Below are 57671 nucleotides of genomic sequence, written 5' to 3'. Positions count from 1 at the left end.
ATAGAAGGACACTCTTTCGATAGACGCTCCAGCTCCAACAGCTGAGTCTCTTTAATTTGCAGAATGGCACTTTCTTTAAACTGATTAACTGATTCCCAGAAACTGCGAATTTGCCGTAAAACCACAATTTTGTGTTCCACATTATCTTTACGTCTTTTGAAATCCGCTATTTCAGTTTCTAAGCCCGCATTCATAGATTGCCATAATTCTTGATTGCTTGTGATGCGTTTCACCAAAATACTCGGTGTTTTTGCATTCAACTCTTCCAGACATAGGGTGGCAAGTTGCACACCATTCATTGTATTTAATGCTTCATCGCTGATGGGATAGAAAAATGGACTTTCAAAAGCCACTCTAGGTTCTTCTTCTGAAATGTTGCTGGGATGTTTCGCTACCTCTTCACGTGCTTTTTCAAATCGCGCTACTGCCTCTTTCAATAAAGTTGCTGTACGATTCATATCTTCCCATGAAGCTTTAAGCGTTTGCAGGTTTTTTAAAGTTCGAAGCATCGCAATTACATCAGATCCTGCTGTCAGAAGTGTGCTGACTTTGCCCCAATAAGATTCAGGTAGTTGCTCCCTACATTGTGTATTAGGGCCTTCATAGGGTTTAAAACGGTAAGTTCCCAGATCTAAAGTATTTAAGGTAAATAAACGTCTGAGAATTGTACTCTCACGGTATTGCGCTATAAAAGCATGGCCATGGGCAAGCTCGGGATTTTTATCGGAGTACTTAACTAGGAGATTCGTCGTTTGCGAAGGCTCGTGTCCCCAGAGATTAAGATCTTCCGCTTGCTGTGCTAAAAAATCTACATATTCATTAAATTGTTTCGCCAAATCACTTAAGTTTAATTCGGTGTAATCAATAAGATTGATTTGGGATAACGGTAAAAGCTTTTCTTGCCAGCCTAAGATTACTTGAGGGAAAGAAACTCCTTCCCTGTCTTTTAAAGGGTTTTGCTTAGTAAGTGCTTTAGCCCGCTCTATTGTTTGTCTCAATTTTTCAATAGAATCCGTATTAATGGGAACAGGAGATTCACACATCACCCAACTTAATTCTAAATCAACTGGGTCTTTTGAAGCAAACGGGTTTTCTAGCTCGTTAATTTGTGTATCCAGTTGCAGGAGAAAAGCGTGTAATTCTTTTTGCTCTTTTGTAGGAGGGTGCTCTTGGAAATACCTTTGAATTTCCAAGAGTTTTTCCAGGATAACTTTACTTTCTTCCTGCAAATCATCATATTGGTTTCTGAGTAAGAGCTCTTCATGTGTTTGATTCAGTTTCGGATCGATATTAAGTTGTAATTCAAATAACTCTTGAATACGAATTATCGCCTTTCGGTACTCAGGTGGAATATTTCTTATTCCAATTATTTCTGCAATCTGTTCCTTAAAAAACTCATAACTCTCAATTTGGCCTTGTTGTAATTTTTTAATAGTAGATAATAAATTAGACTGTAATGTGAAGAAGTGCAATTGACTCTCTGAATCCAACTCCTCTTCACTAATAAAAACTTGATAGACGCGTTTTAAATAACTTTGGAAATCAAGTGCGATATAACTTTTGCAGTCGTCTTTTTTAGCTGGCTTTGCAGTAGAAGGCTTGGTTAGCAATAAGCCTAATAGTTGTTCCTTAAACCTTTCATCAGACAGTGCTCTCAATTGCTCTAAAAATTCTTTGATTTTTGGCCAATTTGTATCAGTAACCTTGACTCGCATTGCTCCGTATTTATCCGGCGGAAAAACTCCTTTTTCCGATAAGAGTTTTGCTTGATAAACAGGATCGCTAAAATATAGAGATCCTGCAGCAGTGTAAGTATCAGAGGCACCTGTCAATGAATGTCCCTGACCAAATTGATCATGATTTTGTTGCACATCCTCAGGATATTTTTCTGTCCCCCAAACAAATGCTAATGGAGAAGCTGCTGGTGCTGATTGCTCCAGCCCAAGCATGAGTAAGTTATCTTTGTCATTGCGGTGAAAATAGAAATGGCCACTGCAACCATTGGTTGATATTTTTTTACCATAAAAATTCTTTTGCCCTTCTCCCCCCATGGCGATGTTAATCCCAAAATCCAGGGCTGATTTGATCATTTCGGGCAATTGTCCTATTACCCCCAACAAGAAGCCCTTCCCCTCTACAACTTCCCCCTTTCCGCCGCGATACACGTTATGAGTAGCTGAGCGGGCAAAAATCTTATTGTCTCCTCCGGGAGCAGGGAAAAAATCTAATAATTCTTTTTTATTCGCTTCCGATAGTTCTTGATAATCAAGAATCACGCGGCTCGCATGAGATATGTAATCAACAATGCTTAGATGAGTAGATGGGGCTTGTAATTCAGGGGATTTGGATAGATAAGGATGTACTCCGAAGTCACCACAGGCCAAACAGGCCAGCAACAACTGGGTCATATTAACTGCATGATCATCTTTTGAATTATATATAAATGTTTTAGCCCATTGTTGGGCAACATTCACCTGATCTTGATCGATAGAGCAAGAAAGAATCTCGAATTTTTTATCACGCATTTTAAAAAATTAAATAAATTAAATAAGCAATATGATATCAAATAAAACTTATGGTATTGTTAACAAATGGCTGTTTTACTGAAATCAATCAAGATTAGTTATCACATTGTTTTATATTTGTTCTATTTTATTAATAGCTTAACTGTTACCTGGTTGTTATATATCGATTCTATCCTCAATCCGTCAAAATACCTCGAATACCAACTTACTCGATATAAGTAAAATTACTTTAAAAATCAAATAATAAAAAATTATGGGATACATGGAAAGAACGCTTGAATTATTCTATTCTTAATATGCTTGAATCATTCAAGCAGTTCATTTAAACATTTTTATAAGGATCGTAATAATGGAAGCATGGAATAGTGTAATTTTTGTAAAAAGTAACAAATCGATGTCTGACATGAATGCAATGGCAAAATGGGAAGGCGTAGAGAAAATGTGGTCCACAACCGGTGAATGGGATTGGTGCATTAAGTTAGATCAAAAAATGTCCTCTCCAGAAAAGGCTGAAGCGTTTGTTGCTCGTATGCGCGAAGGGCACTGGGCAACAGAAACCAAAACAAATTGGTGGAAAGAAGTTCGTGCAAAATAGTATTGTCAGCTCGGAGTCAAATGCTCCGAGCTTACCGCATTACGTGCCGTTCTTAATTTTCGTCCATTGATTAAATAAGTTATTCTTTCCAAACGATAAGCTTCAAACCATATTGAATAAGTAACGCCCAAATACTAATATTGTTGCAGTTTTATGCTATACATTTATATATGTAGATGTGGGTTTGAGTACTATTATGTCAACTGGTATAGATAAAATAAAAGAGCTTCTTGAAGTGGAGCGTAAAAAACTTGAAAAAGCTCAGCGTCTAGTAGATAAAGCGATAATCGAAGCTATGCCTCATCCTCCTAGAATTCCTAAAATCGAAGACCAAGAAGCCGCTGTAAAAGCCTTTGACGCCGTCAACAAGCAGGCTCATGACGTCTATCTAAAAATTGATGAATTAAATAAAGCTAAATCTGAAGAAGCCTCTAAAAACTATCATAAAACCTGTGAAATGAATAATGATCAAGTAAAAAGCGGCGCCATAACTCCTGAACAATGCAAAGAGCTAAATGAGAAAGCCTATGATGAGTATATAAGAATTAAAGAAGAAAATGATAAGGCAAGTATGGACGCCTATAAGGAATATCAAGCATTTTTTGAAAAAAATGGTAAAAAATTGGATACAGTTAAAGAGCATTATCAGAAACATAATCCAAGCCCTCCTTCCGTAACGACAAGTGTTCAATCCCCCAATGCTAATGCTGTAGTCAGTGCTTTTAGAGAGTATTTTAAAGATAATGAATGGTATAAAACTCACGAACCCAAAACTGAGGGAAATAGGACAAGTTTAAGCTTTAAGTCCGATGAAGATGCACTCAAATTTGCTAAAAAATTAGCCGAGACTCAGAACTTTATCATGATTGATAAAGAGACAAATAAAGTTTTAGCTTATTCAAAGGATGGAAAACTATTCAGAGGAGATAAGGAATTGACAGAGGGTCCTTTACGACCGAGTAAAGAAGAGATGGAAAAACTCCCTACTTTAGATAAATTTCAAAAGCCACAAACACCACCTCCAAGTTCCACAGAGGATGAGCCATTATTAACTAGCCCACACTCCTCAGGTAGTGTCCAGCTCCCTGAGATACCGGTAAAAGAAGAGTCGACAGTGACCTCCAAAAAAGAAGACGAACCAAAAGAACAACAAAAATTAACAAGTTAGAGCTGATGTCAGATGAAAAAAGTCTGGCACTAGTAAAAAGTACATGTTGGCTTGGAACTGATGAAATATATTAATATATATCCAATAGGATCTGTAAAATAAAGGCAATAGAAAAATATGCACCAATTCTTTGATTTTAAGACATTAAATACGTCATTAAAATTAACAGAGCACGATCGTTTGTTTCTCTATCTATTTAATCAGGCAAATCATATTAAAAAACTTGAGCTCATCAGAAACCAGAAAATTGAAACAATTGCGCGAATTGCTTATCATTTCCATGATGTTGAAATATTTTGTAACGTCCCGGAATTAAAGGAATATTGGGAAAAAATATGGTGTGCCTATGGTGTCGCTTTATCCCAGCAAAAAAATATACCATTAATGATGTTTTTTTCTCAGCCTCAATTAAATCCGTTTGATTTAGTACGGGGCGCCTATTTTTTTCATTTCTCTCAAGAAGTAAGAAAAAATATGGAGCGGGATTTCGGATTTTCTGAAATTGAATCAATTAAAATTGCAATTCGTTACGGTTCTGTTCATGCAATCCAACGGTATAATGAATACATTTACCATAAACTAGAACAAGCAAGCCCTGAAGAATCCCACATGCTTTACCAGGAGCTTATCACGAATAGTAAACTCATGCTTCCGCACTATGGCAGTTATGGTTATATGGTTTTAGCCTATGCAATTAGTCATTACTGTATCTGGTTACTCAACAATTTTGAAGTGGAAAAAGCACAGGCCGAATATAGACTGGTTTTGGAGTTGCTGGATAATGCGGAGCTCATTTTAAAAGAAAGCTACTACAGCATACAAAATGCGAGTATAGGTCAGGGGCTTAAATGCAGTAATTTTCTGGGATTTGAATTACCGTCCCAAGCTAAAGATTTTTTTATTGAATATTATGATAAATCGCTTGAATCAACGAAAGTTTCTGATTCAATCCAAATACAGTCCAATAGTCTATAATAATTATATTCATCCTTATTTTATCCAAAATAAGGGAGGTTATTTATCATGCCAAAAATTTATGTGCACTATGCAATTACCCCCAAAGGAGAGCTTGCCATCTCAAGTTATCATGAAAGGACGCAGTCTTTCTCTAATGGTTTTGCTTTAATTAAGAAAGAATTAAAATTATCGGACTTACAAAAATTAGAGGCAGATATCCCAGACCCCTATACCAATGATGATATAAAAAGCAAGCTACTTGAACTACTATCTACGATTAAGCAAAGCAAAAACTATAATGACGTAACCCTGGGTAAAGTAACCTATAAAGGTGATTTAAACCTGTGTACTGGCAACAAAGCGCCAACCCCTTGTTTATTCGATGGTACGCTGAATCGAGTTTTTCCTGGAAAAGAGGTTCAGTTAATTCTAGAGTCTGCCAATAGGGAATATGTCGAAGCTGGCATACGGTTAGCAGATAGCATGGGGCTGGTTGGAGCGATTCTTCAAACCAAAACGTCAGCAACAGAAGAAGCTCTATCAAAAACGTATCCACAATCCGGAACCCAAGTACAAGTCAATAATAACTCAATAGAGATGCCTACCCCAAAACCGGATGCAGATGCACTTGCCCAAGCTGAGGTTAAGATTAAAGATCCTCAAACTTTAAGTAATGCATTGATAAAAATTGGTGTTTTTAATACAGCAAAAGACTCCCTCAATGCGAAAAACCCCACTACAGAAGACCAGAAAATATCGACTCCGCCAACTATTGACAAGATCTAAGCCTATATATTCTGGATTCCATAATAATTCATTTGAACTCTAAAAAAAGCAAGCAAGGCTGGGTCTAATGACCTGAGTAATCGTCACTTTTTTGGTAAGAAACCTCCGCTAATTTTTTTCTCTACGTACCGGGCTTTATGCGCGGTACCCAGGTTGAAGCTTGCTCTAGAAAAACTCAGCAGTATCTTAAAAGAACGTTCTGGATACCGCGCATAAAGCGCGGTACGTAGAGAAATTTTAAGCGCGGTACGTAGAGAAATTTTAAATGAAAAAATGAGGATAACTCAGGCCCGTTCCACCCAACCCACTTCCGATTGAAAATAATAAAGGAAACTGGGCTAAAAAGCCCAGAATTCAACATGTTAAATTCGAAGTATCTTGTAATTGACGCTGCGAAACTGAAATCGTTTCATCATGAGATTTCATTTTCGTAAGATAAAACGCCCCATGCTCCTCTAAATTAAATTGAGAAATTAATTGATATTTTGGCTCTTCCCGCATTACTGGGTACCGATTAATTTCTTTTTTAATTGTTTCTACTATCTTGACAAACAAACACGCATTGAATGTTGACTCTGCATCTCCATTTATAAGCATCAGGGCAAGTGCTTTCGAACCGCAATTCCCATGTAAATAACCCTCTACCTCTGCTCTCCTGGAAGCGCCCCAAAGACTTCCCCATATTTTCGATTCATATTTTCTTAATGAAGAATTGATTAAACTTCTAAATGATCTATCCGTTAAAGTATCGACCCAATCATAAATCGCCTGACACAACATAGTGACGTCCTCGTCATCATAAGGATGTGTAAATTGTTTGTCTTTCTTATTTGCAAAAAGCTTATCCTTGCTCGTAAGGTCACTGTTTGGTATGGGATATTCTGGCAGAACAAAGGGTGTAAGCTCCTTTGCAACTGGGATATTCAATGTCCCATCTTGGGGCTCTAATTTCTCGGGTAAAACCTCTCCCATAGGCTTATCTGTAGTGGTCATTTGTGGCTGGGAATTCGCTTCCTTCACTTCTGGCAAGGGACTTGTATCAACTGCAGGGGGGTTATCAATGTCTGTTTTTTTCTTAATGAGTTTTTCCATTTCTTTTAAAAAATACTCTACCTCAGTAATTATAAAACGACGATTGTGATTTTTTACATAATTTAGATAGTGTTCTGCTATTTGTTTACACCGTTCTGGGGAGTATAGTTCATTGTCTTCAAGCAACCCTTTTTTATACATCTCTCTCAGCGCTTTTGCTACTTTTGGGCCCGATTGTCTGTTTTCTTTAACAAAAAGAGCAATTTCTGCAGGGTAATCGGTTTGAGTCATTTTAGTGGATTGGTTGATTGAAAATATCGAATTCGGTATTTTAGAGGTCCAATGTGTATTATCTTTATTATTCAAAATCATTACTGGATTTCCAGATTGAATAAAAGGGCTACTATCATTTCTGTGAAGGTGTAAAACGATCTCATGATCATAGAAAGTATCGATAGTTCCTTTTGTATTACGTACCATACGTTCACCTTGAATGGCTCGATGTAAGACAAATAGTGTTTCTTCCGAACCCCACGTATGCTCATTTTTTAGGTGATTTTTATATTGAGTAAGATGTTTATCATTATCGGCTGAAAAAAATGCAACCGTTTCTTTTCTCAGGATATTATCTAACAGATGTGCTTTGTGAGATTGAATAGCCGTTTCGGTTAGCCTTTTACCGTTTGATTTGAGCTTTTGTTCTTTAGTTGACCACTCACGGTCAAACTCTTCTTTGACCTGAAGGAATCTTGCTTTGGCGAATTCTTCCATCGCAGTTTTCATGCCGCTAACTCGATATATTTCTGCTTCAGTATAATCCGCATGAGTAAATTCATGCGTGATGAGTCCTGACAATTCCCCATGCTTCGTCTTAAACTGTAGCTTAAAATAATATTCTAAGCCGTATTTAGAGGCAGAAAATAATGGTGAATCTTTAGGAAACATTTTGAATTCATGTTGAGTATGTTCCGCAGCCAAATCTCTCGTTGCTCTTCCCAATATGGGTTCAATAATCGTTTTGATCTCATGGGAGGTAAATTCTTGATTTGCTTCCTTAGATAATAGGGTTCGCAAATTAACTTTAGCATCTTCTTTAAGTTTTAACTTGTTAAAAATATCTTCTGTCAGGTGCGGAGTATTTTTTGCTCGTAAAAAATACATTAAAGAAATGCTGTAGGCATAATACATGCAATTGCCTTCACCACTATTGTCTACATGAAACATAATAAGCTCCTTTTTTTGTAAATCTCGATTCCTTAGAGATTTCCTCTTGTGTCAGACATGCCCAATAAATAATTGAGTTGGTTTTAAGTATCAGAAGACAGTTTTTTTGCAGGATAGAACAAAAGTATTGGCATCATTGTAGTCCTTTAGTTTTTATATGGCAATGATATTACATTACTTTTATATCACTATCCAATCAATAAGTATTATTTAAGAGCAATGATAAAGGAGGGTTAGACTAGGTCAAAATAATTACTTCCATAAAAGCAGCGTTATTTGAATTATTCGATTATTGAATTAATGGAACTACAAATAATGAGATCACATCAGGGTGTGATCTCATGATCTTCTTACTATCTATGCCAGGTTGTACCATATCGCACCTTCCCGCAATGACCATCAACACAACCTTTTTTAACATTTGTATGATGGCAGGTGCCTCCTTTACAAACAGTGGTGGATTTATGATATCCCCAAGCTGCAAAGGAATTAGATACAAAACAACTTACAAACAAGATCATAAAAATCTTTTTAATATGAGACATACATCAACTCCTCAATGATTACGGTATCAATTCTGATCACTAAAAGCGCAATTTGTATGATTAGTATAGTTTAATTTGCAAGATTTTTTCTGCGAAACGGGAAAAAAGGATAAAATTGATTCTTCTTTGCTATCCCGTTACCTCTGAATTTAACAGAGCCATAAATTCATAAGGGCTTACCTGACGTGAGAAATAAAATCCCTGCCCATACCTGCAACCATACTGTTGCAGTTGCTCTCTAATTTCTTGATTTTCTATCCCATCAGCTAAAACATTTAACTCTAAAGTTTGCGCCAGCTTAATAATAGCTTCGACAATTTTAGATTTCTTCTTGTCTTTAATCATGTTCAGAACGAGGGATTTTTCAATTTTAACTTCATTGATAGGAAAATTTACCAGATATGTAAACGAAGAATAACCACTGCAGAAATCATCTATCGATATTTTAACGCCTAATTCGCTTAATTGATTTAACACCTCAGTTGATTTTTCTTGATCCGATAAACAGGCTCGTTCATTGAACTCTAATATTAAATATTCAGGTGCAATTTTATTTTTATTAAGTAATTTTTCTACAAAATCAGGTAATTTCACATCAATAACATCTTGAACAGATAAGTTAACAGAGGCAAATATTTTATGTCCCTCTTGATGCCAAAGTACGAGTTGCTTTATGACATCGATTAACAAAAATGAGCTTAGTTGTTGGATTAAACTTGAGCCCTCAATAAGCGGATTAAACTTTTCCGCACTGATTAATCCATATTTTTCATGAACAAAACGAACCTTGGCCTCAGCACCAATTATTTTACCTGTTGCCAGCTCTACTGTGGGTTGATAATAGATCTTGATTTCTTGGTTTTCTATTGATTTTTTTAACGAATTCATAACAATTCGGTTTGAAGTAAAATCGTCTTCCATGTTCGAATTATAAATAGCGAAAGGCTTACTTTTCTTTCTTGCATGGAAAACAGCAGTTCGAGCATGACTCACTAATGAAACATCATTTTCCCCAGCCTGAGGATATATAGCTGCGCCTGCAGTAGTACTGATATGTACCTGAATCCCATCTACAATAAAATTAAGAGTAGTTGCTCCAATAATAGCTTCTAACAACGCGTTGAAATTGATATTTTTATTTAATCTTGGCAACAATAAAGCAAATTCATCACCTTCTATCCGGGCAATGCTATTTATTCCCATAGTAGCCTGTAGCATAAAAGGATTAAGCAACATATCTTTTAATTTTTTAACGAACTGAATTAAAGCACTATTTGCGTTAAAATTACCAAAATTGTTGTGAACAGTCTTAAAATCATTCAATTTTAAGATAATCACTGCCAACTCATTTGGTTTCTCAATCTTATCAATTGCTTGTCTGATTTGTTCACTAAACAGGAGCGCATTGGGCAGTTGAGTAAAATAATCATGTTCGCTTTCATATTTGAGTTTTGATTCAAGATCACCGCTTTTATATAGAAGTTCCTTGGTTTTATCTGCTACAAGAGATTCTGCTGTATTGGCCAATCCATGACAAAATGACTGGCCCCAATAAGCAAAGAGAAAAGGACTTAGATCAAGAACCCAAATGGCAGGATTTGTTGTTTGAGCTTTAACAAAACCACTCAGATTGATGAATCCTGTTATTTGATACGACACAATAAGTGACGCAATGAAGATACTACAAATAGAAATGCTTAATCCTATATACGCATACTTGTTCACATATTCTTTGAAAACAATAGAGCTTTTTGCGAGTCTGTGATTTATATCCATATAAGTAAATGTGTCGTTTATCTCCCATATACTAATTTTAGTACTTAATTCAATTTTTAATCAAAAGAACATTTAATTATCACTCCGCATTGAAGCTATTTTACATGCAAAATGAAGTCAATTGGAGTAATTAGATCATTTTAAAAAATTAAGGTATTATGTTTTTCGCGATGTAACTATTTGATCTAATTGGACTATTTAATTAGGAGCTTTTGATATGGAATTAAAAATGGAAGTAGACGTAGATGAAAAAGAAGAAAAAAAATCCCCATCCAGAACAGTCACTCCACTAGAAAAACATATGAAATATTTTGGCGGCAACCAACCCGAGGGAATTTCTTATACCTCGATTAGCCAACAAAATGAACGTCTGGGAGATAGTTGGCTTGCAGCACGCTCCAATGCAGCCATCGTATCGGCTGCTGGTGGAATGAAAGTCAGCGGCTGTCCATTTTCCATATTTAAAGCCAAACACGCAGTTGGAGTACTCAATCATCCTCAAAGCACGCGGATTTACAACCTGGATGGAACCATTAATGAAGAACGATGGAGTGAGCTGCTTGACTATGCAGAAGAAAATGAAGAGACGAACAAATTGGTGATTACTGAAGCCAGCTTCTATCAATTTTTAGATGCATGCAGACAACAGGAAACACGCTCTGATACTTTTGGAATAGGGTTAAAGGCATCTAATGGCGAATGGAGCGCTTTTTTTGATAAATTTGCCGATACCAATGCTGAGGGTGTGCGATTCGTCTCTATCGAGCGATTACGTAAATTCTATGAAGACAGTCATGAAGTAGGCGAAGAAGTTGAAAACCGTGTCAGTAAAACGATGTAGGACGGAGATTATCAGAAACGGTCTGAATAAGAGTTGAGTAATAGGCATAATCCAAATGCAGTATCTTTGGATTTATGCCTGAATTTACTCTCAGAGTAGGTCAAATTTCTACGGATTCAGGCCAAACACTGCATTGGACTTCGCCTATATGTTTTTTTTGCAACAACAGCATCACTAAACGCGATTGACCAATACCGCCGCCAATTGTTTGAGGTAAAGAACCGGATATTAATTTCTGGTGCCAATCAAAATCCAAACGATGCTGACAACCTGTTAATGCCAATTGGTATTTTAATATGGCCTCATTGACTCGAATACCCATAGAAGAAATTTCAAAAACATCTGAAATTATCGGGTTCCAAACTAAAATATCACCGTTTAAGCCGGTTAATCCTACTTCATTCACTGAACTCCAATCATCATAATCAGGAGCACGTAAATCATGAGGTCTTCCATCGGATAACGAACCACCTATCCCAATTAAAAAAACAGCCCCATATTTTTTAGTAATAGCCCGCTCTCGATCTTTAGGCGATAGATGAGGATATAAAGCGCGTAATTCTTCAGTATAAATAAAATGAATGTATTGAGGAAGGAATGGGGTCAAACCATACAAATCACTGACTATATGTTCTGTTTTTTTTATCGATTCATAGAGTTCAATGACTGTTTTTTTCAAATAACTTAAGCAACGGTCTTTATAGTCTATGACACGCTCCCAATCCCATTGATCCACAAAAACTGAATGGGTCGGGCTTAATGTCTCTTCGTCAGGCCTTAAAGCATTCATATGAGTATAAATTCCCTCCCCTGCCTGAAATGCAAATTCTCCAAGTAATTTTCTTTTCCATTTAGCCAAAGAATGAACAACCTCAAAAGAATGATTGGGCATGGCTTTAACCTTCACAGAAACAGCTTGTTCTGTGCCAGACAGGTTATCTTGTACACCATCTCCAACACGAGTCAATAATGGCCCTTGCACCTCAATAAGACCTAATTTTTGTTCCAATTCACGGGAAAAAAAGCCCTTAACAAAGCTTATTTGCTTTTGCTTTTCAATAAATGCCTGTTTCATTACACTGCCTCAAAAATAAATGAACTTAACATTATATTGAATTTTTAGTTTATTTTTATTACCAATTTAAAATAAACATAGATAAAGAAAATAATATCTATTAAAATAGCAATTTAATTAAATAAATTTTAATAAATAACCATGAAAGACCTGGAAAATTATCCAATCGATAATCTTGACCGAAAAATACTGAATGCGTTAATAAAAAATGCACGTACTGCTTATGCAGAACTCGCTAAAGCCTGTGCCGTAAGTCCTGCTACGATTCATGTCCGTGTAGAAAAAATGCGGCAAGCAGGTATTATTGAAGGGGTACATGTCCATATTAATCCCAAGCGATTAGGATATGATGTCTGTTGTTTCATTGGCATTACTTTGAATCATGCAAAAGATTATCAAGCGGTCTTAAAGAAACTGGAGGATTTAGAGGAAGTCATCGAAGCATATTACACGATTGGCCATCATTTTAATATTTTTATCAAAGTGATGTGCCAATCCATAGACACCTTACAGCAGTTACTCGTTAATAAAATTCAGCTTATCGATGAAATTCAATCCACAGAGACATTGATTTCATTGCAAAATCCCATCATGCGCTCAGTAGTCCCTTAAGATATCAGCCGTTTTTTATATTCAAGTCACTTTCTACTTTAGCCGTTTCGGTTGGCTCTTTCTTGGTGGGGAGGGTTGATTCAATCGGTGGAATAGACGGTGGTTTATTCGTTGATGGGAGGGCAGTCATTTCGAACGAATCTGGCTCGGCATCTAATTTTTTTGGGGAATTACTTTTATCCAGTGCTTTAGAAAATTTTTCCATAAAAGTAGAAAAACCTTTTTCTACAGCATTTACGTATTTTTCTTTTAAATTGCCCCCCTCGAAACCTTTCACAAACGCTGTTATTCCATCTCCTGCTGCACTAGCATAAGCTTTAGTCATATCCCATAATTTAGAAGGCATACTTTTAGCCGAATCATCGAGGAGTTGATTTATATTTCTGGTGACATTTAACGTATCCTTTCCTAATTTCTCTACTACGCTGCGATCTAATTTTTTGTCATCGCCAAGAACAAGACGATGCAGAAATGACAAGCCAGAACTTTGAAGTGACGTACCCGCATGGCTTAATTGTAATACTTCCAAAGAGCGAACAGTATTTGAGAGTTCTTTACCTGAGCTTTTATTTAATCTGTCTTCAAGATCCTTTAAATAGATGGCTTCCTCATCGATAATTGCTTTTCGTGCTTGTTTTATGGAGTTCTTAGGATCATCCTCAAACTCTTTCGCTACTTTGTCATGTTCTGCCCTAAGATCGGATATAATTTGCTTTCCTCGCTCCTTCTCGCCCAACAAACTCGTAGCAAGTGATTTATTATACCCTCCCATGCCCTGTTCAAACCCTCCTGTGACCATATTTTTTATTGTGTCGAAAAAACCTTTACCTTCATCAAACCCCTTTAGGGCACCTTGACACATGCCAATTACTCCATTACCGCACGCCTTAGCAAAACCCATCATTTTTTCAGTAAAAGATTTGGATTTATCAAAGGCTAAGTCAGTGGCCAAATTCCATGCGACTCTCACGGAATTGATACCTACTTCTTGTAGTGCTTTAGGATCAAGCCGTTTCTCTTTACTGAGATCATAGGTCATAATCACAGCATTACTCAGCAGTTGCGCGGTTGTAGTTTTTTTACTCAGGTCTTGGAGCGACTCATAAACCTCATTGAGGCGGCCCTCCTCATCCGGAGGGGCAGCAGCGACTAAAGCTTTGTCTAATCGCTCCACCTCATTGCTTACAACCTGGGTAACGTCCTGGTGGGTCTCACGGTATTGAGGAGGCATTTCAGTGTTTTCCCACTCTGAAAGATTTTGACGTATGCTTTTTATTAAAGCTTGGCAATCCACAAATTTTCGTCGTTGGGCTTCTTCTCTACTAATCATAATCAGTATGTTCTATTCTATATTCCATAAAAAAAAGTATAGCTTAAGAACTTACTCTATGATCAAGTGAGCGCATCATTACGAAACCAAAAAGTCTTTACTCCACGCATTATAGGAGCAGCATGACACCGCAAACAAGTCTTGGGGGTCGGGAACGGCATGTAGGCAAAAAAGCTGCTTTTTATTCAAAAATTAAAGTCTAACCTGCTTTATGTTTTTCCAGTAAATGTAGTTAAGTATTGCTTAAGGTCACCCTGTTAAAATAAAAAACACACCAATAATATGGTAAAAGATGAAACAGGTCCTGACTGGTATATTGACAGTACTCCTATTGCCATTTACTGCTGCTGCAAGCGTAGTACTAGTAGCATTGTTACTGGCCATGCTTGCCCTCCTTTCTCCTGTTATAGTTATCGGCGGTGCTTTATGGTCTGCCGGAAAGTTGTCTGAAAAATTTACAAACTGGCTATATCCTTCTAAAAATATTATGACTTCCAACTATGGAAATGGCCCCATAATTACTTCATTATGAACGACAAGTGTCCTTTTCTTTTTGCTGCTTGCACCGGTTGCTGTGGTTTCTGCAGCAACAGCTGCAGTTGTTTCTATTTTACTTTTGCCCGCCCTGGCAGTAACTGGTGCTTATGAACTTGCTGACCCAGCAATAAATTATCTCTATACTCGACTCAATTTAAATAAAGAAGAAGTTCAGGTAAAACACAGTTACAGTATCTTACCGCCAGATTCAGATGAGTACCAAGAAAGCCCTAAAGATGTCTTGCATTTTGATTCTTTATTTCACTCAAATACTTCTACTGGAGATAATGTGATAAAAAGGAATGCGTTGGGATCCGAAGAAATAACCACTCGGGCAAATGAGGAGTTAAGGCACAGCACTCTTGGCTACTCAACATCTTCGGATGAGACATAACTGACTCAAAGTGTTATCCTACTCAGTCTATTTTCTTGGCAGAACAACTGTCTGACATGGATAATGAGCGATGAAGCAATTTAAATTTCTAAAAACAATTCATTTTGAATATCAACTACAACTCTACGAATTAATCTCTGCATCCATTCAAAAAGAGCTCGCTCATCTCGAAGCGAAGAAAAATATTAATGAACTCACAATAGAAGAAATGCATGCTCTAGAGTTTTATAAACAAAGCGTCCAGACTCTAGTTGAATCGACCTTCCTGCAAATTTACGCCAAACTAGAAGAAGCCCTGTATTATGAATGTGACCCATTGTTAATTAAGAAAAAGGCAAGCATATCACGATTTGAACCCGCTCTGAGCGAACTAGGCTACCTTGTTGATAACACGCATTGGAACATGCTCGTTAATATTTCTAAAATTCGTAATTGCCTCCTACATGGAAATGGAAAATTAGATTCCGATCGATATGGAGTGGACACAAAAGAAACGATCAACGCCCTTAACTTGAATGCCAATACGCTTCTAATTGAAGTAATTCCTTTAAAAGATCATAAAGAAGGAATTTCTAAAATAAAACTCAACGAACCATTTCTCCGCTATTGCTTTATTGAGATAAAAAACTTTATCCATTCTCAAAAATAGAGGATTTCCCAACTGTTCAAGCATCCAATGAACTCCTATCCCAATGCAATGAGACATGGATCATTAAATTCCAGTTTGATCAAATTATAATCTCATACTACAATGAAATTGCATTTTAACGACAGGAGGTCATTATGAATCAAACAATTAAGCTCGTGGGGATTGCTGCAACTCTGATAGGTCTAGGTGGTTGTACTACGACCACCGTGAATTCACCTGGATACCGTGCCAATCATGTCTATTCAGCTGGTTATACTCCTCCGGGATATACTACTAATTATTATAGAGTAGGTAGTTATGGGGCAGGCTGGCATGATGGCTATTATGGTAATACCAACGGTTATTGGCCTAGCGCTTACTCTAGAACAAGAGGATATTACTCAAACAATATCGTCTATAATACTGGAAAAACGAGACATTACGGGGGTTATAGAAACTATAATAAACCCATCGGTTACTACAATAACACCTACGTTGGATATGGGAATACCAAATATTATAAAGGCAACGTAGGATATGATAATGGCCAGGTACATTATCAAAAAAGATATAGAAATGGCCAGCTAAACTATCAAAATGGTCAAGTGAACTATCAAACTAGCCAACCGAACTACCAAACACAATATAGGAAAAGCCAGTTAAACTATCAAAATAATCAGGTCAATTATCAAGCTGGCCAACCGAACTATCAAACAAAATATAGGAAAAGCCAGTTAAATTATCAAAATAATCAAGTAAATTATCAAGCTGGCCAACCGAACTACCAAACACAATATAGAAAAAGCCAGTTAAATTATCAAAATGGCCAGGCGGCTTCTCAATAAAGATGATGATGATAATTAATTGATCATAACTCAGTAGGTTGGTGCTGAGCTGCTGCACTCAGTGAGCCAGCCTACTTTATCCTATAAAAATCACAATTTATAGATAAAGATTTAGCTCTCAAGTAAATATTCCGTAGACTTGCTTTAGCCTTCTGCAATACCCATTTTCAAAAAATACCAACACGGCATCGCCAATGAACGTATCACAAGAAATTCATTACCTTCTTCAAGCTCTTCGTTTGCAACTAAAAAAATTAACCCCATATTCGTCTTTCCTGAATATAGGGTTTGGATGAATTGCTTTAGATGTCTTATCAGGTTAGATTTATTCTTACTTCATTGACCCCATTAACAGGAACTGTTTTGAGTTCTTCCGAAACTTTAGGAGCATAGATGCTTCGCGACAGTAATGGGGATGTTGTTGGTTTAACCAACGATGGCAACTTGGACGCTGCTTCTTTATCAAGTATGATTGTAACATTTTTATGAGCATATAAAGCGGTTGCCGGAATATCTTGATTCGGTGAAGAAGCCAGATTCACAGCAGCAATAATATCTGCCTTTGTTGAGCCTGAGGCGAGCAAATAACACACTTTGCTGTGTTGCAAAATCGTTCCAATGCCCATTGTTATCGCATGGGTGGGCACTTCATCTTTTGAATTAAAAAATCGTTTATTCGCCTCGCGGGTCTTATCATCTAACTGTATTAATCGTGTTTTAGAATCAAATGAAGAGCCGGGTTCATTAAAACCAATATGACCATTCACGCCCAAACCTAAAATTTGAATATCTATTCCACCCGCTTCTTTAATCTTTTCTTCATATTCTTTCGCATGCTGTTCAATTGACTGAAGTGGAACGGTTCCATCAAGCATATGAATATTCTCTTTCTTGATATTAACATGATCAAAAAAATGATGATGCATGTAGTAATTATACGATTGAACATGCGTTGGTCCTAATCCTAAATACTCATCTAAATTAAACGTGATAACCAATGAAAAATCTAAATTTTCCTCTTTATGCAGACGAACTAATTCTTTATATAAAGGTTCAGGAGTACTCCCTGTTGCCAGTCCCAAAACGGTAGGTATTTTTTTCTTATTATTTTCCATAATTGTCATTTGAATAGCTCGAGCAGCTTTACTTGCCATGCCTTCAGATGTTTCCCTAACAAAAATGCGGCTAAACATAAATATTTTCTCCGAGAATTCAAGGTGTACTATCCGATACAAATAAGAATTCAGATTAAAGAAGATCACTTAGGATTTGGTTACATTTCACCAAGACAGTAGAAATGTAAACAAAACCTTATGGAACACTCCATTCATCTCATTCCCATATTTTGTTACAATTACAATAGTGCAGGATGCCAATGAATCATAAAAAAAATTGATTTATCGACGTGCGATTTTAGCCAATTTAGCAGTGAAACTCTAGGGCATTTCCTGAGGGGGTCCGGTTCTAAAACATGTATTTAGAGCTCTGACCGGAATAGATTAAGCGCCCGGCAATTGTTTGTGGAGCTCATCCCTAAGAGGGTATTAAATGCTAATTAAAAATATTTATGTCTATAACCATGCCGGGATTAAAGAATTAAAACACGTGCAAATTACCGAAGATGGGGCAAGAATAATTTTCAATATTGATGCTGATTTATCATCTTTTCAAGAGGATAAAATAATTGATTCTAAAGGTTGCTATTTCTTCATGCCAGGGATGCTGGATTCTCATGTTCATGGCCAGGGCGGTATTGATTTTGCTGATTTAGGCAATGAAATAAGTGATGAAGGCTTGGATCGGATTGTTAAAGCACTAGGAAACACGGGACTTTCTTATGCGCTCGCAACTCTAGTATCCATGCCAATCCCCGCCTTAAAAAAATCACTGATAAAAATTAATGATTTTATTCACAAACAAGAACAAAATCCTACCCCAGGTGATACTCAGCTTCTTGGCGTACATTTAGAAGGCCCCTTTATCTCAAAGAGTTGTAAAGGTGCTCATGCTGAAGATGCATTACAAAATAGTATTTGTATGGAACAATTTAGGGATATTATTGATGTAGCGCCTCACATTAAACACTGGAAAATCACAATTGCGCCTGATTTATTAGGTGCAGAAGATTTTATTAGACAGACAAAGTCACTTGAACAAGAAGGTATTTTTGTAACAGTATTTATTGGTCACTGCAATCCGGATGATAAGGAGATCCTTAGCCGTGCAATTGCGGCGGGCGCTCGTGGATTTACGCACCTAGGCAATGGGTGTCAAGAATCGTGTAGCAGAGAGACACGACCACTTACTTTAAGTGACCCCAAAAGCCATGTAGTACAATGGATACTCGAAAATCCTGAGCATTGTCCGCCTGGGGTGGAACTCATTACTGATGGTGTACATTTATCCCCCTCATTTATTTCGCTCATACACAATGCGGTTAAAAACAAAATTATTCTTGTAACCGATGCCTTGGGGCCCACAGGTTGTCAAGATGGAGCCTATAAATTAGGAAGTTTGGATATTCGTAAAGAGCACAATAGTTTCTATTTGGCAGACAAGGAAGGTAATTTCCTGATGAAAGAAGGCAGTCTACCTTCTGGAGAAAAAAGTTCTGTAAAAACCCTTGCTGGCAGTGCAGCCTCATTATCCTTTTGCGCGCAAAAATATTTTGAATCAATGTATGGTGAGCCCATAGAAAGTCGTATGGATTTTATATATGCAGCACTCATCACTAACCCCAGAATGACCTCCTTATCCAGGGAGACACTCCAAAATTTACCCGATAACAAAAATTTCTCTATTTTTAATAATAACGGACAACTTATTTTGAGTTCGTGTAATGGCAAAGTCATAGAGCATCAACAATTGCAATGGCCAATATCAGGCTTACTCAATCATGGATTTTTATCGAGGGTATCTATCACTGAGAACAACTATCCAGGATCCCAGATAAATTTCACCTGCAATTAGATTCGGAAATAATACTAATTTTGCTTTAAGGTAATTTGCTAACCCAGGAAACATCCTGAGTTAGCTTTATCCCAAGATTAGGTTTGCAAAAGACCACTTTCAGAACCACCTACACTAAACGTAACAGCTGAAGTAGCGCCAGGAATAGAAGCAATACTCGGCAAAAAGAGGGTCCAGGTTATTCCATTATCCAAACTTTGATAAGTTAGAGGAAATGTAGTGCCCATTGGATCGTTATAAAAGCCAACTGCTGAACATATATTATTTTTACATGAAACTCCGGTTAATTGGGCATTCTCGAAGCCTGCAGGAATCCCGCTTGTAGGAGGAAATATAGCTTCTGACCAAGTTACTCCATTATTTGCGCTGAAATAACTCACAGGCAATACCTGATCCGTACTTGTTCTGTAATATCCCACCGCAGAACAACGAACACCGGCGCAGCTCACTCCATTTAGAAACGCTCCATTGTTTCCAGGCGGCAAACCATTTATTGAAAGAAACCTTACTAAAGACCAGGAAATTCCACCATTTGCACTGGTATAACTCAGAGGTAAATTTCCGTTAGGATTTGCTGGGTCAGGACTCTCACCCACAGCACTGCAATTCGTGCCAACACAGCTTACACCCATCAGCTTAGCACCACCTACATATCCAACTGGAAAATTAGCAGTACTTGGTATGATTGCTTCTGACCAAGTCATTCCATTGTTTGCACTGAAATAACTCACAGGTTGGCGATCGCCTGTAGCGTCATTATAAAAACCAACTGCAGAACAATTTGTTCCAACACAACTAATTGAACCAAGTCTTGCACCTTCATTTCCAGGTGGAAGAGCTGCAGTTGAAAGAAACGTAGGCTGAGACCAGGTGACGCCATTATTAGAACTCCAATAGCTCAGTGGATAAAGATTTCCAGAAACACTGTCCCGCCATGTTCCTCCACTCACACAATTGCTACCCACACAACTCACAGTAACAAGGAGGATCTCATTACTGGTTGCAAGAGGACCGGTCCGTAAAAAAAGGTTAGGTGCAGACCAGGTTGCTCCTCTATCTGAGCTTGAATATGAGAAAGGCAACGTATCATCTACCTCTCCGAAAACTGCACCAATGGCAGTACAGAGATTTCCATTGCACGCCACACCAATAAGTGCTGCTTGATTACCGGGAAGACCAACAGTGGGTGGTAATACCGGAGTGGGCCAGGTAGCGCCATTATTATTACTTGTATAAACAAGCGGAAATCCTGAAGTCAAAGTTCCATAGCCCCCCACTGCAACAGAAATTTGGGTCTCTGGTGGCGCATTGGTTACAATTACATTTAACGAATTATCAAGTGTTGGGCCGGCACAGGTTTTGCCCCCAGGAAAGCAAACAAATAAATGATGGTGAGGATCAGGATCATTCCGATTAACCGCGCCGGATATTTTCAATTTTAAAGTACAACTTTGATTAATCGAACCATTTGGCCCTAAATTAAAAAAAAGTGGACAAACAGTCGGATCTGTTGGCTCAAGCACCTGAGTTACATTAGGTGGAAGCCACTTAACAAAATTATTAAACCGCATCGATAAGGTGTTGTTCGTCACCGTGTATGCAGCATTCACACTTGCTCCTACAGGAACAGTGGTAGGTAAGGTACCTTGGGGATTAATATTGAAAGGTAAGGCAAAGCTGCTCATTGAAGCGACAATCCCCCAAAAACCAACCGCACACAAATGATATTTATATTTCATTGTTCATCCTTTGATAGTCTAATACAATGCTTAAAAAATAAGCTGCTCAAAAGCACATCTATTAATTCAAATACAGATGCCTAAAGCTCAGGAACTATCATTGAGTAAGAAGAATGAGTTAAATCACTTGAATGACAATTTAGATCACACTCAAAACGCCAATCATATCCCTAAAATTTAAGCATCTGAAGTAAATTTTGTACTTTGTTGGAGTCTATATAAAACCAAACCAGGCTTTACATCTCCTTTAAATCACAAAAGTGATTTGTCCTAATACTTCGTTAGTATATAAATGAGATTGTGATAAATTATTAAATGTGGGAACACCGTCGATTGAAGCGTTTCCAAGCTCCACTTTACCAAAGTCAGAAAATCGATAGCCCACACCTACACGGATATGATTTGTCACATCATAATCTACACCCGCCCCTACCCTATACGAGAAAGAGGTACGCGTCTCATCCTTAAATTGATTACTAAAGGTGCTAAATTCAGGTACAATATTGACAGTGAAATCTTTTGCAGTATTCGAACTAACCCCGATACCTCCTGAAATGTACGGATGGAAAGTCAGCGATTGGTACATCCAGTTATATAATAGTTTGTTTTCAAATAATACTTGGTATGCCTGTATATCATACTTATATGAAAATGAATCAAATATTAATACATCCGACGCGCCTTGTGTCACAACACCTTGGGTATTAAATTCCATGGGTTGATAATAACTAAACCCGGTTTGTAAAAACCAACTTGGATTTAATAGAATTTCTATCCCAAGCGAAACCCCATATATAAATTTAGATTGATCCGTATCGTCGGCAGAATAACTAAATGACTCATCTTGAACAGGATCGTCAATAGAAATAAATTGCGACTTACCTGCATCATCAGTGAATGCTGCGCCTAATGATACCGTTGCAAAAGGACGCCAACTCATTGAAAACCAATCAACTTTTTTTTCAATCTGATCTTTCCAAACAGCGTGCTTTTTTACTACAGGCGAAGCAGCCGCAATACTTGGTTGAACACTAATTGAAGTGAATCCAAAAATAGCTAATGCAAATCCATATTTACTCTTTAACAATTTCTTCATCCTTAAAAAATAACTACACGAAAAAAAGTGCTTTAAGCAAACTTCTTCTGATAAAAACAACAGCGAATTAATTTAACAGAGATTTCAAAAAAATCATAGGGCCACCTAAAATAAAAAATTACTTATTAATCAATAAATTAAATAATTTAAATGCATTTTTTCATAAATAAATAATCATCAATGATGAGTTATTACTATGATCAACAGCGAAAGGCTCTACCTGCATAAGGGTACTACTATTCAATCATCACAAACCTATTTAGACTGCTGGTTTTAAATATACCAAGCACAAAATGCCAGCAGTCAATGCAGTGATACCGCATAAAATAATAGGGGTGATAATTGATAAAACAATTAGAAACCCACCAACAAAGCAAATAATAGCATCACCTAGAGTACGCAAGCTTAATTGTGCACCCATGACTTCTCCTTGAATAGCAGTATGAGACATGTTTGATATGTGAATCGTCATCGTTGTTGTCACAGTAGTGATACTAAATCCAATAAGTGTGAACAATAAAAATAGGGCTGATGGGTATTGAAAAGCAACCATCGCCGCAAAAATCAGAGCAGTGGTCATCATAGCCAAGATTATCATTTTATGAACGGGCATATGTTTTGAAAGATGATGTGGAAGCCATGCGGCGCCTAAAGCAAGGGCAGCTGACAATGCAGCATTATAAACCGCAATCATGCCTGGAGACATAAACCATTTTCCCGCCAGATAAACCGGGCCAAATTCATAAAACATATCCACTGCGAAGGTAAACAATGTGCTGATGATGAGCAGATGGATTAAATGGGGATGATTTTGAAATAAGAGCTTGAATTGCCGGATAATATTGAGTTGGCTTAATATGGATTTTTTTTCAGGTTTGGATAGGGTTTTATGCTCTGGTAATTTCCACCAGGCAAGGCTCAGGGTGATAATTGAAGCGAATGCTGCAAAAGTAAAAGGGAACGACCATGAAAACCAGGGAACAATATTTGAGTTTGATAGTAAACCACCAATGATTGGTCCAATGATGTAGCCAATGCCAGCCATGCTGTTAATTCTACCAAAGCTTACAAACTTGCTAATTGTAGTTAATTCAGTGGCCAACGCCCTTGCAACGGCAAAAGTTCCTTCCATGAATCCGGTTAAAAAGCGGCTAAATAATAACAACCAGAAACTGTTTGTCCAAAATGCGATGACAGTCAATAAATACCCCAGTATGCTTCCTGCCAAACTGATTACCATTATTTTTTTGCGGCCGTACAAGTCAGAATTTCTTCCTAGAATAGGAGAGCCAATAAATTGTCCCAAAGGAAAAATTGCAAGGGTTAGCCCCAGCAAAATACGTCTGCTTGTTTCACTCCATTCCGGGGAAATAATTGATTGATCCGTGGATTGTAAAAACAAAGGTGGGAAAATGGGGTAAGCAATAGATGAACCAATAAAACTAATTAAGACAATGAGTAAAATAATCCAGAGTTGTCTTTTTTCTTGGGTTGTTTGTGCGTACATATTCATTCTTGGCCCTTGGGAACGTGGAGCGGCGAGCCGACTTTAACAGAAAAAATTTATTGAAAATATTTACATAATGTAAAATTATTCAGCAATAATTCTAACCTTTTTTTCCCAATAGAGCCACCTTTATTTTTCACCGGATAAATTCTTATTGCACTCATTCTCAAGTGACGCTTTAAATTGCTCTACCCATACATTATCCACATAATCTGGGAGCACCATATTTACTGGGCATCCTACCGTTTCCTCAAAGTGCTTATATAAATATGGGCGATAATAAACAAGGTCGGGAACCTCCAAACCAATTTCTTTGGCTTTTTCATCATTTACTCGCACGCGTAATATATCTTTAAAATGAGTATTTGCCTCAAAGTGCCGCATCTCCTCATCCGACATCACCCCGCCTTGAAAGAGAAGCGTTTTCTTACTTGCTTCAGATAAACGCTCAAAATAGTCTTTTTTCTTTCCTGCCAGATAGCGTTTGGCATTCACATGATTACCAATGAGCAAGGCTACTTTTGCAGAAAATCCTGAGCTATAGGCTAATTGCGCACCAATCCATTCATGATGCACTACCCCTAAATCTGCCATCTTGTTTTGCTTGGTATCTGAGGCAAAATGCCCTATATCATGCAACAAGCACGCAAGAATGACTTCCTGGCCATGTCCTGCTTGCTCGGCAAAATAGGCGCACTGTAACGCATGTTCTAATTGCGAAACAGACTCTCCAATGTAATCCATGTCTTTGGAGAAACACAAATACTGAAAAACCCTATCAATTTTTTGGTCGATATGATTCATTGTCTTCATTGCATCATTTCACTAATAGGATTAGCGACATTATAAATCGCAGCACCGGCTGAGTAATCTTTATTGGGATCGCGCTCACAGTCTGGAGGAAACTTTTCCCGCTTATCCTGGTAATAAGCTTCACGCTTCGCCCCACCTTCAGACAATCTGCTAAAGGTAATAAAAATCGCCCGACGCGGTTTATTGCTGCGGTTTGCCTCAGAATAATGCGGTAAATAAGAATCAAATAAAATGACGTCTCCCGTTTTACATTCAATTGGAGTCCACTGGAAAGTCTCTGCAATTTCCGTTTTAATCGAACCATCCGCTTCTTGAGGAAGAATTACAGGCTTATTCGCTCCTCCTTTAACTACGTGTAAACAACCATTTTCTAAAGTGCAATCATCGATTGCCACCATCATGGTGATGTGAAATCGTTGGTTAAAGCTAATAAAAGCAGGAGCATCCTGATGCGGTTTAAAACCTCCCCCGCCCGGAAATTTATAGTTAATTTTCTCTTTGAAAATAGAGGCCTGTTCTCCCATTAATGAAGACACTAAGTTTAAAGTACGTGAGCCATTAGCTACCTCATACATTCCTTTATGATAATCAATAAAATTTTCAACACGACAAAGCTGGCGTCCACCCTGGGCATTTTTTTCAAAATACTTCATCCACTTACCTGGTGTTTCAGGCCAAGATGTTAATTCATCACACCAGGTTTGCAGATGGTGTTTCAGAGTAATCAAGAGAAAATCTTGCAAAAGGACAAATCCCTGTTTTTGCCAAAAACTTTGTTGCGCTTCACTTAATTGATAATTCATGATTTCCCCTTTTAAGACGCTGATAGCAATGTATTTTCAGAAATTGCATCCGAAACAGTAGCTAATTTACCCTCTTCCCGCTCTAACCATTTTGTTAACCACCAACCCAGCAGAAGAGTACTGGCAAGAATAGCCAAAGTCAGATAAATACCCAAGTGAGCCTGAAGGATAGGTAAAAAAACCGTTCCAATAAACGCACCAAATTTCCCGGTTCCAGCCGCCAATCCATGTCCCGTAGCTTTAAATTCAGGATTATAAAGTTTTGCGGGCAGTAGGTAAGTTGAAATTCCTGGACCAAAATTTATAAAAAAATTGAACAGTATAAATCCTATAAAAATAATGCCAGTACTTGGGAACAGATAGCTGAGGCTAAGAATTAACAATCCCACAAACGAAAAGAGAAATCCTGTTTTCTGCAGTTTAATCAAAGAAACGTGATTGACAAAAAAAATGACGACAAAAGCACCTAAGGTAACAAAAATATTGACCACTAAAGTGCTTTTTAGAACTTCCGTTTGCGCACTTAGGAAATTTGCTTCGCTCGAAAGGTTAAATGCCTGTAAGACGTAAGGAGTGAATAGCCCTATTCCATAATATGATATATCGAGTAAAAACCAGCAAAGACAAAGGCAAACAGTAACTCTTATCATTCTTGGCGAAAATATAAATTGATAATGAGTGAAAACAGCACGTCTTGAGCGTGGTTTTAACCGTTGATGGACTTGCCATAAAAAACTCTCTGGCAGCTTAGCTCTAAATAACAATCCTACAATTGCAGGAATTGCTCCTGAAGCAAATATCCATCGCCAAACATCGAGTTGAGGATGCAGTTTAAATAAAAGCCAGGCAACAATGACACCTACTGGAGAAGCAAGGCAATTGATAAACATAGCAGTTGCGATAAATTGGGCACTTTTATGAGGTGGAATCATTTCAGCTAAATAGGCTGCACAAATAGGATAATCAGCCCCCACGCCAAAACCGAGTAAAAATCGAAAAACACATAGTGAGGTTATACTCCAGGCAAAAGCGGAACACAGAGCAATGAGCACAAAAAATACAAGATTTATAATGAGCATACTTTTCCTACCCAGCATATCTGCCAAGCGACCAACAATGATTGCACCAAATACTGCCCCAAGAGGTGCTGCAGCTTGAGTGAGGCCAATCATAAGTGACGAAGGATGATACAAAGCATTAATAAAAGGCTCTGCTACAGAAGCAATATATAAATCATAACCATCTATGAACAAACCCAGCGCACAGACTATCCAGACACGGAGAGCCAGGGATTTATTATTTTCGTCCATGAAAATCTCTTTATAAGATAAAGATATTGCCGCATTATTGCGGTATTAAGCCATGATTTTTAACATAATCGCGATACAAAAACAAACGAGTTCGTCATGAATAATTCAGAAAAAAAAATGACCGATCTAATAGAGTCTGTTTACAATTCGCTATTTTGGCCGAGGAAGTAGAATTGTAAACAGCCCCTAAACCATCCCTGAAAAAACGAACTTACAAAAGATATCTATAATTAAAATAAATGAGGCTAAACAAAAGCAAGGAAATAAATACTTTTTGACTCTTAAAAGGAACGATAAAATGTTAACTGCAGCTTTTATTTTTTTAGTTATAGTGATTGTTTCAGGATACATTGGATATAAAAGCACAGATCCTTCATTAGCAAATAATGCAAAAATTGTATTTTATATTTCTATAATTATTTTTCTCATTTTACTGCTTCTCTATTTCTTTTCCCCGCCCCCACCGGTTCAAAATGAAATAAAAAATCCCCTTTTATAATACATTTAATCAATTATTTCTTTTTTCTTGCTAAAAAGAAGTGCATTTTTCGATCGCTTTCGGGTAATTTTTCCCCAATTAAAAACATCTCCGATCAGCTGGAGCAATGATCTACTAATTAACATTTCCCTAAGCATAATGATTTAAAATATATCATTATGTTTTATATATTCATAGCGAATGTGGCGATAAAAGATATAGAAATACCTAAATGGCAAAGAAGATTAAAATGAGCGATAAATAAAATGTTAAGCAAGAAAGAGATTATTTACATACCCAAACATACACATGTTCCTGTCCAGAACAGCCCACAGTGCTACTACTTTTCATTCTTGCATCTCCTTGCTATGCATGGACAGCCAAATAATATCCCACCTTATGTACAAGAAATTGTTGAGGCATGCAAACATGAAACGGACGGGTACAGAGAAATCATGATCAATATATTGACAGATCATGCCGAAGATCTTACCCGATTTGGAGATGAAATATTGGACGAGGAAGACAGTAGCTATGAAGGGGATTGGGTTGTCGATTTTGTGGATAAATATGGAGTTGACATTACCATGGCAAAATTACTCAATTTACCCGTCAAAACCCTTGAGGACATAAATCTTGTTAAGGATCATCTCTCCATACCGGGGCTGAAAAATATTTTAGAAGAATACGGACCCATTGCAATAAGGCTCACTAGGGGAAATAACTTACCCGGTCGAAATTTATCCCCTTCTGAAAAAATTACTACAGCAAGCGGTTTAGAAAGAAATATTTACAACATTGACAAGTTTGCAGATAACATCCCTCACTGCGTCCTTTTAATTGGTTGTAACGATCAACCGACTCAACAGGTCTATTTTTTAGATCCAAATTATCCAGACATGATTTTATCAATGGGATTTGAATTGTTTAAAAAGAATTTTCTTATGACAGAATTTGTTCATTTTAGTCAGAATAAACTTGTCCCAGATGAAGTAATTTTTACTACTCCAAGACATAAGAGAGGGAACAACAACGAAGTCAATTCCTCCAGAAAACGCCATAAAGCAAATCAGACTCATGATAATTCTCTGCCTGGAGCTGATGATAACGCTATGGATTATGAAACTAATGACCATCATTTCTATTACCTTTCTATAGCTGCTAGCCAGCTATTCTTCACTCAAAGACAAACGGTTTTTCTTGGGGAACAAGAATTAGGTCAACGTAAGTTGCCAACAGAGCAGGAAAGGGAAAATAACTTTATTGATAGCCTTTTTAATAGCTAAACACCTACTTAACGTAGATCAAGTGATATGGAACAAGAGACTCAATAGTTGAGTAACTATAGAGGAAAAATCAAAATTTATTTCTTCATTAGGATGAAATTAATTCTACATTTGGAGTTATTGTATAAAATTTAATTTACTATAATTAAAATAGTACACTTAGATTGGGAAAAAATCATGTATGCGAAATATGCACTCCCCCCTGTTGTATTATTCGAAAGCCATGCAGATAGGGCCACAAGCGAATTCCTTATCAAACAACTGCCTCATTTAAAAAAAGCAGGTTATACCACGATTTGTGTCGATGGAATGGAGCCAGGAGCATCACTGGAGCAAAATATTTCTATGATGAAAATGCTCGTTTCAATGCAAGCAAAAAGATTAGAGGAAATGCCGCCTGCCCATCCTGATTATGCACGCGAAGCTGAAAAATTAAGAAGCGTTTTTGCTAAACTGGAACTTTTTGAAGCAATGAGGGACCAAGGTTTTAAACTTGGCGGAATTGATTTACCGGTTTCTGAGCAGCTTAAAGAAAAGCGTCTGAATTCCGAAAGAAGAGAAAAAACACTTACTGATAACACCTTAAAAGAAGCCAGGAAAAATGATGGAGGAATTGTGGTCGTTTTGGGGTTTGGTCATTGCATATTCCAACAAATGATTAAACAATACGCTGAAAATCCGGATCAATTTCTCTGGTTCCATGTACATAATCCAGCTAATGAAACTTCAGATCACAGAGAATTGGTTACGGCCTATGAAAGAAAAGGTTATGATGCTTATTTCCCTCTTGGAATTAATATTTTTCAAAATTCCGATCCAAAATTGGATACCGCTTTATGGAATCAAATAAGTGCTCGTTGTTATAGTTACGAATCAGAGGAGCTTAATACGTCGACCGCCTCCATTCTGAAATCTCTAATTGGCCCGGAAGTTTCAGTCCGTTTGCGCAAAGACGGCCAACATCGTGTAGATGCACTTATACCTCTCGAAAAAGTTGAGCAAACACGCCAGGTAAGATCTTCAGATTTCTTGAGGAGTCTAAATAAAACCTTAGGTAAGGTTACCTATGAAGTGACAAACGTCGAGAAAAAGGAGCAGGTGGTTATTCGTGGTATTAATGAGCCCGAAGTAGCGGAAGAAATTAGTAAATTACCAACAAAAAAATGAAATTAATTTCTTGAAAAAATGAGTACTGATGACTTGTGCGCACTTTCAAGAATACGGTTTGATTTCTGGAAGTGCGTGACAATTTCAAAACGTACCTGGCAGGGATTTTTACAATAAACTATTACAGCGATAGCTTTTTCTTTATAGTTAAAACGCTCCATATAAATTATGCTAAAAACACAATTACCAATGGAGAGAAAAGATGAAAAAACAACTAGTGCAACAAATCGTTAAAGCCAAAAGACAAAAAGGGATGATGCGCTGCAAATGCTGTCGTTATTCCTAATATCCTGTTAGCCATAGACTATTTTATGAGAATGACCATGAAAAAATTACCTAATCTTAGACTATTACTAGAATACAAAAACCCATTAGTTATAGAGCGATTTAAACAAAATTTTCCTGGTTATTCTGATTCAGCAGAACTGCTGTTTGCCGACATGCTCAAATATCTATGGCTCAGTGTAAAACACGAATATGATTTAAAAGCCAACCCCGGTAATCCAGACCTGCAATTCATTCCTGTCATGCATGAAGAAATGAGACCGGTCGATAATATGTGGCATGAATTTATTCTGATTACCTTGGATTACCATGAATTCTGTAATCGCTACTTTGGAGAGTATTTGCATCATGTTCCCAATATGCGTGAAAAATTGAACTTTACTGAAGATGATTTTACCAACCAATTAGAGCTTTTTTTGAATTATATTTACGAGCAATTAGGTGAAGAAACCTTAATCCGCTGGTTTAATGAACATTTAGACGAAGACATCATTTCAGATGTTGCTTAACCATTTAATGCGGCATGTTTTTACACGAATCACGAATTGTTTGCACTATAACCTGAAACGCTTTAACCTGCCTTTGCTCCGGTCGGTATACTAAATAAATTTCATCATGAAAAATGGGTGTATTCGGAACTTGGGAAAGCAGCTGCTGATGATGAGTATATACTACGGAGCGAGGTAAAATACCCACACCACACCCCGCTGCAGTCAAACTGGCAATTACATCCAGATTTGAGGTAGGCAATAAACGATATTCCTTGATGCCCATTGCTTCCAAATCTTTGAGTAATTTTTGCGTTTGCAATAAATCGACATCGCATAATAAGGTTAAAATCTTTTGCTCTTTCATGAGATTTCTATCTTGAGGCTGCCAAAAGCCTACTTCATCATCGTAAAGCTTTTGCAAAATCAAATCTCTATGCCTCACTGGATTAACAACAATACCAATATCAATGGAAAAATTAATAATTCCTTCGAGAATTTTGCGTGATAAATCATGTTTCAGGGTAATTCTTATTTGCGGATATTGTTCAAGCAACTTGGGCATAAATAAAGGCAAGTCATATTGGGCTACAGAAGGATGGCAACCAAGAGCAAAATCCCCTTGGATTTCATTAACACTTGCCAGACTTTCTGCGCGAGCGGTTTCCCATAAATGAATCAATTGCTTGACGTGGGTATAAAATTGCGCCCCCGATTTCGTTAATTTCAAGCCATTTTTTATGCGGATAAAGAGACTGGTGCCAATTGCATGTTCAAGTCGTTTGACTGCACTACTTAAAGAGGGCTGACTAATTCCCAGGCGTTCAGAAGCACGTGACAAATTCAACGTTTGACACACTTCGATAAAATAATACAAATCATTTGAAGAAGGCAGCATGGTTACCATCTTAAGCAAAGCGATGAGAACGTGTCAAGGAAGTGCTTCCAATTACATGAATGACAGACTATGCCAAATATATCTTGGAAACAATGCTTAAAATTGTGAATGAAGTGAATACCCTCGGCAAAATTCACCCATTTTGCCCAAAAACCAAACAAACATAAGGAAATTTGAATAAATTTGGTTTATAATTACCTATTTTTGAATAACAAGGACTCATTATGACAAAAATATTAGCATTCGATGTGTCAGAGACATTACAAACTGGGTCAGAATATGATGACCATGGTCTAGGACAGCCGATGCGTGTAGGGAATGAGGTGATCCCAGGAGCATATTCGGTAATGGTTGGAGGACAACAAACCGCTGAGTTACTTCAGCGTGCTCAAAAAAAAGGCATCCACATCGTTTTAGTAACAAATAATGGTGCAGATTTAGATAAAGAGGTAATTCCACACGCGCTGGATTTTTTTAAACGCTATGGTTTAAATATTCCACCTGAAAATTATATGGGTCCAGAAAAAGGTACCGACGGCAGCAAGGTGCCGAGATTAGAAGCAATTGCCTTACGATTTAATGTCAATAAAGAAGAAATATATTTTTTTGATGACTCCTTTCATAATGTATCAGAAGCAAGAACCCATGGGTTTAAAGCAATTCAAGTTAAATCTCCAGAAGATTTACAAAACGGCATTACCGAAGTGCTCGAGGCGCACTCAGCAATACAGAAAGCAGAAAAAAACCCTTCCATTCCAGGAAGCAATTCAAGTTTCTTTACTAATGAATGGGACCAGCTTGATGCCGAGTTTAAAGCCTATATCTCTGAAACAACACGCAAAGTACGCGTAGAATTTTTTAACCATGTACCAACCAATGAATATTGGAGTATGCTGGGAAAACAAGAAAAAGAAGTTATTCTCCAGAATCATCTCCATAAAAAATCAAAAATTTATGATGCATTAGATATTGAATTTAGGTCTTATTTATCAGAAGAAACTCAAGGTATTCCCCATAAAATGTCGCCCAAACCAACCACAGAAGCTTTTTGGAATGGATTAGATGAAAAAACTAAAGAGCAATACCTGCAAAAATATGAGCAAACGATGGGTTATACTTATAAATAAAACATCATAACGTATCAAATGCTTTCTGGAATATTCCAGAAAGCATTATTCATCCCGATCTTAGGTAAACAACTGTTTAGGAGCCCAAGACAGTTTATTTACTAACATACTCTCTAACATTTGTGATACAATTGCCCTGAAAATAAACAATTTGAAATGAAAACAGAACCATTTCCCCTTTCACTGTCCCCTATAAATAAAGGAAACCGCATGAGTTTTAAGCCGTTAGGTTTAATCGAACCCTTACTTCAAGCCATTAGCGAATTAGGTTACAAAGAGCCCTCTCCTATTCAAACTCAGGCCATCCCCAAGATATTATCAGGTCGAGACGTTCTGGCTTCGGCACAAACTGGAACAGGTAAAACAGCAAGTTTCGTATTACCTATTTTACAAAAACTCAGCACACAACCCCGAGCTAAAAGCAACAGAACTCGTGTGCTCATTCTAACTCCAACACGTGAATTAGCGAGTCAAGTCCATGAAAGCATCATTCAATATGGACGCCATCTATCGCTTCGCTCCGCAGTAGTTTTTGGTGGGGTAAAAATTAATCCGCAAATGATGAAATTACGTTCTGGGGTTGAGCTTTTAGTCGCTACCCCGGGACGTTTATTGGATTTGCATCAGCAACGCGCCATACAATTCGATGAAGTTGATACGCTTGTTCTGGATGAAGCGGACAGAATGCTGGATATGGGCTTCATTCATGACATGAAACGAATTATTAAATGGTTGCCAAAAAACCGACAAAATCTCATGTTTTCAGCTACTTTTACTGATGACATTCGCAATCTTGTAAAAACCATTCTAAACCAACCTGTAGAAATTGATGTTGCACCTCGAAATACAACCGTAGTTAAAATCAAGCAAACAGTACATCCAGTTGATAAAAGTCAAAAAGCTGCTTTATTGAGCCATTTAATTCATAAAAATAAATGGGGGCAGACTTTAGTATTCTCAAAGACCAAACATGGTGCAAATAAATTAGTTAAGCAATTGGCTGAAGCTCAAATTCATGCTGCGGCTATCCATGGCAATAAATCGCAATCCCAGCGAACTAAAGCTTTAACCGAGTTTAAGTCTGGAGAGTTACATATTTTAGTCGCGACAGACATTGCTGCACGAGGAATTGACATTGATCAATTGCCCTGTGTGGTCAATTTTGATTTACCGCAAGTTGCTGAAGATTATGTCCATCGTATCGGGCGAACCGGACGCGCTGGCGCCTCAGGAGTAGCGATTTCCCTAGTAAGTGCTGATGAGGTAAATCAATTACACGCTATAGAAAAACTAATTCAACACAAGTTAAACCGTATTGAAATCGAAGATTTCGAACCCAAGCACAATCTCCCCCAGACCAATATCGTTTCCAAGCCAAAAAAACATTCTCCTACTCATAAGAAAACAACTTCAACATACAATAAAGCCGATAGAAAACCATTCACAAAAAGCTCAAGAAAAAATGGCTCTAAAATTTAGAGAGTAGCAATTGTCTTGAAAATTTATTTCAAGACAATTGCTACTTGCTAATGCTCCCTCTGGCTTTTCAGGCTAGCCTACATCCTTGGACTTCTTAAGCTGACATGGGCCACGTCCCAGATTGCACCTGCATTTATTCCCTATGTTTCAAGTCTAAGTCACTAGGTATTGTTATTACCCGACATGGAGCTGATCTCTTTTTAATCAATTATAAATATTAATATATAATTAATAATAGGGTGTTTTATCAAGGAGCCAGCTATGCCTGATGTTCGGATGAATAATGGAGAAGTACTTCCAATCAATTCAAATGATGAACTTCGTACACAAGATTTTGGAGGATGTACCGCAATTTATGCAAAAAATGACTCTATGTTTGGACTCTACCATCTACAAACAATTGCTGACCGGCCTGATAATACAAATAATGTTACCTATAAAGAATGGCTATTAAAATTAAAAGAGCTTTCTGGTGGGCAACCCATTTATTTTGAAATAGGCACACCTAAAAATAAAAAAGGGCTGGAGCATCATCCCTATTTAGGTATGGAGCGATATTTAAGGTCATTATGCGAAACATATGGGATTCAGATTGCAGAGATTAAGTTACTTGACATGAATGATGTTGAGTCCATTTCGGTTACCAAACAACAGATGACTTGCTTTTCTGAAAGAGGATACAAAGACGCAATTCCCACAATCCATGAATCCGACAGCCAAACTGATGAAGCAATGTTAGAAAAGCTTGAAGAAATGGATGCTATCAGCTCTATATTAGGCGATCCCAATATGGATTTGGATGGAACACTGAAAACAAAATATCAGGACGTATACGATCAATACTGGGGCCAATTATCCTCCCAAAGAGAAGAGCTGTTAATTAATCTACGGGGGATGATAAATTCAGATAATTCAAATGATCGTAATTCCTTTTTAGATGAATTATATAGGTCAATACGTTCTATGGATTTTGTTTCAATAAAGAGCATGACAAAACACTCATATTTTAAAGAGATTACTCATGATGAGCGGAGGGTTTATTACAGTGCTCTAGATTTAGCAACTAGAGCGAGCTCATTACAAAAAGAACTCAAGCCGCTTCCAGAAGAGCTCGAAAAGTATAATCCGTTAGATAATTCTGGTAGCACACCTTTTAAAAGCAAATACATGCAATTAAAAGAAGGAGGTAATACCAATACGGGTCCTGAGCAAAACTCTGAAACATGCACTATTTTGTAACTACTCTCTCCACCGCCACCGTATTTGTCTTTAAAGGAAGAAGGCCAGCAGAAAAAGATCACTTGCTAAAGATAAAATTTCCAAAGCTACCTCACTTTTTTTATTTCTGCTATTCTTCTTTAAAATATAATAAATTTTCAAGGAAAGAATAATTATGAAACTATTACCCATTGCCGCTGTTCTATTGGCAACTTCCTCACTTAGCTTTGCTGCATCGATTTCTTCAATGAGTAAATCGGAAGTAACCGAAGCCTTAAGCGATAAGACTGTCACGACAATATCAGCCGCTACGCTCAACGATAAAGTACTTGCCAATAGTTTTACCGGCTATTTTAGTAAAGACGGTAAAATGATGGGAGGATTTGCGAAACAAACCGAGGGTGCCCCACAAAATGATAAAGGAACTTGGCTCGTAAAAGATGATGGTAGTATTTGCATGACGTGGGAGCACTGGTTTAATGGAAAGGAAGAATGTGTTTATTTTTATAAGCTTAATAACGGATTGCTGGTTGTAGGAACTGACCAGAATTTTGAGAGTGTCATCTTAAATTCTGGGATAAAATCAGGTAATCAAACCGCAACCAATCCTCAAAACCAATAAATAAATTATATTCTCTGATTGTCGTTTTGGCAGCAATCAGAGAATAAATTAACCATTGATCTCATCACGAAAAACCAAATACTTTCAGAATGGCTGGCCACCATGACCGGCTCAAAAATATGTAAGTTCCAACAATAATAAATACATTAACACAAACAAGTAAGCTACCCCCAATATACTGATATATTAGACTTAGGGATTGAGATTTACTTCGGGCAATCAGCCCAGCCACATACAAATTAGGGAGATAGAAGAAAAATGCCATAAACTGATCAAAGCATCCATGAAAATCCTTAGTATGCCCCCAACCATTAGTAAAAAAGAACCAGAATCCATAATCCATACGATAAAGCCAGGATGCAATAGCCAATGAAAAAAGCCTGAGTGCCCAGATATGATGGTTTGAAAACTCACCCCGTTTAGCAAAACGCAAGGTTTGGATAGCAGCAGTAATCATCAAAATGCCATAACCTGCAAAGCCAATATCCATCACCAAACCACCTATCGTTCCGTGAGCGAAAATAAAAGTCAAACCACCTATGCCAGCCAGCAGCGATGCAGCTATATATATCCTGCCTAATATACGATGAAACCAAGCAAATCTCTGGCGTACATAGTGTGATAATTGGATAAATCCCAAAATTAAGAGAATACCTCCTGCAACAAAGTGGAGCGAAATTCCGCCTGTTGGAAGCATCTCATTGGTCTCAAAGAGACCAGGCAGTTTTTGATTCCATTCAAGACCTCTTCCTGTAATCCCATTACCCAGATAAAAAATAAATATATAAAGACCGAATAAAGACAAACTAATCCACATAGTTATCCTAGTGGCCAATAAATTAAAACGCATCCAGCTTTGCAAATCAGCAGAATAAAATTGAAATGTTGAAATTTGGCTGATACCAGGTTTTCTCAATTGTATCTCTAAGGCAGGTAAATCATAAAAATACTGAATAATAATATCAAATACGCTCTATTACTAACAATAAAGCTCATTAATAGAATAAAATCTTTCATACTGTGAACAAACGCAGGCCGAGAACAGAGTTCCGAATTGAGTCCCAGTTTACAACCCAATGAGCTCGTCTAGCTTCTGGATTTTGATCTCTAACTGGCGACAAATTTCTTCTTGATCGGAAGCGCTAAACCATTTGCCATTTTTTTGCAGCATCATTAGCTTCTCATAAACTAAAGAGAGTAAAGGTAAATTCAAGTGGTGGGATCGTGCATGATCGATTATATGAAGCACAATATATTGAGACTCAATAGGTTTGCCCATTTTAAAATCATGATACATACTCGGATAATATCCTTGCAACGTTATTGTTCGTTGAATTAACCTTTCAATATTTTTTTCAATTTCTACTCCATCTGCTTTTGCAACGACACATACTTCATGCATTATCGCTTTAACAATGTTTTGATAATGCTTTTGGGTGGCAAGGACATCCACTGATGTGTTAAACACCAGAGAGAGACTGCTAAAAGAAGTATTCCATAATAGCTTGCTCCAGCGAAGAGCACGATGGTTTTCAAAAAGGTGTATTTTGGAACAAAGGGCATCGGAAAGATTAGCACATACGAGCTGTTGCCTTATATATTCACAAGAAGATTCATCACCCTTAGTAAAAGGAGCTAACTTTAATTCGCCAAGATCTTTTACTTTGATATATCCAGAATTTATTCGGGTAACGCCAATCGTAGTCACGCCACATACAATGGAATGATTTTTAATAAAAGCAGATACATACTCTTCATTACCAATGCCATTTTGCAAAAGAAGGATTTTGCTTTCTGGTTTAAGAGCAGGAGGAAGGAGTTTTTTCAATAAATGGTTTTCAGTTGTTTTCAATGCAATGATAATGATGTCGGACTTTGGAAGCTGTAACGAATCATTCTCAATTTGACTGGGCCTGATTTTTACAACATGACCATCAGGTAATTCAATCTCATAGTATTTTTTCTCTTGCAAAATTGTGAAATCAGAGCGTTCGAGATAGCAAACGTGGCATCCCGCAAGGGTAAACAATCCGCCATAAAATTTACCAACGGCTCCGGATCCAATTACTGTAACTGAGACCATTTAACTCCCTACCCCTAAATTATGGTAGCTCGAACATCCCTTGCATTATTCAAAATCATTGCCTCTGCGATAATAATTGCAAGCGCAGCTCCAGAGAGAATAAAAGCATTTGCATACAGGGGAGTAACCAATTGAAAATTACCCTGTGAAATCTCGTTCCATCCGTTGAAATGCTGCATCGCAGCGATTACTGCTCCAAAAAAAGCAAGCACGTTACCAAGATATCGAAGACAAAAAGATCGGAGATATGGAAGCAATAGAATGAGTCCAAGCAATCCAATCACTGTTCGTTGAACACGGCAGTAAGCACAGGGACTGACTATGGCAAACACATCCATACCCCAAGTTATCAAACTGATCAATAAACAAGTTAAAGCAAATATTTTTTTCACTGCTGGCAGATTCCTGGAAAAATATACTGGTGCAAAGCGATGCGGATATAATCAAATAGCTGATTGTTTATGTCAAGCTCAAATAAAAAGCGTTCCCCTCTCCTGCAGACGGGGGTATGAATTTAGAAACTATATTATACTTTTATACGAAATTTCTTCATTCGCATTCAGTTCTACCGATGTTTTTATAGCGACAAGTTCCTCTTTATATTGCTTAAAATTTCGAGCAACATCTTTTTTAGAACTATCCACTTCGGTGGGTCTATAAGACTCTGAAAATATTGAATCCTCTACATCGAAAATCTTTTTACCAACAAAATAATTAATTATTGCTTTCAGTTCATTTACCGTACCAGGAGCTACTTTCATTAAACTTTCATATTGAGTAACAACCTTAACAGCATCATTGATTAATTCTTGCTGTGCATCAAGGGATGAAGAATTTGGATTTTTCAAATCCTTGGCCAAAAGAGCTCTTAATTCTGCCTCCAGAAGAAATGCAGCTCTTCCTGCAAGGTGTTCTTGTTCATAGCCATATTTATAATCAAGATTTTTTACATTTTTATAAAATTGTTCTACTGCCTGATGAGCTTTTGATTTAGGCATATTAATTCCTTAATAGTATTTCTGTCATGTCCAATAAAAGATGAATTAACAAGTATATTGCACCTTTATTTTTTTCCAATAAAAACAAATCATCAACAAGTTAACATATAAGTATCTTCATGTTATTTTAAATATCTTTAATTCAGAAACTATCATGCAACAAATTACTACGGTTAAGAGAGGCATTCTCTTTTTAGCCCTGAGCCTATGCTATTCTGAGGCTGGTGCTGTTTCTGTTGTAAAGTCTCCTCACGGAGCACGCGCTCTTGAGTACAAAGATATCAAGGTGCCTGATGCTAAAAAGATACAAATTAACAATACAGGAAATCTTTACAATTTCAAATTCGTGCTCCCTGCTTCATATCAAAATTTATATCCTACTGCTTATATTGTTCAAGATCTTGTTGATGATTTTTATAAGAGCGGAACAGTGAGACTCACCGTAACCCAAGATCCTCCGTCACAGCCTCTAGCTAAGACCAATTTCTACTTGAGGTACAACAATCACTTTTTAACAACCGTTTTGCCTTTAGAGAAGAAGTCCAACTCGTTTATGAGCGTAACTACATCCATATGATGAATCAATCCCATATCCTGCCTGGCAGTGTGAGTAAAGCGCGCTGGGACCATTTAAATTATTACGCGATATCCAATGGAAAAATGATTGCGAGCAAGAGTCCGCAGGCTGGTGCTACACCTAGGATGGATATTTTTCAATTACTTGGGAATGGGATGGCCGCGAAAATGTTGATGAGATGAAAAACTATGTAATACAGAACATTTTGCCGCAAGCTTTTCAAGAGAGTTATATTCGATACGAACAATATATCTACAAAGTAGCTAATCCTTCATAAAAAAATTCAACGTCTGGATAAGTACGCATAGCCTGGGATGAACTATTACGCGGTCGTTCACCTGGGTTGTGCCATCCAAATAGAACTCCTCACATTATTTAATCATTCAAATTTAAGCCATATCGAGTTAAGTCAGCTATTTATTTTTTACCCCTTAAGGTTCTCTTAATGATGATTCTATATACTTGCGCCATTTTGTCTTAAATAAATGATCCTAAAAAATCGAGGTATTTTATGTTTGGAAAAAATGATTTTTTTGATGGCATCGACGAATTTGATTTCTTAGATTCTAATTTTGACGGCCTTGATACTTTTGGAGAAAAAAGTACGTCAAGTCATTTAGAGAATCCAAAAGAAGTACTGAAACAAAATGATGAACCCCCCTATACCCCAAGTGATTTACTGAATTGGCCTCCTTTTGATCAATTTGATTTATTTCCAGTAATTGACTCGCAACCGTCGCCTCAGGTCGAACATCGCTCCAAAAAGAGAAAACTTAATGATATGGAGTTACAGGGTAGGATTGAATTCCTTGAAGAAAGACGGGGCGATCTCCAAGATGAAGAGAAAAAAGAATTAAAAAAAGCAAAAAATGCTTTAAATCAACGTCATGCGAGAGAACGAGCGAAACAAAAAAAAATTCGCCTGGAACAACAAGCTGAAGCGTTGAAGACGAGTATTTTGGAAACAAGTAAAACGATTAAAGAGCTTGAAGTAGAAAATAATGCTCTAAAACGAGAACTATCCTTTTTATCCGGTTTAGCTAAAACGGTTCAGCAAATTTGTAATCACTCATCCGTTGAAGACTATTTCTCCCGGAGTAATCCATTCGAAAATCCTTCTCTAACTCCTTCCCCTGATGATATCAACGCCACTAACATTCCCTCGGACTTAATAACCATGGACAGTCAATTTCTCACCGAGGATACAAGTCATTATTTGCATACGGAGAATGAAAGAGCGCCTTATTTAGTACATTTTAATCAGGGCAAACTTTATAATTACAAAAATGAAGTAATTTTAGATAGCAGATTACTCTATGTCCTTGATAAAAATAATAATCTTTATGCCGTGCCTTCCAGCTATAATTGGAGTCATTCCTGGTTTTTTGCGGGGCAGCCAGTAAAAGCTGCCGGTTTTATAGAAACAGATAACACCGGTGAAATTTCTTCAATTAGCAATGAAAGCGAGCACTACAAACCTACTATGCTGCAGATGTTGCCGGCATTGCGCTATTTTTCACAACAAATTAAACTGTCCCAATCTCCTGAAAAATCAACAGTTGTTTACGAAAGTCATGACAGGGCAAAGGAAGGTATTATTCTTACTTACCTACTCAAAGATATTGCACGATTAAATGGAGAATACGATATAAATAATGTTTTACATAAGCTTACAGCGATGGGCAGACAAAATACAAAAAAAACCAGCGTAGTAGCAAAAGAAATACAAGGATATGAAACTAAGATTAATGATGATAATTCAGAAGTAGCAGTGTCTCGTTATGGTTTAGGCCCGAATAGAACTTAATCGCTTCTGTACTCCATGGAAAATAAGTATTATTTTTAAATTGACTTAAAATTAACTTATTCCAAACGAATCAACAAACCTGGATTACCTGTAATCCAGGTTTCGGCTTCACACTACATTTGGCCACGCATGCTAATTTTCTCCTCTTTTGCCTTAAACCGGATATAATCGCAACTTCATCCACATTATTGTAAATGAAGTTCTCGTGCTATGTCGGAATACTGAAAGAAAACATCATTGTACTGAGCAGGCTCATTATGAAATTTTTTAAAAAGTTATATGTGCAGGTTATCGCGGGAATTATTATTGGTATTGTTCTGGGTATAGTTGCTCCAGCACTCGCTATCTCATTTAAACCCTTTGCGGATTTATTTGTCAAGCTAATAAAAATGATGATTACCCCCATCATTTTTTTAACCCTTGTTTCAGGTATTGCTGCAATGAGTGACTTAAAGACGGTAGGGAAGATTGGGGGTATATCATTGATTTATTTTGTGCTCACAACGCTTTGTGCCTTAACTTTGGGGCTGGTTGTTGCAAATATATTCCAGCCTGGTACCGGGATGAATATAGACCCATCCTCTTTAAATATATCTGAAGCACGATCATATCTTGGTAAAGCAGAGCAAATAAACAATGTTCAGGATTTTGTTCTAAATATTATTCCTGAAACATTTTTTAGTGCATTTATTCATGGGGAAATTCTGCAAGTGTTGTTTGTTGCAATCATATTTGCATTGGGTTTGATGTCTTATGGAAGCAAAGGAAAATTTATCTTGGAAGGCTTCGAGCATCTGGCAAAAATATTTTTTAATATAATCCATGCAATGATGCATTACGCTCCAATAGCAGCTTTTGCTGCGATGGCTTACACAGTTGGTCAATATGGCGCTCATTCTTTGCTTGAATTGACTGAATTACTGATTTGTTTTTATTTAACTTGCATTGCATTTATCGTGATCCTGCTCGGCAGCGTTCTCTATTTTGCTTTAGGCTTAAATGTATTTAAAGTAATCCAGTATTTAAAAACTGAAATTTTTATTGTTTTTGCTACCTCATCTTCTGAAACAGTCATGCCTAATTTACTGGAAAAATTAATTGACTTAGGGTGCGATAAATCAGTGGTCGATTTGGTGATACCAACAGGTTATTCTTTTAACCTGGATGGGACCGCAATTTATCTTACCCTTGCTGCTTTATTTATCGCACAGGCAACCAACTCTGATTTAACGCTTCATCAGCAAATCTTTTTATTGCTTATCATGATTATCAGTTCAAAAGGAGCGGCCGGTGTTAAAGGCAGCGGTTTTATTATATTGGCCAGCTCCCTGGCGGCTATAGGCACGATCCCCGTTGCAGGGGTGGTTATAATTCTTGGAGTAGATCGCTTCATGTCTTCCGGAAGATCTTTAACCAATATGATTGGTAATGCCATTGCTGTATTGATTATTTCAAAATGGCAAAAATTGATTAACATGAAACGAGTTCACGAAAAGCTTGCTTAGAAAAACAATACGTGCAGCCCCGGCTGCAAGCAGCCCGGATTAAGTGAGAGTGCTTGTGGGTATTTCTGGATCGAGTGATTTTTGAGAAAACACCGCTGGTTTCGATAATCCAAAAAAGGTTCCGTTATAATCTGAACTCATCTTGACATGCTCTTTTCCTGTTTTCATTAATCCTAAGAAGGTGTCATAAGCAGCCTCAACATTGTTGAGCGAGGTTGCAACCTGAACACGAGCTACTTCAGAGCTTGATGCTTCATCTATTTTTGTCTGGCTTGTGCTTAAGTCAATTATGAGTGAGAGTTCCTCAAATGTTGCCATAGCTGGATTCAAAGCGATCATGGCTGATAAGCTGTCCCAAAATTGTAATTTACCATAAAATAATTCGGCTCCCATCTCTCGTAATAAGGACGCTAACATATCTTTGACCAATTTTAATGAGGGTAATGTTTCCTTATCCAATCGTGCATAAAACTCTCGTGTCATAGGCATTTGACGGGTAATATCGATTGGCACAAGCCTTATGGAAAGATTTTTTGTGGTAAACACAATTTCTGCGGCTTTTGGATCAGCGTAAATATTCCATTCTGCCTGGGTATTTTTTGTATTAGGAATCAGATCTGAAATATTTCCCGGTACTTTTACAGCGCCTCCCATAATAACTACTTTTTCAATTTTTTCTATGCAATCAGGATGAACAGATACCAGCTGAGCAATATTTGTTAAAGGGCCAGTAGCTACTATCGTTATTTTTTCATCACTGGACATTAACGTGTCATACATTAACTGAACTGCAGAATCAGTAACTTGAGAATCTGCAATGGTGGGCACATCGGTATTATTTAAAATAGTATTTGCTTCTTTATTAATATATTCGGGAAAGGGTGTACCATGATGATCCAAAGCAGCATTAATTCCGTATGCAACAGGAATTTTTGCTGTGGGTTTTAACATCCGACATACTCGCTCCATATTTTCGGCACCAATTTTGGTAGTCGACTCTCCATAGGCTACAGTGACAGCAACTACATCAGCATTTAGCAGCAATAAACATAATGCCATTATATCTTCATAGGCAGCATCACCATCATGTATTACTTTCATTACAAATCCTTATATTTTTAAATACGCTGTATGCTACGTTAAATTCATAAAAATTTCTGCATTTCCTCTACGGAACGAAATAATCCGTGGGGCTCCATTTTTCAAGCTACAAAGGTATGGTGTTCTTGCATTAACCTCAATTTTAAAAATTCTTTAGTATATTCAATAACACTTGGTACAGGCATTGTCTATCTATATTTAAATGAGTTTTTGTTAAAAAAATACTCATCGATTCGATTTAGGTTTTTTGAACAAATATATTTTATCGTGAGGTTGAATTAATTAAAAAAACAAGATGTTGAGGGTGTTCGAGATCTTCAATGAGTTAGTTTATCCGCCATGTATTATTTTTATTGCAAATACTTATTATATTTTAAACATAGTGTATGGTATGTTTAATTCATAAAAATTTCTGCATCCAGATAGAACGAGCAAAATTTTGAAACAGGCTAAGGAGTAGCGTGTATGCCCAGACTAAATACGATTTACGGTTATTATGATCCCTTAAAATTTATTAAAAAAACTCACACTAAAGAGGATCTCATTAATGAAAAGGAACTCATTGGATATCTCAACAGTGCATATCGTCATGCTTTAAGGAAAATATTACTTGCAAACCCTGCTTCTTTCGCAGAAACATCACCTATATATAATCTTTGTATTGATGTCATATTAAGCAGCGATGACTTAACCCAGATCACCGTAAAGTGGATTGAAGATCAAATAAATAAAAGTAAGGAGCTCCATAAATTAAACCATTTAAAGTCATCCGACCCCAACTTTGAAAAATTCCAATTAATAAAGGCAGTCACCAAGGCACATCAAGCCAATATGGCTATTGATGAACATTTTGTTTCTTATGTAAACAGCACTCTGGCTCTTGAGGATCTATTAAATAAAGACTATCCATTTGGATTTTTTGCCTCTAAAAAGAGCGCGTCGGCAAATAAAGAGGCTATTGAGGCGCTTAAAAATGCTTTAAAAGAAAATCCAACGAATCTATTAGCCCATTTATCCACCTTACGTAAGGGTGAATTAGGCGGCGCTATTAGAGTCTTTGTAAAACAAGGTTTGGCAGATAAATTACTGAATGGCAAAACAGTTCATACGGTAAGCGATTTTATAACAGCATTACACGAACAAGTGAACCTTAACCAGCCCCGAACAGCTGGTGTGTCGTAGCCTTATTGCTTGCAACAAGAAGTTCCCTCCTCATCTTCCCTTCGGGACTGCAGGCATCTCCCTGGATCAGATCTGTGCTTGCGACCCATGGCTTCTCTGCGGGATCCAGTGTTTTTAGTACCGATCTTCTTAGATCCTGGTAATGAAGGACTTTATACCTAGTATTGGGCACTGTATGGAATACCTCTTATTTTTGCAATTGGTTGTTCTATCGTTTATCCCAATTTTGAGACCAACAACCAATCCATTACGGAATGGTTGTAGTTTTTTCACTGAAACCAGAAACTCTTAATATCTATTTTTCTTATTCCTGTTCTTGAGAATTGTGCTCTAAAAGATGCGACATAGAACGCATTTCCTGGGTCATTCCGTAGTGTCTTTTTAGAGAAATAAAAGTACTCCATCCCCACCAATTTGCGGTAAAGCGACGATCGTATGGATTGCTTATATCTTTTCGACGTAAAAGTTGTTTCGTACGCTCATCCCAATAAAATAAGGGTGAAATGTCCATGCTGTGCTCGTCTTTATTTTCATCTGCCTCAGGAATCGAGGCAAGGAGCAGATGGTAATCGTTGATTATTCCATAATGATAGGTGTTAAAAACATCATCGGCAGATTGCTGTAACACACGCGCCAGTTTATTTCTATTCTCTTCATTGGCGGGATTAAAATAAGAAAAATCACCATAGACAATCCAATGTTCCTGATTTTCATTATGCACATGTAATCCTTCTCTATTTTCTTCGTTGTGCATATAGCTTGCTAATAATGAGCCCAGTAGTGAAGGATAAACCTCTTGAGCAAGTTGTATACGCGGAGTACGCAGATGGCCGGCAGCAAAGTGATCCGACAAAAAATGACAGGCAAAAGCATCCATTGCATAGGCTAATTCCAAATCCTGTCTTAAACCCGTTTCCCGCGCTTTTAAAGCTTGCGACAATGCAGCTTGATGCCCGCTTAAATAAGCAATTTGTGCATTCGGGATGAAATGATCATAATTTTCCATAGCTAATTTCAAATAACGCCCCGGGAACACCCACCAATTCCAAGAGAGGCAGCCGCCCCCCGTAATGCAGTTAACTTGTCGACCTACTTCATTACCAATGCGTTGATAAATGACTTCTGGTGTCTCTCCGTGCTGCATGCCCGTTTGGATTGCCTGTAGTTCCTGCTCAATGACGTGAGTGAGTTGATTGACTTCATCTACAGCGCGAACCTCTTTAGCAAAGGAATAAAAGGTATTTAGAAATCGCTGGTGTCGTTCTTTGGGAGTTTTTCCTAAACTAATAGGCTGCCCAACAATACCGCATAAATCGCCCAGGCTTAAAATATTCCCATAGGTGAGCTTAAGGCCATTGCGTAAATGCAGCAAACCATTCGTTTCAGGCGATTTGGTTGGCTCAAATAAAAGCGCCACCTGTTGTCCTGCTGCTAAATGCTCGGATAGAGCAAAACCATGATCAAGCTGTTTTGAGTCTGAAGGCAAATGCCCTAAATAGGATGCCTCTTCCTGTTGTTCTGCCAAGTATTCTACTTCTGAAAAAGAAAATGGCGGAAGCTGCGCGGCATAACTATTTAATGAATACACCGCAATAAATGTCGAAAGGAATCTTAAAGTCTTTATGCCCCACCCTCTCGGTTTAAAAGGCTGCCAATCCATGAAGCGATGTCCTAATCATTTATAAGCACAGGGTGTTACTATAACTTTAAATTCCCATCATTTCCAAGCAGTTACCTCCTGGTTGCTTGCAACCAGGAAGTTCCTATCATTATCCCTATTTTTTCGTATCACCACTACTTGAATTATTTGGCGTTGCTTTTGGCATCTCTATAGTAGGTGCCTCAATTGTCGTTTTAGGTGCCTCTATAGTTGTACTTGGAGCCTCCTTAATTACTGCAGGAGCTGTAGGTGTTGTAGTGCCAAGACTCTCACGAAAGAAATAATATGCTGCAATAACGACAAGGATAACAATCACTACTATAGCAACTATTGCAACACTACTACTTGAATCATTTCTAGCCATTATAATCTCCCTATAGTTATAATCCGTAGCAATTCAAGTGTAAATTTATTGCTTAACCCTAATAAGTATAGAATAAAAAAACAAAGTGACTTTAGAACTTTCACAGCCCAAGAAGCCTGGTTGAAGGTCTGAAAGACCTGCGGTTCAAACCGAAACCGCAGTTTTTGCTGCTTGTTTCTTTAGGAGTTGGTCTCATCCTAAAATCCCCCGACAATTAGTATTGATTTCCTTCTCCTAATTAGCCTAGTAATATGAGCCATAAGAGTTTGAAAATGGGGTGGGATTAAATTTCCGTTCCTCTTGCGTTTTATCCTCTTCTCTTATTTGCTCCACTGCCTGAACAGATTTAGTTGAGTGTGTTTCTTCTTGAGATTGAACCGTTTGTGGTACTGGTTCTTGCTTGGGCATAAGCTGAAGTATTTTTTGTGTACTATCACTAGGAACAGTAACTTCATCCTGCGACTGAGATACTTTCGGTGAGTGTTTTTGATAGTTTATTCCGCGCCCACATCGTACTTTCTGCAAAGCTTCCCAGTTTTCTTCCCAGCCTGTAGCAAAGCCATATTTTTCTTTAAACCACCTCATCGCATGCTCTAATTGAAAATAGGGTTTGATGAGTGTCTCAGCAAGAATATGTCCATTTCCTTCATCTGGGCCCTTTGCAAAAAAAACTGTTGCTTTCCTTTCTTTTAAATCACCGGTTAAATCGATCGCAACCCACCCTCTCCATGGCCCCATATCACCTGTCTTAAACGCCGTTAGCGGTTTGCCATTTTCATCTACTTCAAGTTGAAAACCCAAACATTCTGCTACATATTTTAAATCACGGTGATCCGACACCGTCTCTTTTGCCCAAGGATCCTGCGTCATTCGAATTTGAGGATTAAAAGCATAGTTCAATGTTTCATCGTTCATCCAGGCTTGCACGAATAGCGCATAATCTTCAGCGGTAGTGGTTAAAGTATTTGCTGCGCATGGTTTTTTTCCAAAACTGCTGTGGTTCATATGTAAAGGGTCAAACACATATTTTTTAGCAAGCACTTCAAGATTTGCGGTATGCCCCCGTTTTGCTACTTCTTCAATAATTTGGGGTAAGTAGGGATTAAGCTCCTGAACATCAGTGAGCTTTTGTAGATTACAATTGAGTGCGTTTAAGTCTATGGTGCCGGATCTTCCTACCCCTGTAATATCAAAAATTGTATATCTAAGATTCGGAGGATTGATTGAAACATACAGTTTATTTTCTTCAAAAGAATCATTCTCTGGCATTAAAGCAAGTTGTGGTTCGTGCAGTTTTTCCATCACTTTTTGCAAATAAAACAAAGGAAGCCCTGAATATCTATAATATTCTTGTCCGGGTTCAAATTGATGATTCACCTCATTGGTCCAGTTATTTAAATCAAAACCGGTTTTATGAGCAAGAATCATGGCCGGCGTCAATGCATTAATACGTGCGATATCCTCTTCATTGATTTCTTCGTCCTTTTTCCATTTAAAACCATGTTGTTGACAAAAGTCCTTAAAAGGCAAAATGTCATTAAGCCTATTCATATCTAAAGAGAGCGTGCCAGTTTCTGCAAGTTTTAATACAAGATAAGCAAATACGGGTTTACTTAGTGATGCAGCGCCAAAGACCGTATCTTTATTCACGTCCCCATAGCCATGGGTTACAGGAGTGCCATTACCCAGCACGGTAGCCACACTTACTTGTTCTATATTGGCTTCCCTCCTAATCCATTCCACATCAGACTCTGTTCTTTTGGACTTAAAGGTCAATGAACTTAAACCTTCTACAAGTGAAGTGGCTAATTTAACAATTCTTGCTTTCATGCTGTTTCTCCTACGATGTTACTGTTCGATAAATCCATTATATCGAAATACAAATCGCCAATTGTATAAACTTTGTATATATTGAGTATGTTTAGACAGGCAATGGGGGATTTGTGGAATAATGAGCCCGCAGGACTACACTAATATTAAACCGCATAAAATGATAAACGATGAATATAAATATATTGTTGGTTGAGGATAACCTTAAGTTAGTCAAGTATTTAAAAAAAATGCTTACTGAAGAAGGGTATCATGTTGCTACAGAGTCTCGAGGAGATAGTGCTGCCTATCGTATCATTAGAGACCAGCCCGATTTAGTGATTCTTGACATCATGTTGCCAGGGATGAATGGTGAGCAAATTTGTGAAACAGTACGTGATGCGTATCGAGGTAAAATATTGATGTTAACTGCTTTGAACACAGAGCAAAATGAGGTAACCAGCCTTAAACTTGGTGCGGATGACTATGTCACGAAACCCGTTAAAGAAGAGATATTAAAAGCAAGAATTTCTGCGCTTTTAAGAAGACCCAGCTTAATTGCAGAATTTAAAAAAATTCAATTTGATAATTTAATTATTGATTTAATAAAAAAGAGTGTCCGTTATTGTGGAAACCCCATTGATTTAAGCCCAAGTGAATATGAGCTACTCGCTCTGTTAGCAAAGAATGCAGATACCGTTTTAAGCAGAGATAATATTGATTATGCATTACGTGGTCGGGAATACGATGGAGTGGATCGAAGTATTGACCTTAAGATATCACGATTAAGAAAGATATTAGGTGATGATCTGGAGAATCCTTATCGAATTAAAACGATTTATGGAAAAGGATATTTATTTTTATCGGATGCATGGAAAGATAAATGATAAAATTATACCTAAAAACAATTTGCGCTTCTTTATTGATATTATTTTTCATTCTTCTGGGTTTTTATCTCTCCTTTACTTACTCCATACGAGTAAGTTCCCAAAAAGTTCATGACATTTTAGGGATAGGCAATTTTTCAGTACTCGAACACCGATTACTTAAATCAAATGGAGCACAATTGTATATATCTATTTCGCGATCTCATGAGGAATTAAAAAAATTATTCCCACAAAACAATAATGCCGCCCAAGTGATGGCTATAAGCTCCCTACCCCTTACAGAAAAGGAAAAAGAACAATTGCTTGCAGGTGGTGTTGTTTATAAAGATGAACAAAATCTTATGTTTTTAACCTACAGTCTCCATGATGTCTATGCCTACAAGCGTCTGGGCAAGAGTCCTTATGTTTTGAAAATACAAGTAGGAACATCGATGAATGAGATCATTCAAAGTTCAACTTATCTGATGAGAATGCTCATTTTAAATTCGTTAAATGCTACCCCGATGAGCAAATGGAATGAAGCATTAGATACGCTCCAGCTACAGTATCAGATTCCTTTAGAACTCACATCAATTAACAGTACCCATATTGCTTATAAAACCAAAAATAAATTAATGAATGGTGAGGTAGATTATGACATTCCAACTGATGAGAACCCTATAACAACGATTTATTTTAAAATTCCTAATAGTGACAAAATAATACGCGTAGGCCCTTTAAACTACCCCTATTTTTCACTTCAATTATCAAAGATTCAAATATACTTTGTTATCACAACAACCTTTTTAGCTGTTTTTGCCGTGGCAGTTCTCACGTGGTTATTCAGCAGAAACAGCGCAAAAATACATAAATTAACGCAAGAGTACAGCCAAGGTCACTTTAATTATGAGGTGCACCTGAATCGCTTTTCAACTTTAAGAGGTGTCTATGAAAATGTTGTTGCTATGGGTAACAAAATAAATTTACTGATACAATCACAACAAAATATGGCACGATTTGTCGCACACGAAGTTCGTACTCCATTATACACCATACAATTGGCACTTGATTCCTTAAAGAAAATTAAAACTCAGTCCAGTGAAGAGCAAGAACATATTGAAAGCATCGAAGAAGATATCCAAGAATTAAACCGGTTGATTCATACGTTTTTACTCTATTCACAAAGTACGACCCATGAACTTAAAATAAATAAGGAACGACTTAATCTACGTAAATGGCTTGAAAATTTATTAAAAACGCATCAATCCTATGAAGTAAATGTGTTATTTAATTTCCAACAAAACGATAATGAATTGATATTTTTTGATCCGAAACTTTTATATCACGCAATAAATAATCTCATTAGTAATGCACTGAAACACGCCCGTAAAGAAATACTCATCAGTTTGGAATATCAAAATAAATCAGTGATTATTCGCGTAGAGGACGACGGCCCGGGTGTTCCTGAGCGGGATAGGGAAAAAATAGTAGAACCCTTTACAACATTAAATTCGACCGACACTGCAGGAAAACATATTGGGCTAGGTTTATCCATTACGAAATCCATATTGGGTTTACATGACGGAAAGCTTTCAATTAATGATTCGAAGACATTAAAAGGGGCGAGTTTTAGTATTATCTTGCCAAGAATAACTTGATTTGTATTATTAGTTAGACACAATGCTTAATTATAGGCCTCAGTCCAAAATCCATAAACGAGTCGTTCATCAACACTCGGCGCAAACCCTATTGATGTATTGACTAAGGGGAGATTGACCAAGACTTTAACATGGCTTTAGCAATGGATAGGGTATCTTTCTCTTGTGCTATGGGAGACGCATAGACAAATCTTAAATACTTGGGTGCCGTTTTGCGTTCGACCATAACAGCCAAGAGTTCATACCAAAAACCATCTACTGAATAAACGGCGATGACATAATATGCCTTTAAATTGCTGCCATCGGACGCTTTTATAGTTAATGGGCCCTCGTTTAAAAATTTAATGTTTTTATTGATGGATTGGGTAAAATCATTTTTCAGGTACGTTACATCAGGTTTTTCTTTAAATAATTCAATCACACTTTTGTACCTATCATCTAAGCTTGACACAAAAACCACCCAGGGTTTTTGAGGGATACCAAATTTTTGCACCCCTGAACTATCCAACCATTGTTTCCAGGCACTAGGATATTTAATCGTATACCGATTGCCTGGATCATAAAAAACCTGCTCTAGAGGGACATTATCCGTTGATAGCTCAGCGACTGACGAGGGCAGATTTGCTAATTCGGGTTTTACATATGAGGATTCGGGTTTAGTATTTACTTCACTTAAAGGAATGGTTCGTGTACACCAATCCAGGCAGGGCCTAAACGTTCCATTAGTGCATAATTTGCAGTCTAATAATTTTATAGTTCCTACATAATCATTTTTGATAGCAAAAATAAACGATTTTTTTTCTGAACATTGTACGCCCCACATCGCCCAGTTTGCTACTTCAAAATTAAGAAACTCTATTTTAACGATGTTACAAGGTATGTTCGTCGCACTAAATTGTTTATTAAAGAACGCTTTTCTATCCCCCTCAGAAGAACTTAACAAGTCCAGATTCGCTGCATTTGAATAGATATTGGATACAAATTGGGTTGCTGCTCTCGATATGGCTTCAAGCCCCTTTGGCGAAGCCTGATTTAAATTATTATTCGCTCCCACGCCGTAACTAAGAAAAAAAAATAATACCATCAAGAGCCATTTCATCATAATCATCTGATACCCATATAGAGATATAGAAAGTTTATGCAGTAAGTACCAATAAGTAAAATATAGAGAAACACCGGATCAAAATACTCAGGCAATTGCCAGGAACAATGAAAGGCAGCCTGGTTCCGGCCTTACATCTAAACTCAGGCGGCGCTTGCTTCATTAATGACTTTGAAAGAGATTTTATATGAGGAAACTCATCAATAAAATTGCCAGCTTTTTTTCTTAAACCATTGGAGATAGGTTATATACAGAGTGGTATAATTAAGTAATATATCATAAAGACTATAACAGGAGTTTGTGGTGAGTAAGGCTTTTACTAAAGAAGGTGATGAGTATACTGAACCAGAGCGTCCAGACTTAGGGTTACCCAGTGTCAAAAATTATATGACCCCTATTGGTTTTGCAATGCTGCAAACTGAATTACGTGATTTAGTTAGTAATGAACGGCCTGAGATTGTGAAGGTAGTAAGTTGGGCAGCGAGCAATGGTGATCGATCGGAAAATGGAGATTACATTTATGGAAAAAAACGTTTACGTGAAATTGATAGACGCATTCGCTATTTAACAAAACGATTGGAAAGCGCTGAAATAGTCGATCCGAAACTTCAGGTGGGTCTTACTCAAGTATTTTTTGGCGCCACTGTCCAATATATCAATGAAAATGGTGAATCCAATTCTGTCAAAATTGTAGGTCTTGATGAAGCAGATATTAATGCGGGAAAAATAAGCTGGGTTTCACCCTTGGCAAAAACATTGCTGAAAGCTAGAGTTGGTGAGACTAGGACCTTACGGGTTGGTGATGGAGAATGTAATTTAACAGTGACCAATATTTTTTACGAAGTATAGTTTCATGTTTAAATTCAAGTCATTGAACATGTCCGTTCCTAAATACGTTTTGTATTACGCATTTCGATGCGAAAGAGTTGCACATTGATTAATCACGTGGATTACAATAAAGAAAACGGATTACCTATTTGAATCAATGACTATAAATCAAGGAGATTGGCGCCTAGCCTGGTTGTTTGTAAACAGGATTTCCAATTTACATGTTTTCTTTAAGATAATGCCGAACCATCCCACAACTGGGAGTGGTTCGGTACCTAAGCGCTCGGAGCGTTCCATCTATCCAAAGTATGCAAGAAAATTAATCAAGTTAGGCCCTTTCATACTACCCCAGCCAGTTACAAGATCATAACCAGGTACTGCTGAAAAACTGCCGGACTGGCCGAAGATGATATCATGAAAAACAATACTATAAACGGATGATGCTCCAAGATAATAAAGAGTGTGGCTAATAAATCCAAGCGTCGTCTGGTGCGTGGCCAGTGTTTGTTGATTAGCCAGAGCTATATAGCCAGCCCACATAGGGGCCGCAAAACTAGTACCTCCCAAACGGTTTGCCGTACAATTTCGATTGGCGCACACATAAAAAGTAAAATTCGCATTGGCAGCTACATCTGGGCCATTGCGCAAAAATCTCGAACCATTATTGCTGGTATTTATCACTCCTGGAATAGTCTGCCATGGGGGGATTGGAACATTGTTTGGGGAAATACCGCCGCCGCTATGCGACCAGGCAGTTTCCGATTGCCAGGAACCGCCTGGACCAGTAGTAATTAAGTTGGTACCACCCACTGAGACAACATATGGAGAGTCTGCTGGCCATGCCGCCGCTCTGCCGCTCTGCGTCCAGGTAGAATCATCGCCCGATGCTACAAAAAAAGTTTGGCCCTGAGCCATCATTCTCACCCAGTACGGATTAAGGGTGTTTGGATCAGCAGGCGTCCATCCCCATGAACAGCCAATAGTAGTTGGTAGAGGATTATGCGATACCATAGAACTGAAAATTGCAGTATCGGTGGAGCCTATGTACATTACCAGGCTTGCAAGTCCAGGAGCCATACCAAGAGCTTGTGTCATATCAAGTGTTTGCTCGGTGTCATCACACGACGGATACACACAACTCGTTGGCGTACCGTCTGTGGAGAGCAAGATTATAGGAACCCTATTGATTTGACCAATGTTAGCGAAATATTGGTACAAATCAATCAGATCTGTACCAGCATACTCAAGCAACCCGAGATGTTGACCTGCGCCCGTCAGAGTCCCATTCACTCCATAGTAAGCGGCCCTCATGTCACTTCCTAAGAACGAGTTCAGAGGACCAGAACCCGTAATAGCCCAAGGTTCAACCAGCTCCTTATCTCTCTTCTTATACTGAGGATGAGGTATTGAATAGTTGTCCAAGCCAGAGATATGCCATAGAGGAAATGGCAAGTCCACTGTGGGCTCGCGATCTGGAGCATAAAATGTGCGGTTTTCTTTGTCGTCCTTGAACATCTGCATCGATATATTGAAGGTTTTCTCGATATTCGCTACAGAGCCCTCAATCTGAATGTCCATACCATCGCGGGAGCCTCCGACTACCTTAAAGCCGTGATCTTTGGCGAAATGAATTACAGTGTCATAGTCCTCCTGACTCGGACCAAATCTATCGGTAAACTCTGATACCGTTAGGAACTTCCGATAAAAGGGGCTTGCAGGGTTATAAAGTTCTTTTACAAAACTGTCTAATCCCTCCTGATCACGCAGTGGTAATACAATGTCGAGACGCAAAACTTTGGTCGCAAGCATAGGGCGCACATATGCCACACTTCCATTTGCAATTTCCGGGTATATATGGTGGGTTAGGAAATCTTGTGCCTGTACGGCAGTACTCGCCCCATAGAGGGCTATCGTTAATCCTAGAGCTATAGAAAATCTTCGTAAAGTTGTCTCGCCCAAGTGTTTTTCTGATCGCTGCATAAATACCTCCCTGTTATTTATTTAATAGCTGGTACGATAGTAAATATCAGAAATGATAACGCACTCCTGTCTCTCCATGTGGCTCAGCGTCCCATACTCCAGAATATGAATACTGCCGCAGCATGCGCTTGAAATGGTTATGAGGCCAAGGACAATCTTTTCATCTCATCATCTTTAATATCAAATAATAAGCAAAAAGATCCGTTGTCATTATAAAAATCTTTACAATACCATTTTTAAATGTATTTCCCAAAGAAAAAATATCACTAAAATTTTTTTAGACCAAATGTATTTTACTTCGGAGTTTTCTATTCCTGAGCACCTAAAAACAAAAGTGATCCCAGCAAACAAGACTTTAGAAGGTGAAGTGCTTTCTCCTGAAGAAGCGCTTAGAGGTTATAATGCTTTGCTGTGAATTAAGCCCATATAGTGGAGCGTTATAGCTCTTGGGCAGTGATAGATTTTAAACATCTATATCGGTATAGTTGTGACTATTTTAAACATAATAAGGAGATGGTTGTGGGCATCAAAGTTACGATAAAACTTGATAATGCAAAAATTAGAATTTATTTGGAAAGCAATGACGCAACAATTAATGAAATTGAGAATTATTTAAAAAAGCAAGGTTATAAAAACATTGATGAATGCATGAACGTCGAAGCAAAGACCCGCGAAAAGAAGCCTTCGGGTTACAGCCTGGCAAGTTATTCGATGGCATATAACACGAATGGAACAGAGAGTAATAAAAAGCTTACAATTGAATCCTGGTTTAAAATTGCAAAGCACTTTACCGATGAAACTCTTGCTACAGCAATTGAGAATTTGGTAATGCCTGTGCTCCCTCCTGTTAATGAGGAGATAGTGCTTCCTAAACCTAACATGAAAGTATCCGATTTAAAAAGTCGACACTACATCACTGCATTTGAACAAGATAACACACTTTTAGATGATGTTTTAAAGTTGGTACAGCATTTTGAATCAGTGGTATTAGATGTTAGAAAACAAGCTGGGCTTGAACATGACACGATTCCTAGTGATGTGGATGTCGCGTTTGACCATATATCACCGGCCATTCATGCAAAAGGGTTAGCAGTATTTGGTTTAATGCCAAAACCATCCAACTTCCCGAGTAGTTTGCCAATGAGTTCATATACATTTTCCTTAAGTAACAAGTACTAAGATATATCGAACAATATTAGCCCTGGTTGTCCGCAGCCAGGTGGAAATATGAGGGAAAAATCGCAAAAAATGATCTGCTCAGCGAGGTAGCCTGTTGGTCAAATTAATCATAAATATCTCAGTTAAAGAATCAAAAACGATAAAAAAAATCCATCCAATTATGAAATTGTTCAAAAAGTAATCTATTATATAAAAAAATGATGTAACTTTGATGTGTGTTGTATGTCTTTCAATATGTCTTTTGATAATCGATCTAATGAATTCTATTCCCTGGATCAACTTGATGCTAATTCTAAAAAAATTATAATCGATATTATTAGCGGAGCTAAATCATCCCAATCTGATGCTGCGATTGTTGCACAAAATGGTAAAATTCTAGGAGCGTATTTTTCAAGGCCGCACGTAGGATCAATTGAAGCCATGTCAGTGACCAAGTCAATCGTTAGCTTGGGTATTGGGATATTATATGACGCAAAACTGATTTCATTGGATGATCCGATTTTTCGGTTTTACCCAGAATGGAGGCAGGGGGAAAAAAAATTCATTACGGTTCAGCAATTACTAACACATACTTCTGGTATTCAGTCTGATCCAACAACCAAAGAGATTTATGCTTCTCCAGATTTTGTGCAACTCGCGTTAGCTGCAGAACTCAGTAACCATCCTGGAGAAGTATTTTTCTATAACAACAAGGCAATCAATTTATTAGCTGGCCTATTTAAAAAAATATCAGGTTTGCCAATGGATCACTTTATCGAAATCACCTTATTTCAACCCTTAGGAATTACTGATTATGCCTGGATGAAAGATTCTGCT

The 57671-nt window shown here is 37.6% G+C and carries 52 protein-coding genes (2 of these 52 cut by a window edge); 28 read left to right on the top strand and 24 right to left on the bottom strand.

The window, feature by feature from the left end:
* Window positions 1–2525, bottom strand: the 5' portion of a protein-coding gene (locus LXO92_RS06570; protein ID WP_182351875.1) for a LepB GTPase-activating domain-containing protein. The gene continues 1150 nt to the left of window position 1, outside the view; the window shows 2525 of its 3675 coding nt (coding positions 1–2525); its start codon is at window positions 2523–2525; its stop codon lies off the left edge, out of view.
* 349 nt (window positions 2526–2874) lie between these two features.
* On the opposite strand from LXO92_RS06570, the gene LXO92_RS06565 reads away from it, so the two are divergent.
* The 4 genes from LXO92_RS06565 to LXO92_RS06550 all read left to right on the top strand — a co-directional run bounded on the left by LXO92_RS06565 (window position 2875) and on the right by LXO92_RS06550 (window position 6031).
* A complete protein-coding gene (locus tag LXO92_RS06565; RefSeq protein WP_182351874.1) occupies window positions 2875–3120 on the top strand; it encodes a hypothetical protein in 246 nt (81 codons plus the stop codon).
* A 184-nt stretch (window positions 3121–3304) separates the two neighbouring features.
* A complete protein-coding gene (locus LXO92_RS06560; RefSeq protein ID WP_232890647.1) occupies window positions 3305–4288 on the top strand; it encodes a hypothetical protein in 984 nt (327 codons plus the stop codon).
* Between the two features lie 117 nt (window positions 4289–4405).
* Window positions 4406–5263, top strand: a complete 858-nt coding sequence (locus LXO92_RS06555; RefSeq protein WP_182351872.1) for a DUF5630 domain-containing protein — start codon at window positions 4406–4408, stop codon at window positions 5261–5263.
* A gap of 48 nt (window positions 5264–5311) precedes the next feature.
* On the top strand, window positions 5312–6031 hold the full coding sequence (locus LXO92_RS06550; RefSeq protein WP_182351871.1) for a hypothetical protein: 720 nt from the start codon (window positions 5312–5314) through the stop codon (window positions 6029–6031).
* Window positions 6032–6385: 354 nt separating this feature from the next.
* On the opposite strand, the gene LXO92_RS17175 is transcribed toward LXO92_RS06550, so the two are convergent.
* From LXO92_RS17175 to LXO92_RS06535, 3 genes are all read right to left on the bottom strand, one after another.
* Entirely contained in the window at window positions 6386–8287 is a 1902-nt protein-coding gene (locus LXO92_RS17175) for a hypothetical protein (protein WP_304599231.1), read from the bottom strand.
* 353 nt (window positions 8288–8640) lie between these two features.
* The gene (locus tag LXO92_RS06540; protein ID WP_182351870.1) at window positions 8641–8832 is read right to left on the bottom strand and encodes a hypothetical protein; all 192 of its coding nucleotides are present in this window, start codon (window positions 8830–8832) and stop codon (window positions 8641–8643) included.
* Between the two features lie 129 nt (window positions 8833–8961).
* The gene (locus LXO92_RS06535; protein WP_182351869.1) at window positions 8962–10608 is read right to left on the bottom strand and encodes a putative bifunctional diguanylate cyclase/phosphodiesterase; all 1647 of its coding nucleotides are present in this window, start codon (window positions 10606–10608) and stop codon (window positions 8962–8964) included.
* A 217-nt stretch (window positions 10609–10825) separates the two neighbouring features.
* Here LXO92_RS06535 and LXO92_RS06530 point away from each other — a divergent pair, with 217 nt between their 5' ends.
* Window positions 10826–11449 (top strand): caleosin family protein, encoded by a 624-nt coding sequence (locus LXO92_RS06530; RefSeq protein ID WP_182351868.1) that lies wholly within the window; start codon window positions 10826–10828, stop codon window positions 11447–11449.
* Window positions 11450–11549: 100 nt separating this feature from the next.
* Here LXO92_RS06530 and asnA read toward each other — a convergent pair whose 3' ends face one another.
* The gene (gene asnA / locus LXO92_RS06525) at window positions 11550–12524 is read right to left on the bottom strand and encodes an aspartate--ammonia ligase (protein WP_182351867.1); all 975 of its coding nucleotides are present in this window, start codon (window positions 12522–12524) and stop codon (window positions 11550–11552) included.
* A 141-nt stretch (window positions 12525–12665) separates the two neighbouring features.
* On the opposite strand from asnA, the gene asnC reads away from it, so the two are divergent.
* Window positions 12666–13136, top strand: coding sequence for a transcriptional regulator AsnC (asnC, locus tag LXO92_RS06520; protein WP_182351866.1), 471 nt, complete (start codon window positions 12666–12668; stop codon window positions 13134–13136).
* A 4-nt stretch (window positions 13137–13140) separates the two neighbouring features.
* Here asnC and LXO92_RS06515 read toward each other — a convergent pair whose 3' ends face one another.
* The gene (locus tag LXO92_RS06515) at window positions 13141–14466 is read right to left on the bottom strand and encodes a hypothetical protein (protein WP_182351865.1); all 1326 of its coding nucleotides are present in this window, start codon (window positions 14464–14466) and stop codon (window positions 13141–13143) included.
* A gap of 292 nt (window positions 14467–14758) precedes the next feature.
* Here LXO92_RS06515 and LXO92_RS06510 point away from each other — a divergent pair, with 292 nt between their 5' ends.
* From LXO92_RS06510 to LXO92_RS06495, 4 genes are all read left to right on the top strand, one after another.
* Window positions 14759–14998 carry a hypothetical protein gene (locus LXO92_RS06510; protein ID WP_232890646.1) on the top strand — a complete coding sequence of 80 codons (240 nt, stop codon included), beginning with the start codon at window positions 14759–14761 and terminating at the stop codon, window positions 14996–14998.
* 21 nt (window positions 14999–15019) lie between these two features.
* Window positions 15020–15397, top strand: coding sequence for a hypothetical protein (locus LXO92_RS06505; protein WP_232890645.1), 378 nt, complete (start codon window positions 15020–15022; stop codon window positions 15395–15397).
* A gap of 70 nt (window positions 15398–15467) precedes the next feature.
* Window positions 15468–16046, top strand: coding sequence for a hypothetical protein (locus LXO92_RS06500; RefSeq protein ID WP_232890644.1), 579 nt, complete (start codon window positions 15468–15470; stop codon window positions 16044–16046).
* A 134-nt stretch (window positions 16047–16180) separates the two neighbouring features.
* Window positions 16181–16870, top strand: a complete 690-nt coding sequence (locus tag LXO92_RS06495) for a hypothetical protein (RefSeq protein ID WP_232890643.1) — start codon at window positions 16181–16183, stop codon at window positions 16868–16870.
* A 314-nt stretch (window positions 16871–17184) separates the two neighbouring features.
* On the opposite strand, the gene nagB is transcribed toward LXO92_RS06495, so the two are convergent.
* Entirely contained in the window at window positions 17185–18063 is an 879-nt protein-coding gene (gene nagB / locus LXO92_RS06490; protein WP_182351861.1) for a glucosamine-6-phosphate deaminase, read from the bottom strand.
* Between the two features lie 355 nt (window positions 18064–18418).
* On the opposite strand from nagB, the gene LXO92_RS06485 reads away from it, so the two are divergent.
* Window positions 18419–19840, top strand: coding sequence for an N-acetylglucosamine-6-phosphate deacetylase (locus tag LXO92_RS06485; RefSeq protein WP_232890642.1), 1422 nt, complete (start codon window positions 18419–18421; stop codon window positions 19838–19840).
* 77 nt (window positions 19841–19917) lie between these two features.
* On the opposite strand, the gene LXO92_RS06480 is transcribed toward LXO92_RS06485, so the two are convergent.
* From LXO92_RS06480 to LXO92_RS06455, 6 genes are all read right to left on the bottom strand, one after another.
* On the bottom strand, window positions 19918–21579 hold the full coding sequence (locus tag LXO92_RS06480) for a glycoside hydrolase (RefSeq protein WP_232890641.1): 1662 nt from the start codon (window positions 21577–21579) through the stop codon (window positions 19918–19920).
* A gap of 247 nt (window positions 21580–21826) precedes the next feature.
* On the bottom strand, window positions 21827–22675 hold the full coding sequence (locus LXO92_RS06475; protein WP_232890640.1) for an outer membrane protein: 849 nt from the start codon (window positions 22673–22675) through the stop codon (window positions 21827–21829).
* Between the two features lie 259 nt (window positions 22676–22934).
* Complete coding sequence (locus tag LXO92_RS06470; protein WP_232890639.1) at window positions 22935–24188, bottom strand: MFS transporter; 1254 nt, start codon at window positions 24186–24188, stop codon at window positions 22935–22937.
* Between the two features lie 123 nt (window positions 24189–24311).
* On the bottom strand, window positions 24312–24986 hold the full coding sequence (locus LXO92_RS06465; protein ID WP_232890638.1) for an HD domain-containing protein: 675 nt from the start codon (window positions 24984–24986) through the stop codon (window positions 24312–24314).
* 5 nt (window positions 24987–24991) lie between these two features.
* A complete protein-coding gene (locus tag LXO92_RS06460) occupies window positions 24992–25798 on the bottom strand; it encodes a phytanoyl-CoA dioxygenase family protein (RefSeq protein ID WP_182351856.1) in 807 nt (268 codons plus the stop codon).
* Between the two features lie 11 nt (window positions 25799–25809).
* Window positions 25810–27108, bottom strand: a complete 1299-nt coding sequence (locus LXO92_RS06455; protein ID WP_182351855.1) for an MFS transporter — start codon at window positions 27106–27108, stop codon at window positions 25810–25812.
* 298 nt (window positions 27109–27406) lie between these two features.
* Here LXO92_RS06455 and LXO92_RS06450 point away from each other — a divergent pair, with 298 nt between their 5' ends.
* The 4 genes from LXO92_RS06450 (at window position 27407) to LXO92_RS06435 (ending at window position 30833) form a co-directional block, all read left to right on the top strand.
* Entirely contained in the window at window positions 27407–27607 is a 201-nt protein-coding gene (locus LXO92_RS06450) for a DUF1328 family protein (protein ID WP_182351854.1), read from the top strand.
* A 245-nt stretch (window positions 27608–27852) separates the two neighbouring features.
* Entirely contained in the window at window positions 27853–28872 is a 1020-nt protein-coding gene (locus LXO92_RS06445) for a hypothetical protein (protein ID WP_232890637.1), read from the top strand.
* 177 nt (window positions 28873–29049) lie between these two features.
* Window positions 29050–30039 (top strand): TraB/GumN family protein, encoded by a 990-nt coding sequence (locus tag LXO92_RS06440; protein WP_182351852.1) that lies wholly within the window; start codon window positions 29050–29052, stop codon window positions 30037–30039.
* A gap of 323 nt (window positions 30040–30362) precedes the next feature.
* Complete coding sequence (locus tag LXO92_RS06435) at window positions 30363–30833, top strand: glycine-rich domain-containing protein (RefSeq protein WP_182351851.1); 471 nt, start codon at window positions 30363–30365, stop codon at window positions 30831–30833.
* 4 nt (window positions 30834–30837) lie between these two features.
* On the opposite strand, the gene LXO92_RS06430 is transcribed toward LXO92_RS06435, so the two are convergent.
* Window positions 30838–31710, bottom strand: a complete 873-nt coding sequence (locus LXO92_RS06430) for a LysR family transcriptional regulator (protein ID WP_182351850.1) — start codon at window positions 31708–31710, stop codon at window positions 30838–30840.
* Between the two features lie 224 nt (window positions 31711–31934).
* On the opposite strand from LXO92_RS06430, the gene LXO92_RS06425 reads away from it, so the two are divergent.
* From LXO92_RS06425 to LXO92_RS06410, 4 genes are all read left to right on the top strand, one after another.
* The gene (locus LXO92_RS06425) at window positions 31935–32837 is read left to right on the top strand and encodes an HAD family hydrolase (protein WP_232890636.1); all 903 of its coding nucleotides are present in this window, start codon (window positions 31935–31937) and stop codon (window positions 32835–32837) included.
* Window positions 32838–33047: 210 nt separating this feature from the next.
* Entirely contained in the window at window positions 33048–34316 is a 1269-nt protein-coding gene (locus LXO92_RS06420) for a DEAD/DEAH box helicase (protein ID WP_232890635.1), read from the top strand.
* A 261-nt stretch (window positions 34317–34577) separates the two neighbouring features.
* Window positions 34578–35555, top strand: a complete 978-nt coding sequence (locus tag LXO92_RS06415) for a hypothetical protein (protein ID WP_182351847.1) — start codon at window positions 34578–34580, stop codon at window positions 35553–35555.
* 154 nt (window positions 35556–35709) lie between these two features.
* Window positions 35710–36156 (top strand): hypothetical protein, encoded by a 447-nt coding sequence (locus LXO92_RS06410; RefSeq protein WP_182351846.1) that lies wholly within the window; start codon window positions 35710–35712, stop codon window positions 36154–36156.
* A gap of 64 nt (window positions 36157–36220) precedes the next feature.
* On the opposite strand, the gene LXO92_RS06405 is transcribed toward LXO92_RS06410, so the two are convergent.
* The 4 genes from LXO92_RS06405 to LXO92_RS06390 form a co-directional block, all read right to left on the bottom strand.
* Window positions 36221–36973, bottom strand: coding sequence for a DUF2306 domain-containing protein (locus tag LXO92_RS06405; RefSeq protein ID WP_232890634.1), 753 nt, complete (start codon window positions 36971–36973; stop codon window positions 36221–36223).
* A gap of 249 nt (window positions 36974–37222) precedes the next feature.
* The gene (locus LXO92_RS06400; RefSeq protein ID WP_182351845.1) at window positions 37223–38239 is read right to left on the bottom strand and encodes a ketopantoate reductase family protein; all 1017 of its coding nucleotides are present in this window, start codon (window positions 38237–38239) and stop codon (window positions 37223–37225) included.
* Window positions 38240–38253: 14 nt separating this feature from the next.
* Window positions 38254–38631 (bottom strand): disulfide bond formation protein B, encoded by a 378-nt coding sequence (locus tag LXO92_RS06395; protein ID WP_220471050.1) that lies wholly within the window; start codon window positions 38629–38631, stop codon window positions 38254–38256.
* Window positions 38632–38760: 129 nt separating this feature from the next.
* Entirely contained in the window at window positions 38761–39237 is a 477-nt protein-coding gene (locus LXO92_RS06390) for a hypothetical protein (protein ID WP_182351844.1), read from the bottom strand.
* Between the two features lie 154 nt (window positions 39238–39391).
* On the opposite strand from LXO92_RS06390, the gene LXO92_RS06385 reads away from it, so the two are divergent.
* From LXO92_RS06385 to dctA, 3 genes are all read left to right on the top strand, one after another.
* Window positions 39392–39814: a hypothetical protein gene (locus LXO92_RS06385; RefSeq protein ID WP_232890633.1), complete on the top strand. Its 423-nt coding sequence runs from the start codon at window positions 39392–39394 to the stop codon at window positions 39812–39814.
* Window positions 39815–40325: 511 nt separating this feature from the next.
* The gene (locus LXO92_RS06380) at window positions 40326–41621 is read left to right on the top strand and encodes a hypothetical protein (protein WP_232890632.1); all 1296 of its coding nucleotides are present in this window, start codon (window positions 40326–40328) and stop codon (window positions 41619–41621) included.
* A gap of 257 nt (window positions 41622–41878) precedes the next feature.
* Window positions 41879–43126 carry a C4-dicarboxylate transporter DctA gene (gene dctA / locus LXO92_RS06375; RefSeq protein WP_232890631.1) on the top strand — a complete coding sequence of 416 codons (1248 nt, stop codon included), beginning with the start codon at window positions 41879–41881 and terminating at the stop codon, window positions 43124–43126.
* Between the two features lie 39 nt (window positions 43127–43165).
* On the opposite strand, the gene LXO92_RS06370 is transcribed toward dctA, so the two are convergent.
* Window positions 43166–44227, bottom strand: a complete 1062-nt coding sequence (locus LXO92_RS06370) for a nucleoside hydrolase (protein WP_182351841.1) — start codon at window positions 44225–44227, stop codon at window positions 43166–43168.
* A 465-nt stretch (window positions 44228–44692) separates the two neighbouring features.
* Here LXO92_RS06370 and LXO92_RS06365 point away from each other — a divergent pair, with 465 nt between their 5' ends.
* Window positions 44693–45409: a hypothetical protein gene (locus LXO92_RS06365; RefSeq protein WP_232890630.1), complete on the top strand. Its 717-nt coding sequence runs from the start codon at window positions 44693–44695 to the stop codon at window positions 45407–45409.
* 304 nt (window positions 45410–45713) lie between these two features.
* Here LXO92_RS06365 and LXO92_RS06360 read toward each other — a convergent pair whose 3' ends face one another.
* From LXO92_RS06360 to LXO92_RS06350, 3 genes are all read right to left on the bottom strand, one after another.
* Complete coding sequence (locus tag LXO92_RS06360) at window positions 45714–47069, bottom strand: phospholipase (RefSeq protein ID WP_182351839.1); 1356 nt, start codon at window positions 47067–47069, stop codon at window positions 45714–45716.
* 115 nt (window positions 47070–47184) lie between these two features.
* The gene (locus LXO92_RS06355; protein WP_182351838.1) at window positions 47185–47433 is read right to left on the bottom strand and encodes a hypothetical protein; all 249 of its coding nucleotides are present in this window, start codon (window positions 47431–47433) and stop codon (window positions 47185–47187) included.
* 243 nt (window positions 47434–47676) lie between these two features.
* A complete protein-coding gene (locus LXO92_RS06350; protein ID WP_182351837.1) occupies window positions 47677–49263 on the bottom strand; it encodes a serine hydrolase in 1587 nt (528 codons plus the stop codon).
* Window positions 49264–49433: 170 nt separating this feature from the next.
* Here LXO92_RS06350 and LXO92_RS06345 point away from each other — a divergent pair, with 170 nt between their 5' ends.
* Complete coding sequence (locus tag LXO92_RS06345; protein ID WP_182351836.1) at window positions 49434–50129, top strand: response regulator; 696 nt, start codon at window positions 49434–49436, stop codon at window positions 50127–50129.
* Window positions 50126–51766, top strand: coding sequence for an ATP-binding protein (locus LXO92_RS06340; RefSeq protein WP_232890629.1), 1641 nt, complete (start codon window positions 50126–50128; stop codon window positions 51764–51766). The genes LXO92_RS06345 and LXO92_RS06340 overlap by 4 nt, the downstream gene beginning before the upstream one ends.
* Before the next feature lie 103 nt (window positions 51767–51869).
* Here the strand turns inward: LXO92_RS06340 and LXO92_RS06335 are convergent, their stop codons facing one another.
* Window positions 51870–52868 (bottom strand): hypothetical protein, encoded by a 999-nt coding sequence (locus LXO92_RS06335; protein WP_182351834.1) that lies wholly within the window; start codon window positions 52866–52868, stop codon window positions 51870–51872.
* A gap of 303 nt (window positions 52869–53171) precedes the next feature.
* Here LXO92_RS06335 and greB point away from each other — a divergent pair, with 303 nt between their 5' ends.
* Entirely contained in the window at window positions 53172–53717 is a 546-nt protein-coding gene (gene greB, locus LXO92_RS06330; RefSeq protein WP_182351833.1) for a transcription elongation factor GreB, read from the top strand.
* Window positions 53718–53993: 276 nt separating this feature from the next.
* Here the strand turns inward: greB and LXO92_RS06325 are convergent, their stop codons facing one another.
* Entirely contained in the window at window positions 53994–55505 is a 1512-nt protein-coding gene (locus LXO92_RS06325) for a S53 family peptidase (RefSeq protein WP_255466081.1), read from the bottom strand.
* A 690-nt stretch (window positions 55506–56195) separates the two neighbouring features.
* Between LXO92_RS06325 and LXO92_RS06320 the strand changes: the two genes are divergently transcribed.
* Both LXO92_RS06320 and LXO92_RS06315 read left to right on the top strand, forming a co-directional pair.
* The gene (locus tag LXO92_RS06320) at window positions 56196–56855 is read left to right on the top strand and encodes a nitrogenase component 1 family protein (RefSeq protein WP_232890626.1); all 660 of its coding nucleotides are present in this window, start codon (window positions 56196–56198) and stop codon (window positions 56853–56855) included.
* 222 nt (window positions 56856–57077) lie between these two features.
* A protein-coding gene (locus LXO92_RS06315) for a serine hydrolase domain-containing protein (protein WP_232890625.1) crosses the window boundary here: on the top strand, window positions 57078–57671 show its 5' portion. Its footprint extends 366 nt past the window's final position; only the first 594 of its 960 coding nucleotides appear in the window; it begins with the start codon at window positions 57078–57080; its stop codon lies off the right edge, out of view.

It is taken from the genome of Legionella resiliens, from assembly GCF_021344005.1.
Taxonomy (GTDB): Bacteria; Pseudomonadota; Gammaproteobacteria; order Legionellales; family Legionellaceae; genus Legionella; species Legionella resiliens.
This window is presented reverse-complemented; position numbering and strand designations above follow the sequence as displayed.

Bases quoted from the DNA above. Each gene is read 5' to 3' on its own strand.
- LXO92_RS06360 (WP_182351839.1), bottom strand. From the start codon at position 47,069: ATGGATTGGCAGCCTTTTAAACCGAGAGGGTGGGGCATAAAGACTTTA.
- LXO92_RS06445 (WP_232890637.1), top strand. From the start codon at position 27,853: ATGTTAAGCAAGAAAGAGATTATTTACATACCCAAACATACACATGTT.
- dctA (WP_232890631.1), top strand. From the start codon at position 41,879: ATGAAATTTTTTAAAAAGTTATATGTGCAGGTTATCGCGGGAATTATT.
- asnA (WP_182351867.1), bottom strand. From the start codon at position 12,524: ATGAAACAGGCATTTATTGAAAAGCAAAAGCAAATAAGCTTTGTTAAG.
- LXO92_RS06370 (WP_182351841.1), bottom strand. From the start codon at position 44,227: ATGAAAGTAATACATGATGGTGATGCTGCCTATGAAGATATAATGGCA.
- LXO92_RS06530 (WP_182351868.1), top strand. From the start codon at position 10,826: ATGGAATTAAAAATGGAAGTAGACGTAGATGAAAAAGAAGAAAAAAAA.
- LXO92_RS06475 (WP_232890640.1), bottom strand. From the start codon at position 22,675: ATGAAGAAATTGTTAAAGAGTAAATATGGATTTGCATTAGCTATTTTT.
- LXO92_RS06555 (WP_182351872.1), top strand. From the start codon at position 4,406: ATGCACCAATTCTTTGATTTTAAGACATTAAATACGTCATTAAAATTA.
- asnC (WP_182351866.1), top strand. From the start codon at position 12,666: ATGAAAGACCTGGAAAATTATCCAATCGATAATCTTGACCGAAAAATA.
- LXO92_RS06420 (WP_232890635.1), top strand. From the start codon at position 33,048: ATGAGTTTTAAGCCGTTAGGTTTAATCGAACCCTTACTTCAAGCCATT.
- LXO92_RS06515 (WP_182351865.1), bottom strand. From the start codon at position 14,466: ATGATTAGTAGAGAAGAAGCCCAACGACGAAAATTTGTGGATTGCCAA.
- LXO92_RS06435 (WP_182351851.1), top strand. From the start codon at position 30,363: ATGAAAAAATTACCTAATCTTAGACTATTACTAGAATACAAAAACCCA.
- LXO92_RS06455 (WP_182351855.1), bottom strand. From the start codon at position 27,108: ATGGACGAAAATAATAAATCCCTGGCTCTCCGTGTCTGGATAGTCTGT.
- LXO92_RS06380 (WP_232890632.1), top strand. From the start codon at position 40,326: ATGTTTGGAAAAAATGATTTTTTTGATGGCATCGACGAATTTGATTTC.
- LXO92_RS06450 (WP_182351854.1), top strand. From the start codon at position 27,407: ATGTTAACTGCAGCTTTTATTTTTTTAGTTATAGTGATTGTTTCAGGA.
- nagB (WP_182351861.1), bottom strand. From the start codon at position 18,063: ATGTTTAGCCGCATTTTTGTTAGGGAAACATCTGAAGGCATGGCAAGT.
- LXO92_RS06565 (WP_182351874.1), top strand. From the start codon at position 2,875: ATGGAAGCATGGAATAGTGTAATTTTTGTAAAAAGTAACAAATCGATG.
- LXO92_RS06335 (WP_182351834.1), bottom strand. From the start codon at position 52,868: ATGATGAAATGGCTCTTGATGGTATTATTTTTTTTTCTTAGTTACGGC.
- LXO92_RS06325 (WP_255466081.1), bottom strand. From the start codon at position 55,505: ATGCTTGCGACCAAAGTTTTGCGTCTCGACATTGTATTACCACTGCGT.
- LXO92_RS06390 (WP_182351844.1), bottom strand. From the start codon at position 39,237: ATGCCTAAATCAAAAGCTCATCAGGCAGTAGAACAATTTTATAAAAAT.
- LXO92_RS06470 (WP_232890639.1), bottom strand. From the start codon at position 24,188: ATGAATATGTACGCACAAACAACCCAAGAAAAAAGACAACTCTGGATT.
- LXO92_RS06365 (WP_232890630.1), top strand. From the start codon at position 44,693: ATGCCCAGACTAAATACGATTTACGGTTATTATGATCCCTTAAAATTT.
- LXO92_RS06465 (WP_232890638.1), bottom strand. From the start codon at position 24,986: ATGAATCATATCGACCAAAAAATTGATAGGGTTTTTCAGTATTTGTGT.
- LXO92_RS06345 (WP_182351836.1), top strand. From the start codon at position 49,434: ATGAATATAAATATATTGTTGGTTGAGGATAACCTTAAGTTAGTCAAG.
- LXO92_RS06500 (WP_232890644.1), top strand. From the start codon at position 15,468: ATGAAGCAATTTAAATTTCTAAAAACAATTCATTTTGAATATCAACTA.
- LXO92_RS06540 (WP_182351870.1), bottom strand. From the start codon at position 8,832: ATGTCTCATATTAAAAAGATTTTTATGATCTTGTTTGTAAGTTGTTTT.
- LXO92_RS06350 (WP_182351837.1), bottom strand. From the start codon at position 49,263: ATGAAAGCAAGAATTGTTAAATTAGCCACTTCACTTGTAGAAGGTTTA.
- LXO92_RS06480 (WP_232890641.1), bottom strand. From the start codon at position 21,579: ATGAAATATAAATATCATTTGTGTGCGGTTGGTTTTTGGGGGATTGTC.
- LXO92_RS06385 (WP_232890633.1), top strand. From the start codon at position 39,392: ATGCAACAAATTACTACGGTTAAGAGAGGCATTCTCTTTTTAGCCCTG.
- LXO92_RS17175 (WP_304599231.1), bottom strand. From the start codon at position 8,287: ATGTTTCATGTAGACAATAGTGGTGAAGGCAATTGCATGTATTATGCC.
- LXO92_RS06410 (WP_182351846.1), top strand. From the start codon at position 35,710: ATGAAACTATTACCCATTGCCGCTGTTCTATTGGCAACTTCCTCACTT.
- LXO92_RS06485 (WP_232890642.1), top strand. From the start codon at position 18,419: ATGCTAATTAAAAATATTTATGTCTATAACCATGCCGGGATTAAAGAA.
- LXO92_RS06510 (WP_232890646.1), top strand. From the start codon at position 14,759: ATGAAACAGGTCCTGACTGGTATATTGACAGTACTCCTATTGCCATTT.
- LXO92_RS06340 (WP_232890629.1), top strand. From the start codon at position 50,126: ATGATAAAATTATACCTAAAAACAATTTGCGCTTCTTTATTGATATTA.
- LXO92_RS06460 (WP_182351856.1), bottom strand. From the start codon at position 25,798: ATGAATTATCAATTAAGTGAAGCGCAACAAAGTTTTTGGCAAAAACAG.
- LXO92_RS06430 (WP_182351850.1), bottom strand. From the start codon at position 31,710: ATGCTGCCTTCTTCAAATGATTTGTATTATTTTATCGAAGTGTGTCAA.
- LXO92_RS06415 (WP_182351847.1), top strand. From the start codon at position 34,578: ATGCCTGATGTTCGGATGAATAATGGAGAAGTACTTCCAATCAATTCA.
- LXO92_RS06405 (WP_232890634.1), bottom strand. From the start codon at position 36,973: ATGTGGATTAGTTTGTCTTTATTCGGTCTTTATATATTTATTTTTTAT.
- LXO92_RS06495 (WP_232890643.1), top strand. From the start codon at position 16,181: ATGAATCAAACAATTAAGCTCGTGGGGATTGCTGCAACTCTGATAGGT.
- LXO92_RS06550 (WP_182351871.1), top strand. From the start codon at position 5,312: ATGCCAAAAATTTATGTGCACTATGCAATTACCCCCAAAGGAGAGCTT.
- LXO92_RS06355 (WP_182351838.1), bottom strand. From the start codon at position 47,433: ATGGCTAGAAATGATTCAAGTAGTAGTGTTGCAATAGTTGCTATAGTA.
- LXO92_RS06440 (WP_182351852.1), top strand. From the start codon at position 29,050: ATGTATGCGAAATATGCACTCCCCCCTGTTGTATTATTCGAAAGCCAT.
- LXO92_RS06535 (WP_182351869.1), bottom strand. From the start codon at position 10,608: ATGGATATAAATCACAGACTCGCAAAAAGCTCTATTGTTTTCAAAGAA.
- LXO92_RS06425 (WP_232890636.1), top strand. From the start codon at position 31,935: ATGACAAAAATATTAGCATTCGATGTGTCAGAGACATTACAAACTGGG.
- LXO92_RS06400 (WP_182351845.1), bottom strand. From the start codon at position 38,239: ATGGTCTCAGTTACAGTAATTGGATCCGGAGCCGTTGGTAAATTTTAT.